The sequence below is a fragment of the Mobilisporobacter senegalensis genome, assembly GCF_003752155.1.
GTDB lineage: Bacteria > Bacillota > Clostridia > Lachnospirales > Lachnospiraceae > Mobilisporobacter > Mobilisporobacter senegalensis.
Genome location: NZ_RJVG01000007.1, coordinates 173014 through 230684, shown reverse-complemented (window position 1 = coordinate 230684; position 57671 = coordinate 173014). Strand labels below are relative to the sequence as shown.

The window sequence follows — 57671 nt, the reverse complement described above, 5'->3', positions numbered from 1 at the left end:
GGATATTATGGGGGTTATCTCAAGTCAGCAGGGAGCAGGTAATTATCTGTCAGGTAATTTTGAAAATAACATGGTAGAAACTATGTCAATGATGTTTTTATTAGATCAGATCGATTACAGGCAAATCAGCCAATTACGCCGTGGTTTAGAGTTACAGGCTTTAATCATTGCAATTGATAATATAACTGAGCCGGAAATTATCCAACTGGAGAAAATAATCTTACAGTTAGAGCATGAGTCAGAAGAAAACAATGTCATATTAGATAAAAGACTTCACTATAATATAGCCCTTGCATCAAAAAATACTTTAATTATTAATATTTTACAGGCACTATCAGAGATTATTGATCAGTTTATTGTTGATTTAAGAAGAGAAATCTTAAGTACGGCTGATAGTAAAAGCAGACTTATGGAAGCTCATATAGATATGGTAAAAAGTTTAGTCAATAAGGATAAAAAACTTGCTTATGAAGCAATTAACAAACATTTTGGTACAATTGACGAAAAAATATTAAAAAATGATATCAAAACTAGCATATGATTCACATTTTCGTCATATCATACAAAGGTCTTGTTAAAAAAGTGTCATTTATTGACGGTTTGGTGAAAGGAAAGTATAATAAAATTACAAATTGGTCCTACCAATCGAAGAAAAGGTTGGAGGAACGATGGGGTGTTGCACTAGGAGAGATGCAACTCCCTTCTTTTTACCTGAACTGGTCCTACCAATTTTCTGAATCACGTGACAGGCATTTGGAATGGAACTCTAACAAAAAACCGTGCAGAGCACGTAGATGGGAGCCAACTATGAATATGACTTTACTGTTTGTCTTAGCTTTACTGCCAATTATCTGGCTGATCGTTGCATTGACAGCTTTGAAAATTCCTGGTTTTAAAGCCTGTTCCATAGCACTGGGTATTGCATATGTTTTGGCAGTTGCCGTATGGAAGATGCCGCTATTTGACAGTATCACAGCAATTGCTGAAGGAGCCGCATTAGCTTTATGGCCAATTATCATTGTAATCATAGCTGCTATATTTACTTACAATGTATGTGTAGCAACAGGACAAATGGAAGTAATTAAAAAAATGTTAGCAAGTGTCACGAAAGATAAAAGAGTCTTAGTATTAATCATCGCATGGGGCTTTGGAGGCTTCATGGAAGGTATGGCAGGATTCGGAACTGCAGTTGCAATTCCTGCAAGTATGTTATGGGGCTTAGGCTTTGATCCGGTATTCGCTGCAATTGTATGTCTGATCGCCAATGCAACCCCTACAGCATTTGGATCCATTGGAATTCCTACAACGACTTTGGCAAAAATAACAGGGCTAAATGTAATTGGTCTATCAACGAATACAGTTATTTTACTTATTCCACTAATTATTTTAACACCGTTTATTTTAGTATATTTAACTGGCAAATCAAAAAAAGCGTTAAAGGGAGTAGGGATCATTACACTGATCTCAGGATTGTCCTTCATAATTCCAGAATATTTGGTTGCTAAGTTTCTGGGAGCAGAACTTCCGGTTGTTATTGGCTCTGTATGTTCTATGTTGTGTACAGTCTTAGCAGCTAAAGTATTCGGTAAAGGTGATATTAACAAAGAATATTGTCTGGAAGCGAACAACAACAATCATTCAGTAACGAAAAAAGAGGCATTTGTAGCTTGGAGTCCGTTTATTTTAATCTTCATTTTCCTTTTAGCAACGTCTAAATTAATTGGTCCATTTAATGACTTATTATCTACGGTAAAGACTTCTGTTAATATTTACACGGGAAAAGATGCAGCTGCTTATACTTTTTCATGGCTGGCAACACCGGGTCTTTGGATTATTCTTGCAGCTTTTATAGGTGGAAAAATCCAAGGTGCAAATATGAAGGAAATGTTTGTGATTTTTTATAAGACAATTATTCAGATGATGAAGACAGTTATAACAATTATAGCAATTATGGCCACTGCAAAATTAATGGGTTATAGTGGAATGATTGCATCCATATCACTTATGTTTGTAACAGTTACCGGTTCATTTTATCCATTCTTTGCACCACTACTGGGTTCCATTGGTACCTTTGTAACAGGAAGTGGAACATCTGCCAGTGTATTATTTGGTGGATTACAGGCAGAAACATCAACTGCTCTGAATTTAAATCAGGCATGGATCGCGGCTTCTAATACAGCAGGAGCAATTACAGCAAAAATGATTTCACCACAAAGTATTGCAGTAGCAGTTGCAGCAGTTAGTTTACAAGGAAAGGAAAGCGTATTATTAAAAGGTACTTTTAAATATTATCTTCTTTTCTTAAGCATAGTAGGTATATTTACTTATATCGGAGCACAATTTTTAGTTTAATTATTTGATAATAATCGTGATATCACGAAAGGGAGGATTATATGAATATTTTAGTATGTATTAAACAAGTTCCTGACAGTAATAAGGTTGAAGTAGATCCAGTAACTGGGGTACTTAAAAGGAACGGTGTGGAATCAAAAATGAATCCATATGACCTGTATGCAATTGAAACAGCACTTAGATTAAAAGAAAAAATGGGAGGGGAAGTATCCGTAGTATCTATGGGACCTCCTCAGGCAGCAGGAATCATTAGAGAAGCATTTGCAATGGGGGTAGATAAAGGAGCTTTAATATCAGATCGTAAATTTGGTGGAGCTGATGTTTTAGCAACAAGTTATACTATTTCTCAGGGTATTAAAATATTAGGGGGCTTTGACTTAATTCTTTGCGGTAAGCAGACCATTGACGGTGATACTGCCCAGGTTGGGCCAGAAATATCAGAATGGCTTGATATACCTTGTGTTTCTAATGTTTCAAAAATCGTGGAAGTAGAAAATGAATCTATTATAGTAGAAATGGATATGACGGATGATATAGAGATTACCAGAGTACAATTTCCTTGCCTTCTTTCCGTTGATAAAGATATCTTTATTCCAAGACTGCCTTCCTATGTGAAGAAACAAGAAACAAAGGATCGTGAAATTACTATGATAAGTTTAAATGAATTAGAAGATAAAGATGAGATGCATTATGGATTAAATGGTTCGCCAACTCAAGTGCAGCGTATTTTCCCACCAGAAGTGAATACTCATCAGGAGATGTGGAATGGAGACGGTACAGAACTAACGGATCAATTAATGAAAAAACTTCAAGAATTGAAATTTGCATAGGAGGATAGAATTATGGCAAAGTTGGTAATTAATCAATCAAAAGTTGGAGATATAAAAGAGATAATAAGTATCTGTCCTTTTGGAGCAATGGAAGAAAAGGATGGAGAGCTTCAGATAAATGCAGCCTGTAAGATGTGTAAGCTATGTGTGAAAAAAGGTCCGGAAGGTGCAATCGAATATGTGGAAGAAGAAGTAGCATCTGTAAATAAAGAGGAATGGAAAGGAATTGCAGTCTATGTAGACCATATAGACGGCATAATCCATCCAGTTACTTATGAACTTATTGGTAAGGCCAAAGAATTAGCAGGGAAAATAAATCATCCGGTTTATGCTATTATGATGGGCAGTAATATTACGAATCAATGTCATGAATTACTTCATTATGATGTAGACAAAGTATTTGTATATGATTATGAAGAATTAGATCGTTTTAAAATGGAGCCGTATACTGCAGTATTTGAAAATTTTGTAGCTAATATTAAACCAACAGCAATACTAGTTGGTGCCACAAGTGTAGGTCGCCAATTAGCACCACGTTTATCTGCAAGATTAAAGACAGGACTTACTGCAGATTGTACGATACTGGATATCAATGAGAATACAGATTTAGTTCAGATTCGTCCAGCCTTTGGCGGAAACATTATGGCACAGATCTTAACTCCAAATCATAGACCACAGATGGCAACGGTCCGCTATAAAGTTATGGATGCTCCAAAGAGAAAAGAAAATGAATCAGGAGAAATTATTGAATGCAGGATTGAGACTGATAAATTAAACAGTAAGGTAGATGTAATTGATATCATTGCCAAAGAAAAAGAACAATTCATTGAAGCATCTGAAGTATTAGTGGTCGTTGGCCGTGGTGTAAAGAAAGAAGAAGATATCCAGATGATTCAGGAATTGGCAGATTTATTAGATGGTCAGCTTGCATGTACCAGACCTGTGATGGAAGCCGGCTGGTTAGAAGCAAAACGTCAGGTAGGACTTAGTGGAAGAACAGTAAGGCCAAAATTAATCATCACCATAGGGGTATCCGGTTCTGTTCAATTCACTGCAGGTATGAATAATTCAGAACATATTATCGCAATTAATAAGGATGAAAATGCACCGATTTTCAAAACGGCACATTATGGTCTGGTGGGAGATTTATACGAAATCATTCCAAATTTAATCAATCAAATTAAAGTTAGCAAGGGGGCATAAGAGATGACTTATAAAAGATTAGATGAAGGCGATTTAAAATATATTGGCAGTATCATTAATGATTCCGAAAGAATTCTTTATGGGGAAAATATTAATGAAGAATATAGCCATGATGAATTAAGTGATACTAAAAGTTATCCGGATGTAGTGGTAAAGGTCATATCTACGGAAGAAGTTTCTAAAATAATGAAATATGCCTATGATAATAATATTCCGGTTACTCCTCGTGGTTCAGGAACAGGACTTGTTGGATCCTCTGTAGCAATGGAACATGGAATCATGCTTGATACCAGTTTAATGAATCGTTTTATTGAATTAGATGAAGATAACCTCACCATTACTGTAGAGCCTGGTGTATTATTAATGGAACTTGCTGCTTATGTTCAGGAAAGAGACTTATTCTATCCACCGGATCCAGGTGAAAAATCTGCAACCATTGGCGGTAATATCAGCACAAATGCAGGTGGCATGAGAGCTGTAAAATATGGAGTTACAAGAGATTATGTACGTGGGCTTGAAGTAGTGCTGCCAGATGGTAAAGTGGTTGAATTTGGTGGTAAAGTAGTGAAGAACAGTACCGGGTATGCAATGAAGGATTTAATGGTTGGTTCCGAAGGAACTCTTGGAATTATAACGAAAGCTATCTTAAAGTTATTACCATTACCTAAAAAAGCAATCAGTTTATTGATTCCGTTTCCTAGTTTAGAAAAAGCAATTGGGACTGTTCCACTTATTATTAAATCCAAGTCCATTCCTACAGCCATTGAATTTATGCAGAGAGAAGTTATCATCGATGCAGAAAAATATCTGGGTAAGAAATTCCCTGATAATAGTGCAGATGCATATCTATTACTCAAATTTGATGGAAATTCAACAGAAGAAATTGAAAATGCCTATGATAGTGTAGCTAAGATCTGTTTGGAACAGGGAGCAATTGATATTCTTATTTCAGATACCAATGAAAGAGAAGAATCCATCTGGAAAGCAAGAGGTGCATTCCTTGAAGCAATCAAAGGTTCTACAACTTATATGGATGAAGTAGATGTTGTTGTTCCCAGAAGTTCAGTAAATGAAATGGTTGAATACATCCATAGTTTATATAAAGAAGTGAATATAAGGATCAAGAGTTTCGGTCATGCGGGAGATGGTAATTTACATGCTTACGTATTAAAAGATGATTTAAGTGAAGAAGAATGGGAGAAGAGAATGAAAGCTGCCATGGATAAAATCTATGGTAAAGCCAGAGAGTTACATGGGCAGGTTTCTGGTGAACATGGTATCGGTTATGCAAAGAAATCTTACCTGATGGAATCTATGGATCCTGCAACTGTTGAAATTATGAGAGGTATTAAGAACGCATTTGATCCAAAGAATATTCTAAATCCTCATAAAGTATGTCAATTGTAAAAAGAAACAAAGGAAAATATTATATTTAAAGTTCAGGCTGGATTATAGCCACGAGTTCTCGTGGCTATAATCCAGATTTTTTATATTTACCCGGGCAAACTCTTTGTTCTATATCCAACAGGTTACAGTTCAGCCCTAAGCAAAGTTGTCGTAAGAATTTCTTAATAAAAATATATGGAAATCATTAGAATTCATAATTTTTAATCTGCTACAATGAAATAGACATCAGATAAAATTGTGAATAGGAGTAGTACTTATGAATGAAAAAATACTAATTGTCGAAGATGAGTGTGAAATAGCTGATTTAATTTCCCTATATTTACAAAATGAAAATTATACTGTATATAAATTCTATAATGCAAAAGAAGCTTTGGAATGCATTGATAATACATCCCTTGATCTGGCTATCTTAGACGTTATGCTTCCGGATATCAATGGGTTTACTATCTGTAAAAAGATTCGTAAAGATCACAATTATCCTATTATCATGTTAACTGCGAAAGAAGAAGAGATTGATAAAATCACCGGCCTTACTTTGGGAGCAGATGATTATATGACAAAGCCATTTCACCCACTTGAATTAGTTGCAAGGGTAAAAGCGCAACTACGCAGATATAAAAAATATAATACACCCCAGGAGCAGGAAGAGCAGATCATATATCATTCAGGCCTGGTTATTAATATAAGTACCCATGAATGTTATCTGAATGAAAAACTTTTATCACTTACCCCAACAGAATTTGCAATATTACGTATTTTATGTGAGCAGAAAGGTAATGTAGTCAGTGCAGAGTCATTGTTTCATCAAATCTGGGGAGATGAATATTTTTCTAAAAGTAATAATACCATATTTGTTCATATTAGACATTTAAGAGAGAAGATGAATGATTCTATTGATGACCCTAAATATATTAAAACCGTATGGGGAGTGGGGTATAAAATTGAGAAGTAAGTTAGGTAATAAACAATATGCAAAGATCATACGAAGATTATATTTTCAGATGCTTGCTGTTTTTTTGTTTGCCATGATTATTGGGATCGGAATTCGTACCGTTGGAAGAGGATATATTGGTAACTGGATTTTAAGTATTATACAGGATCAAAGTAATCTAAACTGGTATGAATCGGCATATATTTATCAAATTTATATACGAAATAATATTGAAATAATTGTTATGGTTACTATTCTTTTCTTTTTTGCAATTCTCTTTCGTATTTCTTTAGTATGGTTTACTAAATATTTTGATGAGATCGTTTATGGAGTGAATCAATTAGTACAAGAAAATGAAGAGAAAATTATATTATCACCAGAACTTGATTTTTTTGAAGAGAAATTAAATCAGGTAAAAGACAAATTATTGGAGAGAAAATTAAAATCCATGGAAGCAGAAAAAAGAAAGAATGAATTAGTGGTATATTTAGCACATGATATAAAAACCCCATTAACATCTGTGATAGGGTATTTAAATTTACTTGATGAAATACCGGATATGCCATGTGAGCAGAAAGAAAAATATATTAATATCACATTAAAGAAAGCAACTCATTTAAATATGCTTATAAATGAGTTTTTTGATATAACTCAGTATAATGTTCAGAATATAACTCTGGATATGGTACAAATCGATTTATATTATATGTTAGTGCAAATGGCAGATGAATTTTATCCCAATCTGGTTCCCCAAGGGAAGAAAATAATAATTAATGCTGATGAGGATTTAATAGTTTATGGGGATCCTAACAAATTGGCCAGAGTTTTTAATAATATCATTAAAAATGCCATAGCTTACAGCTACGAAAATAGTAACATTGAGGTTGTTGCGAAAGTACAGGAAGATAATATAATGATTACATTTATAAATAATGGAAGCACAATTCCTAAAGAACATATAAATTCTATTTTCAGGAAATTTTATCGTGTGGATGGTTCACGTTCCACAGCTACCGGAGGTGCTGGATTAGGACTTGCAATCGCAAAAGAAATCGTAATATTGCATGGGGGAAATATTACGGTTGAAAGTGAAAATTCAATTACAAAATTCATAGTATCACTTCCTGTCAGTCAAAATCATGATGTTCTTTAGAATTTCTTAATATCTTAACAAATCTATATTAAAGTTTTACCTATTTTCTTTTGATATGATACGTATGTCAGAAGAAAATAGGTTTTTTGTTAAACAGGAGGTTTGTTATATGAGGTTATTAGTAGATTCATTCAATTATCTTTTACCAGGATGTATAGTATCCATTTGCTATTTAATCATATATGAAATGATAATTAAAATGAAAAAAGAGAGAGTAACATGGTGGTATCGTATTCTATTATTATCATTTGGTATATACTTAACCATTATTCTTTCATCCACCATATCACCAGTTTACGGTTTCTCATTGGGGGTGCCAGATTTTCAAAATATCAATTTGAAACCTTTTAAAGTTTTAGATACCTTATCATCAAATTCGATTAATTTCTTTGGAAATATAATAATGTTTATTCCCTATGGTAGTTTTCTTGTTTTATTAGGGAAAAAATTTCGAAAGGTTCATATTACTGTTTTCTCAGGGATAAAATTATCACTATTCTTGGAAATAGTACAACTATTTGAGGATAGAGGAACAGATATCGATGATTTAATTTTAAATGGATTTGGGACACTTTGCGGGTATATTATCGGTATATTGGTAATATCAGTTTTTCCAGCTATTTTCTTAAACATCAGACCGGTAATGAGAGAAAGTGGAAAGCTGGTAAGAAAAGATATTAATCATAATTATTTTATAATTATAATTGTTATTTCAGTATTTTTAATCGGGTTTAAGGAAATAAAAACTTTTGAAGATAGAATTGATAATATGCAAAAAACAGATTTTTCATCTCCAAAAGCAATTGAGTTGGAACCGGCACCAAAGAAGAATATAGCTAATTTAGATGTTAATGTAAACGCTCCTAATGTGTATTTATTTGATGTTGAAAATGAAGTTGTTCTATATGAAAAGGAAAGTAATGCAAAAATTGCTCCGGCAAGTACAACTAAAATGCTAACAGCGATAACAGTCTTAGATTATTGTGAATTGAATGAAGAAGCGGAAGTGGGGCAGGAAATTTATCTGATTGCAAATGATGCCTCAAAAGCATGGCTATCCGTGGGGGATAAATTAACAATAAAACAATTATTAGATGCCCTTCTATTACCATCTGGGAACGATGCTGCTTATTCTTTAGCAGTTTATACAGGAAGAAAAATATCGGGAGATTACAATTTGTCGATACAAGATTCTATCAATTTATTTATTTCCACCATGAATAAAAAGGCCGTGAGCATAGGAGCAACACATTCGAATTTTTCCAGCCCTGATGGTTATGATGCTAACGGTCAGTATACAACTGCGTATGATTTATCACGTATAGGAGAAGAATTTATAGGAAACTCAACACTAAAAGAAATTGCTTCCAGTATACGGATTAGCGATAAGTGGCCTAACGGAAAAGAGATTACTTACAAAAATACAAATGAATTAATTAATCCTGAAAGTCCATATTATTATAAGAATGTAATAGGGTTAAAAACCGGTTCGTCCGGTAATGCAGGAGATTGTCTTGTATCAGCTGCTAATATTAATAATAAATTGTATATTTGTGTATTAATGGGGAGCACTTCAAAAGAAGACAAGTGGCTGGATAGTATAAAGTTATATAATTCTATTCACTAATATTTTGCCAAAGGTCAATATACATCTTTAGATTATAAAAATTTAATAAATAATGGGCTAAACAATCATTGACCAGTAACCTTTTCCATGTTATTATAACTGTTATCTTTTCATAAAAGAATAATAGTTATAATTGGCACAATTTTAGGAAAATGGTAACATTTTCATGAGGTCAAATGGATGCATAAGAAAACAATTAAATATATAAAAAAGAATAAAAAACTAATAACAATTACCATTTTTTCTTTATTAACCTGTATTATATCTGCATATGTGAATCATATTTATAACGCAGATTCTTTATATACATGCTTATTTTATATTCCTGTTGTTATGACTGGATTATGGTATTATCAATATACCATTCATTTATCTATATTTTTTACTCTTTATATTAATTTTCTTGATTTTATATCCAAAGATGGTATGAATATTGATCAGATATTAAGAGGATTAAGTATGATCACAGGAGCAATTGTGCTTTACTGCTTAAGAAAAACTCTTAATAAGAAAAATGAAGAATTAAATATAAGTAAGAACCTTCTGCTTCATGAGAAAGAGTTGCTAAGTACTATGTTATTATCTATTGGTGACGGTGTTATCAGTACAGATAAAAAAGGGAATATAATCTTTTTAAACGAAGCAGCGAAGGAACTGACTGGTTGGATCAAGGAAAGTGCAATCGGACGTTCTATCAATGATGTTTTTCATGTCATTGATGAAAATACCAGAGAGAAACCAGTGGATCTGTTAAGTGAAGGACTAAAAACAAGTAAAAATATTGAAGCAGCCAAGGATAATATTTTAGTATCAAAAAATGGGAAAGAAATATATATTGATGTAAGTATTTCACCTCTATATGATAATGAAGATCATATTAACGGTATTGTTATAGTTTTTCGTGATATTACAGAGGTTCAGGTACAAATCAATGAAATAGAGTACTTAAGTTTTCATGATCCACTGACCGGGTTAGGAAATCGAAGATATTTAGAAAAGAATTTGCTGAAATTTAACAAGGAAGAAAGTCTGCCCTTAGCTGTCATCATGGGAGATGTCAATGGTTTAAAACCCACAAACGATACATTTGGACATAATAAAGGAGACAATCTGTTAGAAGAAGTGGCGAAAGTGCTAAGAGCTGCTTGCCGTGTTGATGATATTATATGCCGATATGGTGGAGATGAATTTATTATATTACTACCTAAAACGAATGAATCAGAGGTAGTTAAGATTGTAAAGAGGATAAGAGAGGCATTCTCGAATGTAAAAATAGGACCAATTGATGTGTCCATGTCATTAGGGTGGTCTGTAAAAAATAATATATCTGAAGATATTCAAGAAACCATAAAAGTAGCAGAAAATTATATGTATAAAAATAAATTCTTTGAAAGTCCTAATATCCGGGGCAATATTGTACATAATATCATGAACACATTAAAGGAAAATTCCATTATAGAAGGAGGACATTCGGAGAGAACGGGAGAAAGTGGTGTAAAGATAGCAAGAGCTTTAAACCAAAGTGAAGAAGAATTAGAAAAATATCGAACAGCTTGTTTACTGCATGATATCGGGAAAATTGCTATTGATAAAGAAATCATAACAAAAAAGACAAAGTTAACAGAGGAAGAATGGGTCACTATCAAACGTCATCCTGAAATTGGATATCGGATTTTGAATGCTGTTCCAGAATATGCGGAGATATCAGAATATATTTTAGCACATCATGAAAGATGGGATGGCAAGGGATATCCCAAAGGGTTGAAAGGAGAAGAAATACCATATATATCAAGAATTATATCGCTATGTGATTCTTATGATGCAATGATATCAGACAGACCGTATCGTAAAGGGATGAGCGAAGATGAAGCGGTTGATGAAATAAAAAAATGTGCCGGGACTCAATTTGATCCTGATATTGCAAAGTTATTTGTGGAAGAAGTATTGGGTAAAAAATGGGAATAATGATGAATGATAGGGACGGCTATTTAACAGCAGGAGGTATTTATGGGGAAATTATATGAATTTGAAGCTGAAATTAAGAAAGTACCAGATATCAACGGGGCTTATGTGGAGATACCATTTGATGTAAAAGCAGAGTTTGGAAAAGGAAGAGTGCCAGTAACTGCAACTTTTGACGGAGAACCGTATACAGGAAGCCTGGTACGAATGGGAACACCTTGTCATATTATTGGTATCAGAAAAGACATTCGACAGAAGATAGGAAAACAACCAGGAGATGTAATCAAGGTGACACTAAAAGAAAGAGAAATCCATAAGTAATTATTAAAAGTGAATAAGTGAGACTTATCAATGTAAAATAAACGGCACCTAAAATATTAGAGTAAAATCTAAGATTTTAGGTGTTTTTTGCGTTAGATTCTTTTACATAATTTTATTTTATTGTTAAAAGATATTGACTACATAATTTATCAGGCTTATAATATGACCAAATAGTCACATGACTTTAAAGTCATATCATTATAAATTAGGAGGAGACAAGAGAACATGCCTAAAGATACATTTATTAATTTACCAATAGAAAAACAAGAAAAAGTAATGCGCTCTGCCATTAATGAGTTTATAAAAAATGGTTTCGAAAAAGCCAATGTTGGGAATATTGCTAACATTGCAGGTATTGCAAAGGGGAGCATCTATCAGTATTTTGAGAATAAGAAAGAACTATTTCTATATTCAGTAAAATGGTCCATAGATCTATTGCTTAACAAATTTGGGAAGAACCTGGTGCTGCATGATAAAGAGATGGATATTTTTGATTTCTTTTATCATACATCAAAAAATTCTATGGAACAGATAAGAGAAGAACGAGAAATCACTATTTTTATTCAGGACGTTTTTCTTGGGAAATATGATAACTTAACGAATGAATCCATGTCTTATATTACAAATATTTCTGAAGAATATCTTTTAAATATAATTAACGTTGGAAAAGAGAATGGTTCTGTCAGAAAAGACATAGACGATCACCTTCTTATACTGTTTATTACCGGAGTATCTTTTAAGATAAAAGAATATCTGATGAATAAAGCCAGAAACCAGGGTGAAGACATTATTGATGAGGATTATGAGCAATATGAAAAGGAAATCAACGCTTTAATCGAACTTTTAAAGCATGGCATGGGAGGAAAATAAATGTTTATTAAAGTAGAAAACCTGACGAAAAGTTATAAAACAGGTGAAGTAACAACAACGGTTTTAAAAGGAGTGGCTATGGAACTTCACAAGGGGGAAATAGGAGTGATTCTGGGTCCATCTGGTTCTGGAAAATCTACGTTACTTAATATTATTGGTGGAATTGATCGAAGTGATTCTGGTACGGTAATTGTAGATAATATAAAAGTTACAAAATTAACGGATGATGAACTTACAGATTATCGAAGGGATTTTATTGGATTTATCTTTCAATTTTATAATCTTATTCCTAATCTTACTGTTGGAGAAAATATTGAAGTGGTGGCAAATATAAGCAAATCACCATTCTCTATTGATGAGGTTTTAGAGGCAGTGGGCTTACTGGATAAAAAGAACCGTTTTCCGAAAGAGTTAAGCGGTGGAGAACAGCAAAGAGTCTCCATTGCAAGAGCAGTAGTAAAAAATCCAAGGCTGTTATTATGTGATGAACCAACAGGTGCACTTGATTTTGCATCCTCCAGAGAAATATTAAAACTTCTTCAGAATATTAACAAAAGATTTGGAACTACGATTTTAATGATCACACATAACTCAGCAATCAGCGGAATGGCTGGTCAGGTATACCGGGTACGAAGTGGTGAGATCGTAGAAAGAATAATGAATGAAACGATTATACCTGCAGAAAGGATTGAGTGGTAATGATTATACCTGCAGAAAGGATTGAGTGGTAATGATTATCCATAAAAAGATTAAAAGGTCTATGTTAGAAAATAAGTCCCAATATTTTGGCGCGTTTGCTCTTATTGTGATTAGCTGTCTTTTCTTTACCATGTTTAATCTGCTTTCCTATAACCTGGAAAATATAAAGAACTCTTTTGGAGATAAATATATTCAGGAAGATGCGAACTTAATCACTGACAAGAAATTAAGTAACATATCAGACCTTGAAACAAAATTCAATATGATAATAGAAGAAGGGAAGTCCTTTGATTATTCAGTTTCAGAGGATAAAGTTTTAAGAATTTTTAGTGAAAATACAAAAGTCAATATTCCTGCAATTACCACAGGCAAACCTTTAAGCAGTAATAATATTCTCATTGATCCTGCCTATGGCAAAGCAAATAACCTAAAGATAGGTGATACCATAAATATTAACGGTAAGCCGTTTACTATTTATGGTTTTATGTCACTTCCAAACTATATATATCCTCTTAAATCAGAAGGAGATTTATTGGTAGATTCCCATAATTTTGGCATAGCAGTAGTGAGCAAAGATGATTTTAATGGATTGAATGATGGAGCCAGTTTTTATCAAGTCAAGTTTAATCAGACCAGTGAGGATTTATCAAGTAAGATTTCTAAATTTAAAGATCTCTTACATAGCGATAATATTACTATTTTAAACTGGATGAATTCCTCTGCCAATATGAGGATCACCATGGTAGATACAAAGCTAAAAGGTATTAATTAGGTCAGTTCCATTATGCCCCTTGCAATACTTCTATTAACTTGCATACTGACCGGTATCGTGATATGGCGGATGATAAAGAGAGAGTCTGTAATTATTGGAACCTTATATGCTTTGGGCTATAATAAAAAGCAAATTCAAAATCATTATTTAAGATATCCGCTTACCATAGCTGTAGCAGGTGGAATTCTAGGAACTATATCCGGACTGTTTACATTAAAACCTATGATTCAGGTCATGATTTCTTATTTTAATATGCCAGTAGGTAATATTATATTGGAAGGAAAATATATTATTTTAAGTATTTTGCTCCCTATAGTGTTTCTGATTACAGCTGGATATTTAGTAGTTAGAAAAGCACTGAAAAGTTCTCCGCTAGAACTTATGAGAAATGGAAAAGAAAGTAGTAAAGTTGGATTCCTTGAGAAGAATTTGAAGCTGGATAGGTTTAAATTTAAAACAAAGTTTAAGATAAGGGAACAGCTTAGAAGTATACCAAGAAGTGGATTTTTAATACTAGGTGTGGCTTTAGCTACTATGTTACTGCTCATAGGATTTGTATCAAAGAGTTCATTAGATTATTTGATGGCAGAAGGTTTTGAAGAGGCTTTTAAATATAAGTATCAATATGTATTTAATTCACTACAGCAAGGAACACCTGAACAGGGAGAGGCTTTTTCGGAAGCTATTTTTACCTTAAAGTCAAATAAAGAGATAAATGTGGGAGCTTATGGAGTAAGTACAGACTCAAGATATATTACTTTTAAAGATCAATCAGGAAATAATTTAAGTACAGATCAGGTTATACTAACAAGACCATTAGCGGATAAGCTGAAAGCAAAACCGAAGGATACCATTCAGATTGTGAATAGGGTTGATATGCAGGAATATAGTGTGACGATTGATAGTATCGCAGAATCCTATGTTGGAAATTACATTTATATGTCATTGGATCAATTTAATAATATGCTAAATTATCCGGAGGGATGCTATTTTGGATTATGGAGTTCTAAAGAGTTGAACATTCCAGAAGAACAATTATTAGCTTCACTTACAGTGGAGGATATTAAGAATGCATTCACTTCAATGACGCAGCCTATTAAGGTAACAGTAGGTACCATGGCATTTCTTTCATTTATTATTGGGTTAATTGTCATATATGTTGTAACTTCCATGATAATAGAAGAGAATAAAGAGAATATATCTCTTATGAAAATTCTGGGATATCGGAAGAAAGAAGTATATTCCATGGTTTTAAACAGTTCTACGGTATTGGTTATTATAGGATACCTTTTAGGAATACCGTTACTTATGAGTTCACTTGAAGCTATGTTTCAGTCTCTGACAAAGGAGATGAGTATTTCACTGCCAATAAAGATTGATTTCATTTACTTAATAATTGGTTTTGCAATTATCTATTTAACATATGAGATTTCAAAAGCTATTAGTAAAAGAAAAGTAAACAGGATTTCTATGAATGAAGTTATAAAATCCAGAATAGAATAGATAAAGAAGGTCGAAAAATTCTTAAGGAATTTTTCGACCTTCTTTACGCCATTCAGAGAATTCTGCAGTAGCCGTAAATAGAACATCAGAAGAGGAATTTAAGGCAGTTTCAAAGGAATCTTGTAATACGCCTATAATGAATCCTACACCAACAACTTTTATTGCAATTTCATTTGGAATTCCAAATAAACTGCAAGCAAGGGGTATCAATAATAGAGAACCTCCAGCAACACCAGAGGCACCGGCTGCACTAATAGCTGAAAGTACACTGAGAATCAAGGCAGTGGCAATATCTACTTGAATCTCAAGGGTATTTACTGCCGCAAGTGTTAAGACAGATATAGTGACTGCTGCCCCCGCCATATTCACAGTTGCTCCTAAAGGAATTGAGACAGAATAAGTATCTTTGTCTAAGCCAAGTCTTTCACATAGACTCATATTAACAGGAATATTTGCTGCTGAACTACGAGTAAAGAATGCAGTGATGCCGCTGTCTTTCAAGCATTTTAATACAAGGGGATATGGATTTTTACGTATATAAAGATAAACAATAATTGGATTTACAGCTAAAGCCACAAAAAGCATACAGCCGATTAATAATATCAATAATTTTCCATAACTTAGCAGGGATTCGAGTCCATTAGTCGCAATAGATTCAAATACAAGACCCATGATCCCTAAAGGAGCCAGACTAATTACCCACCGAACGATTGTTGAAGTTGCATCAGAAAAATCAGATATCATTTTTTTTGTAGATTCTGGTGCAGATTTTAAGGCAGCACCAAGAAGTATTGACCATGATAAAATACCAATGTAGTTAGCATTAAATAGAGCCTTGATTGGATTATCCACGATATTTAATAATAATGATGCTAAAACTTCTGTAATACCACCAGGAGGTGAAACACCTTCAGCACTGGCAGAAAGTGTTAAACTGACAGGAAAGATAAAACTCGCTACAACTGCAACAAACCCTGCAAAAAAGGTTCCTAAAAGATAAAGTATTATAATCGATTTCATATTTGTATGCTGGCCATGCTTATGTTGGGATATGGCAGACATAACGAGAAAAAAGACAAGGATGGGAGCAATTGCCTTTAGTGCACTGACAAATAAAGTTCCTAGTATAGTGATGGGTCTTGCTACATCAGGCAGGGTGATTGCCAGCACTATCCCAATAATTAATCCAATAATAATCTGTTGTACTAAGCTTATTCTTTTCCAGGTTTTTAACAAATTGCTCATAATTTGATACCAGTCTCAAGGAAAAATACTTGCATTTTCATTTGAGACGCAAACACAAGGGATGAAGGATATGTGTTTGCATATAATCCTTTCTTACATTTTTCTTTCACTCTTTTTCTCCCAGTCAAGTGAAATCATTTCTTTCAAAAATTAAGATATCCTTTAGTATTTCAAATAAAATAAATATCTATACATGTCCAAATAAGCAATTTAGAGGGGGAAATGTACAGAAAATATTGTTTGTTTTTATCACCTATATTACAATTAATTTATTATCAGGTGAAATGCCAGAATTAATTGTAGTATAAACTATATAAAAGATAAGGAGGTTTCTAATAAGTTTAACGTTAAACTACATGGGAGGTGATTTCTAAAACATATTATAGGGTTTATCAGGATTAGTATTTTTGCAACTTATGAATCAGTAAATAATATTGGAGGTGTAATTTATGAAAGATGGTTTCAAAAGGTTTTCACATGTTTTGTTAGGATTAGTCTTAATTGCTACTCAAATTTTTGCATCTATGCCAACTGTCTATGCAGCAGAATCTTCTAATCTGGCATTAGGAAAAACTATCACAGCAAATAATCATACCCAGGTTTATGCAGCAACAAATGCCAATGATGGTAATATAAATACATATTGGGAAGGTGGGGCAAACGCATATCCTAATACTCTTACCACTGACCTTGGAAGTACACAATCGATTAATAAAGTTGTATTGAAACTGAATAGATCCTGGGAAACAAGAACCCAGACTTTATCAGTATTATCAAGTACAGATAATGTTAATTATTCAACTTGTGCAACATCAGATACATATACTTTTAGTCCTTCCAGCGGTAACACGGTTACCATTAATTTTACAGAAGGAAATGCAAGATATATAAGGCTGAACTTTACAGCCAATAGTCAGGCTACTGGTGGACAAGTTGCAGAATTTGAAGTTTATGGTAAATCAGACCCCCAAGGAATTCCAGACCTTATAGTAGCAGATATATCCTGGAGCCCGGCAAATCCTGAGGCAGGAAATCCAGTAACCTTTAGTGCTACAATTAAAAACGAGGGAACAGGAGCTACACCTGCAGGAACAATTAATGGAGTTAGTTTTTTAGTGGATGGAACACAAGTGTCATGGTCGGATAATAATACAGGTTCCATAGCACCAGGTAGTTCTGTTACTGTAACAGCCAATGGAGGGCCAGGTGGTTCTGCATGGACTGGGATCTCAGGCAATCATACCGTGATCGCATGGGTTGATGATGTAAACAGAATATCTGAAACCAATGAAAATAATAATCAAACATCTAAAGTAATTAATATCGGTGGAAATAACGAGAATCCAAACGGTGCAATTGATTTGGCGATTACAGATATTACATCTACTCCTGCTTCGCCACTAACAGGAAATAATGTTATTTTCAGTGCAGTAGTTAAAAATCAGGGAGATAAAGCAACACCGGCTGGAACAATTATTGGAGTAAGCTTTTCTGTTGATGGGAAACAAGTTAGCTGGTCGGATAATACTACTTCCTCATTACCAGCAGGAGCAGCTGTGACAGTGACAGCTAACGGAGGACCAAATGGAACAGCTCATTGGACGGCTGCAACAGGTAACCATACAATACTGGCCTGGGTAGATGATGTTAATAGAATATCTGAATCCAATGAAAATAATAACCAGTATACAGAGAACCTGGCAGTAACTACAGCACCAATGCCTGATTTAGTTGTTACTAATGTAACCTATTCCCCTGCTGCAATCATATCAGGAGATAAGGTGGATTTCACAGCAACAATAAAGAATCAGGGAACATTACCAGGTGCTCCGGGGGTGGTTGCATTTGCAGTAGATGGAACAGTAGTATCTACTACTTCAAATAATACAATCCCACTGGCAGTTGGTGCTACCACAACAGTAACTGGATCATGGACAGCTACAACAGTAGGATCACATTCGATTACCGTTACCGTTGATAATGCCAATACCACCAATGAGGGCAATGAAACAAATAATACCACCAGTTTAAGTCTGTCTGTTACTCCAAAAGATGGTGTGGATTTCATCGTAAAAGATATTACATGGTCACCAGCCTATGTGGTTGCTGGTAACTCAGTTACTTTTAGTGCAACAATACAAAATCAAGGTACCAAAGCAGGTGTACCGGGAGTAGTTGCATTCCAGATAGATGGTTCACAGGTAGCTGCATCTGCAGATAGTAACTCAACAGTACAACCAGGCTCCACATTTATGGTAAATTCCACCAGAACATGGAATGCAGTAAGTGGAGCCCATACGGTAAAAGCTATTGTAGATTATAACAATAAAACAGCAGAAACCGATGAAACCAATAACAGTTTAGAAAGGAATTTATCTGTAAGCAGTGGGAACCGTGGAGCAACCATGCCTTACGCAAGATACGAATCTGAAGATGCTTCTATTGGTGGTGGGGCCATCTTAAGAGAAGCTCCTGATTTTAATTATGCACTTACCGCTTCTGAAGCTTCTAACCAGAAATATGTAGCACTCCCAGCGAATGGCTCCTATGTAGAATGGACCATTGACAAGGGTGGAGCAGGAGTGAATATGAGATTTACCATGCCAGACTCTAGTGATGGAATGGGTCGCAACGGCTCTCTTGACTGCTATGTGAATGGAACGAAAGTTTCAACAATTTCCCTGTCATCCTATTGGTCATGGCAGTATTTCACAGGAGATCAGCCACAAGATGCACCAAATGGAGGACAAGCTGCATTCCGATTTGATGAAGTACACTGGAAATTAAATACACCTCTTAAAGCAGGGGATAGATTAAGAATCCAGAAGACGAATGGTGACAGCTTGGAATACGGTGTTGACTTTGTAGAAGTGGAACCTGTTCCATCTGCCATATCGCAACCTGCGAATTCACTTTCAGTTACATCTTATGGTGCTACACCGGATGATAATACGGATGATTTAAATGCATTTAGTGCTTGTGTTAATGCGGCAGCTTCTTCTGGCAAAACGGTTTATATCCCTGCCGGTAAGTTTAATTTAGGCGGAATGTGGACCATTAATGCAAATAATATCATAATTACTGGTGCAGGTATGTGGTATACGAACCTCCAATTTACTTCTCCAAATGCAGCAAGCGGAGGTATTTCTTTTAGAATTACCGGTACAGTAGACTTTAGTAATGTATATATTAATTCGATGCTTCGTTCCCGCCATGGGCAGCAGGCGATCTATAAATGTTTTATGGATAATTTCGGAACAAATTCAAAGATTCATGATTTCTGGGAAGAACATTTTGAATGTGGTTTCTGGGTAGGAGATTATGCCCATACTCCAGCCATTCCGGCAGATAATCTATTAATTGAAAATGGACGTATTAGGAATAATCTGGCTGATGGGGTGAATTTCTGCCAGGGTACAAAGAATTCTACAGTTCGTAATTGCAGTGTCAGAAATAATGGGGATGATGGATTAGCTATGTGGCCTGACAGTACTATGGGGGCACCAATGGAAGTGAATAACTCATTTATGTATAACACCATCGAGAATAACTGGCGCGCTGCTGCAATTGCAATTTTTGGGGGTTCCGGACACAAAGCACAATACAATTATATCAAGGATTGCTTTATGGGCTCTGGTATCCGATTAAATACGGTATTCCCAGGTTACCATTTTGAAAATAATGCAGGAATCCTTTTCTCAGATACTACAATCATTAATTCAGGAACAAGTAAAGACTGTTACAATGGAGAACGTGGAGCCATTGACTTAGAAGCCTCGAATACAAGTATCAGGAATATTACATTTGAGAATATTGATATCATAGATTCTCAAAGGGATGCAATTCAATTTGGATATGGCGGAGGATTTAGTAATATTCTATTTAAAAATATTAATATTAATGGAACGGGTAAAGATGCAATTACCACTTCAAGATTTTCACAGCCACATCTGGGAGAAGCAATTTATACTTATACAAGTAACGGATCGGCAACTTTTATTAATCTGACAACAAGTAACATTGAAGCACCTGAAAAATATTTAATTATGAACGGATTTAATATTATGTTTCAATGATATATATAATTTATTAAAATGATAATCAATTTTGTAAACAGGGATGCTATAAAGTATCCCTGTTTAGTTTAATTTTTAGCATTTATGTATAAAATGAACATATACTGTTAAAAAAAATAGTAGGTTACGAAATGAATGATGAAGAAAGATATAAAATCATAGATAATAATTATGCAGACTTACTCATTGATGAACGTATAATTAATGACATACAAACTATTTATACGGATGCTTCTTTTAATAGAATCAATCAAAGATATTCTATTGCTTATATACCTGCTGAAGATTTAAGCTCAAATATTATTTATAGCTTTGGTTATGAAATCATCCCTAAATGTTATGGCTTAATGTCTATTACCGGTTATGAATCTCTGGAGAGAGCTCAATTAAATTATACACCTGATATAGATTATACCGGAGAAGGAGTATTGGTTGGATTTATTGATACTGGAATTGATTATATGAATCCTGCATTTCAATATGAGGATAATTCCTCAAGGATTGTATCAATATGGGACCAGACAATAGAAAGTGAAAATGAATACCCAGAGGGATTTTATTATGGTACTGAATATAGAAGAGAACAGATAGACACAGCTTTAAGAAATAGCAATCCACTTTCAATTGTGCCTAGTATAGATGAAATAGGACATGGAACCAGGTTGGCTGGGATAGCTGGTGGATCATATAATTCAGATAATGGGTTTATAGGTGTGTCTCCAAATGTTGAATTTGCTGTTGTTAAATTAAAGCCAGCAAAAGCATATTTAAAGGATTTTTTCTTTATACCAGAAGATGCCTTATGTTATCAAGAAAATGATATTATGCTTGGAATCAATTATTTGGTACAAATCGCAAGGGAGTTGAAACGCCCTATTGCTATTTGCTTAGGGCTTGGTTCTTCTCAGGGCGCTCATCATGGAGATGGTATATTTAATAATTTCTTATCCGATATGGGGAATCAGATTGGTATCTCTTTTATAGTAGCAGCAGGCAATGAGGGAGCCATGGGTCGTCATTATTTCGGAGAAATTACACCAACGATTGGCTATAATGATGTAGAATTAAATATTGGTAATGAAATAGGTTTTTTTATGGAATTCTGGGGAAATGGACCCAACTTGTTCAGCGTTGATATTTTCTCACCAACAGGTGAATTCATAGGGCGTGTACCCACTTTTCTTGTGCAAAGAACTACGATTCAATTTGAATATATTAATACAATTTTAAATGTTGATAATACACTATCCGAGTCATCACTGGGTGATCAGTTCATTCTTTTCCGATTTAGAAATCCACAAAGTGGTACTTGGCGATTTAGAGTTTATGGAGTTGGTGACATTCTATCAAGTTTTCATATTTGGCTACCTATTAATGATTGGATTTCACAAGATACTTATTTTGTTGATTCAAACCCTTACACAACGATTACGGCACCAGGGAATGAAGCAACTGTATTAACTGTGACTGCATATGATAGTGAAAGTTTAAACTTATATTATAATGCCAGTAAAGGATTTACGAAAAATAATCGACCAAAACCAGATATAGCAGCTCCAGGTGTCAATATATTGGCTCCTATCATTAATAATCAATATGCTTGGAGTACGGGCACAAGCGTTGCGGCTGCCTATACTACAGGTATAGTAGCTATGCTTTTTGAATGGGGAATCATCAGAGAAAATTATCCTTCAATATCTAGCGCAAAAATAAGAATAATGCTAGCTAGTGGAGCCTACAGATTCCCTGACATTTTATATCCTAATCCAGATTGGGGATTTGGTATTTTGGATTTTAACAATTCGATTATAGTAGCTAGAAGAGAATAAAAGAGAAAAGATAAGATTTCTTTAATATAACTCACATTATGAAATATACAGAATAATATGAGATAAGAATATTTTATGGAGGTAGTATCTTGGGATACTATATTAGTATAGAGGAAGATGTTAAAATTTATGTAGAAGATTTAAATCCGGGATGTAATAATGTAATTTTATTTTTACATGGATGGCCAGGAAGTCACGAATTGTTTGAGTATCAATTTAATCAGCTTCCCAAATTAGGATTTCGTTGTATTGGATTGGATCAAAGAGGATTTGGTAAGTCAGATAAACCCTATTCGGGTTACGATTACGACAGATTATCAGATGATGTTAGAGCAGTCATTGAAGTTCTACAACTAAAGAACATTACTTTGGTAGGTCATTCAACAGGGGGAGCAATTGCAGTTCGATATATGGCAAGACATAGAGGATATGGTGTATCAAAGCTTGTACTTTGTGCAGCTGCGGCACCTAGTTTAATTCAACGCCCATATTTCCCTTATGGAATAAAGAGAGAAGATGTAGAAAATATTATTAATGGAACATATACGGATCGCCCGGCAATGTTACAGAATTTCGGCAATATGTTCTTCTACCAATATATTACAGAGGGGCTGTCCAAGTGGTTCTTTCGCTTGGGTTTACAAGCAGCTTCCTGGTCCACAGCAGCTGTTGCAAAAACATGGTTAGGAGAAGAAAAATTATTTGATGATATGTGTGAAATTAAAGTGCCTACTTTAATTCTCCATGGCATACATGATAAAGTCTGCTTATTCTCACTAGGCAAGGCATTAAATCAAGGAATAAGAAATTCAAAACTCATTCCATTTGAGTTTAGTGGACATGGTTTATTCTATGATGAACAGGATAAATTTAACAAAGAGTTGGTTGAATTTATCAAATGAATACCGACTAAGAGGGACTAAAATTCAGATGTGGTTCAAACCACATCTGAATTAAATTTTACCTGATGAAACAGGAATTAAATATATTTATGTTATAGGAGTTCTAATCAGGTTGTTTACAAGAGTCCTTTAAGTCCGGATAATACTGTATGGACCAATCTTCAATTTCTTTGATAATCCTAGTAATATCCTTACCTTTATCTGTAAGTGAATACTCTACTTTCGGTGGGATTTCCGCATAAATATTCTTGATAATCAATCCATCTTGTTCTAATTCTTTCAGTTTGTCATTCAATACTTTCTGACTGATTCCCTTAACAGTCCGCTGTAGTTCAAGAAAGCGGATGGGACCTTTATAAAGATGGCAAAGTATGACTGCTTTCCATTTTCCTCTTATAAATTCAACTCCAAAATCCAGTAAACATATATATTTTTTATTATTATAATCAATCATATTTTGATCCTCCAGGTTAAGCAAAATCAAACTATCTGCTTTTAGGCATTATTTTTATCAACCCGCTAGTAATCATATTAAATAATTTTATTATTAAAGTCAATCTTAATATGAAAATGCTAGATAAGGTATCTTACCAAACAGTAAGGTGACTTACTAAAAAGTGCGTACTTGTTTCTTAAATATATGAATCATATAATGAACTTATAATAAAAATGGAGGAATGAAATATGAAAGTAGTAGCATTTAACGGAAGCCCAAGAAAGAATGGAAATACATATGAAGCAATTAAAGTAGTAGCAGAAGAATTAGGAAAAGACAATATTGAAGTAGAAATCATTCATGTAGGTAATAAATTAATTCAAGGGTGTCTGGCATGTGGTGGGTGTGCAAGATCAATGGATGAAAAATGTTCAAATAGCAAAGACCCCGTAAATGAATGGATTCAAAAGATGAAAGAAGCGGATGGAATTATCCTTGGCGCTCCTACCCACTATTCTGCGATTCCAGGAACCATGAAATCATTCCTGGATCGTGCCTTCTATGTGGCATCTGTAAACAAGGGGTTATTCCGGCACAAAGTAGGGGCTAGTGTTGTTGCAGTAAGAAGATCAGGAGGTGTTCCAACCTTTGACCAATTAAATAATTTCCTTAATTATTCAGAAATGCTCATGCCAACATCCAATTACTGGAATGTAGCTTATGGAGCAGCTCCAGGGGAAACAGCCCAGGATGATGAAGGTATGCAGATTATGCGTGTCCTTGGAAAAAACATGGCATGGTTATTAGAACTTGTCAAAAACGGAAAAGATAAAGTAAAAGAAAATGAAAGAGAAAATAAAACATTCATGAATTTTATCAGATAATGTTAAGCCTTGCTTAAGTTGATAACTTAAGCAGGGCTGTTTTTATCTATAAAAAACACATCTTAACGGGAAAGAATTTGAGATGTAAAAAAACCCCAATTAAACTCGGGGCCGTACTAATACAGTATGGTATCATACCACCTATTATAAGTCTAGTATTTTTTTGATTTGCTGATAGACTTGGGTAAGGAAGGAGTGATATTTCATGAATAAAATAGAACAACAAGAGAAGATATATCTTAAGGAAGTTAGAAAGAAACTTGAATGTGCATATAAAAAAGTCCATATGCAGATTATCAATACAGCAAGTGACGTCAGCAATGTTAAAAAGTATATATGGGAGAATATTGCAGAATTAGATTTTGCTGAAAAAGCAGCGAATCGAATAGCAGTCACTGAGGCAATCGAATTTGGAGAGAAGGCAAAAAAGGAAAGAGAGAGGTTGCTAAAATCAAAGAAATCCCCGTATTTTGGAAGAATCGATTTTAAATGCAGACAGGAAGAAGATAATAAGGATGGGACAAAATATTATATAGGAATTCATTCTTTTTCTGAGAATCAATATGCAGAACCACTTATTTATGATTGGAGAGCACCTGTATCCAGTATGTTTTATGACTTTGAATTGGGACAGGCATTTTATGAGGCACCCATTGGCAGAATCGATGGTGAGATAATAAGAAAGCGCCAATACAGGATAAAAGACGGAAAGCTGGAATATATGTTAGAAAGTTCCTTAAATATTGGAGATGAAGTGCTGCAGAAAGAATTAAGCCAGTCTACGGATGAAAAAATGAAGAATATTGTGGCAACGATTCAGAGAGAACAAAATATAATTATTCGTGATGAAGATACCAATATCATGATTATCCAGGGGGTCGCCGGTTCTGGTAAAAGTTCCATAGCAATGCACAGAGTTGCCTTTTTATTATACAGATTCAAAGAGGAGATAACCTCAGATGATATTATGATTATTTCACCCAATAAGGTATTTGCTGATTATATCTCTGGTGTGCTGCCTGAATTAGGGGAGGAGAATATCCCAGAGATGGAGTTTGAAGAACTTGCAGGAGAGATATTAGGAGATAAAATAGTTTTTCAAACTTTTGCAGAGCAGGTAGAGGAGATTTTGCAAGGGAATGATCCAGATAATGTGAAAAGAATCAAGGAAAAGTCGGAAATTGCTTTTTTAGAGAAACTCGATAAGTATTTAAATATTTTAGAAACAGAATTTTTTCAGGGGAAGGATTTAGAATGTAGTGGATATATCGTGAAAAAGGATGAGATAGAATCTCGTTTTGCTGGAAGTAAGAGTGTGCCGATCTTAAAAAGAATTGACAAATTGATAAATGATCTGATTTACAAGATAAAATCTATGATTCGGGAAGAAGAAGGGATATGGAAGGCGAGTTTTGGAACCAGTATAAGAAGACAAATAGAGGAAATGTTTCCTTTTAAGAATTCATTACAGATTTATCAGAATTTTTTTCAATATATTGAATTAGAACATTTGTACAAGAAAAAGAAGAAACTAGAATATTGTGATGTATTTCCTCTTATATATGTCATGCTCCATGTGGAAGGAATGGAAATGAAGTATGGTTACGTTCGCCATCTATTAATTGATGAAATGCAGGATTATACACCAGTCCAATATGGGGTTATTAAGAGATTGTTTCAATGTAAATTAACGATCATGGGGGATAGATACCAAAATGTTAATCCTCATAGTTCTACATCAATGGAAAAAATCAGTTATATATTTCCTGATGGGAAATGTGTGGAATTAAAGAGAAGTTATCGCTCTACCTATGAGATCGTGGAGTTTTCCAGAAAGATTCAGCCATGGATCAGTGTTCTACCAGTAGAACGGCATGGGGAAAAGGTATCAGTAACCGGTTTTCAAACAAGGAAAGAAGAGATTGAATTTTTAAAAAAGAAAGTAAAGGAAGAAAAAGGGAGAGAAAAAGTATCTATAGCAATTCTGTGTAAAAGCCAGCATCAGGCAAATGACCTATACCATCTTTTAGGAGGGGTAAATACAGCAATTAAGCTACTTGGCTTCTCGGATAAGGAATTTATTGAGGGTATCATCATTACTTCTATTCATATGGCGAAGGGGCTTGAATTTGATGAAGTTATCATTCCACAAGTGAACAAAGAAAATTATTATACGGAAATGGACCGTAATCTGCTTTATGTTGCTTGTACGAGGGCAATGCATAAATTAAAAATTACTTATGAAAATGATCTATCGGAGTTTATTTCTGATTCCTTCATTGACTTTATATAATATTTATGATAATATTCTAAATTAGTAAATAAGTAATTTAGTAATTTGATTATTTTTAGTATTAAAATTTGTTGCTTTTAAAATATTAAATAATAAATATAGGAAAGATTCACATAAATATCAATTCAGAAATCTTATATAAGATATTAAGGAGGAATTATAATGAAAATCCCAACTTCCCTAAAACATAAGCCAGTAGTGGTTGTTGAAAATTATGAAAATGTAGACGGAAGACAAGCCTATAAATCAGATGCCAAGGGCCTCTCCCTTGGACTTGCCCAATGGAATGATCGCGGAAAAGTTGATATTTCTGCTAAAGTTTGGCGTTATACAGGAGAAAAATGGTCCCGTCAATCAGAGGAATTGCCTATGCATAGAATCATTGACATGGCAATTTTAATCTGTAAGGGAAAACAGCATTTTCAAGATGCATATCGGTATCCAAAACTTTACGATGAGAATAATACGGTAATAGACAGGGTTGGATTGCAGGGAGATGCAATGACAGTAGAAATAGATACGGATAATCCAATGATTGATGAAGATATTAAATTATTTTCAGAAGCCTTAAGCCGTGATGATGAATTAATGGCAGAGAGATTACATGTACTTGCAAATCTTTTAATTGAGATGGGCTACGGACACCGCAGATAATTTGAAGAAAAAAGGTTGTTATACATAACGTATAACACCCTTTTTTTGTTAATAGAAAAGTCAACCTTGTTCGAGCATCTCGTCCTATATGAACAATAATGAGTTGTTACAGTTCAGCCATAAAGTGAGAAGTCGCTTCTTCAATTAGTAATTTACTAAATTACTAATTGACAAAACAAACAGTTAGTGATATTATCTGGTGTATTAATACTAATTTACTAAATTACTGAATTACTAATCGAATATTAATGATACTAAATGAAAGATATAAAACAGACAGTATTAGAAGCATAAGTTAATTAAGGAGTAAAAGTGATGAATCAAATGAATAATAGAAGAATAAGTAACAAGTCTTTAGGAGAATTCCGGCTGACTCTTTCCCGCACATTAACAGCAGATGAAAAAGCCTGTGTAATAAAGCTTCCATCCTCCCATCGAATTACAGAAGAAGAAATACGTATCTGTAAAGAAATAAAGAATAATTGGCATAATCCAGAAATGAAGGTTTCTAACATTCTCATAGAGGGAGACGCCGGTTCCGGAAAAACGGAGGTCGCTAAGGCAATGTCTGCCCATTTAGGAATACCTTATACGAAAATCACTTGTTTTGCAGATATGGACAAATCAGATGTGCTTGGCTCTATACTGCCTGTGATCGATGATAAGGAAACAGGGGAACAACCTGCATACCGATTTTATCCATCTGAAATTATCCGGGCATTTCGCAATGGCTACCTGCTGGAAATACAAGAGCCAACAGTGATTCGTGATGCAGCAGTTTTAATGGTTCTCAACTCTGCCTTAGAGTTGGATGGCAGTATTAACCTGCCAACGGAAGTGGTCCACAGACACCCAGATTTTATTGTTGTAATAACAACGAACCGAAATTATACCGGCTGCAGACCGCTTAATGAAGCATTAAGGGATAGAATCCAACATGCGGAGAAGATGGATCTGCCAGCCAAAGAAGTTATGATAGAACGAACCATTGGAAAAACGAATTATAGTAATATAAAGGTATTAAACATTTTAGCAGACATAATTGTCCTTTTAGACAAAACAGCAAAGGCAAATGGAATAAAAGGTGTGGCAGGCATGCGCTCTCTTTTATATTGGGCAAATTCAATTGGGAATGGGGAAGATATATATCACTCTCTTTATCAAAAAGTAATATATAAAATTACTACAGATGAAGAAGAAATTAAGATTTTAGAAGAAGGATTAGCAACTAAGGATTTAATAAAGAGTCTTGAGGACGTTACACAGGAAATACAAAAAGAAGCAGAAGATAAAAAAAAACAGAATTCTGAATCGATAGAAATCCGGACATGGGGAAATATTGAAAACTTTAATATAGACAGGGATAGGGAATTAGACGACAAAGCAATCGCCCTTAGAAGATCAGCCAATAGTGAAGAGAGTACAGCTGAACTTTTGGAGACCTCTGGAGGTATGGAAAGTTCAGATTCAGGAGAATATGGCTCGCCTCAATACCACCAGGCAAATCCAGAGAATAAGAAAGGGATAAAGAAGCAAAAAGAGAATGAAAAACAAAAGGAACAAGAATTTCGAAAGGAATTAAATCATTTTGCCAGGGAACTTGCAAAAAAGTCTGTCCATAAGGGAGTAAAAATCCTTGTCCATCGTCCTGAATATAATCCTGAATATGAACTGGAATACAAGAAAGTAAGGAATGAACTAATGCCGGTTGTAAGGGAGATTGCCAGAAAAACATTGCCTTTACTAGAGCATGAAGTCACCAATGATTTTACACGAAATCATTATTATGGCAGTAAATTTCAAGCAGACCATGTTGTTTATCAGGATTTTAGGAATTTTTCTAAAAAGCGTCCTCCCTCAGAAGAACCTTCTCTTGTAGTTGGTTTACGAATAGATGAATCAGCATCCATGTCAGCGTTTGGCAGACTGGAGGCAGCAAAACGGGCAGTAATAGCTGTATATGAATTTTGCGAAATATGTGATATTCCTGTTTTGATATATGGGGATACGGCAGATGTCTCTAAACTTGAACAAATGTCTGTTTTTGCTTATGCAGACTATGAGAAAAAAGACCCATCTGATCCATATCGCTTCATGGGGATCCGTGGCAGAAGCAATAATCGAGACGGTATGGCTCTAAAAATTATTGCAGAGCGCTTAATTACTTCTAACAGAAGGACGAAGCTGCTTATTAGTATAAGTGATGGCCAGCCAAAAGCGATGAAAGATTATACTGGTAAAACAGCGATTTTAGATATGCAAAGTACAATTGCTGAATACGAACGGAAAGGTATCACATTTCTTGCAGCTGCAATAGGTCAGGATAAGGATATTATCAGTGATATTTATGGAAATGAAAGGTTTTTAGATATTACTGATTTGAAAGAGTTTCCCACAAAATTAGTACAAATCATAGCCAGATATTTATAACCTGGAAATACACAGCAAATTAAGTTTCATTTAATGAAAGGAGTTAACAATGGATAAGCAAAGACGTAAGGAATTAATAGAGCAGTATAAGGAGATAAAAGTATATATGGGAGTCATTAAGATTACCAATACAATAAATGGTAAAGTATTCATAACTACTTATCCTAATTTGAAGAACCGCTGGTTCACCCTCAGGATGCAGTTAAATATGGGAAGACATGCAAATTTTGAGCTACAAAAAGATTGGAATGAACTTGGTGAAGAAGGATTTATTTATGAGGTAATTGAGGAAAAAGAGGTGAAAGAAGATACAGATACAAAATGGGAGCTAAAGCAAATGGAAGAAAACTGGTTGGAGAAATTACAACCCTATGGTGAAAAAGGATATCATAAAATGAAACCTGATTCAGATATGATTTGAATTATAGCTGAATTATGATAAAATATATCTAATATTCATGCTATGTCAGAACGATAAAATGGAGGATAAAATATGGATGAGAAGAAAATCAATTCAATTGAAGAATATATTCTGGAGTTTCCACCAGAAATTCAGGAGATCTTGAATAAGGTAAGACAAGTTATTAAAGAGGCTGCACCTGAGGCACAGGAGAAGATAAGCTGGGCTATGCCGACCTTCGTGCTTTACGGAAATCTTGTACATTTTGCAGCCTATAAAAATCATATTGGCTTTTATCCGGCTCCCAGTGGAATCGAAGCTTTTGAACATGAATTGTCTGAATATAAAGGAGCGAAAGGTTCTGTACAATTTCCCCTTAATAAGCCAATTCCTTATGAATTAATAAAAAAGATTGTTGAATTTAGAGTAGACGAGAATAAGAAACTGGCAGAAGAAAAGTTAGAAGCAAAAAAGAAGAAAAAATAAAGGAAAAATTCATTCCGTTAAATAGTATTAAATTTCTATATTGGCGAAAACTAGGTGTATATACTTTATTATTTTAAGAAAGGAGTAGATAATACAGCCTGTTTTCGCTGTTTTATTTATATTATTATGTTTTCACCAAAAAGAATTATATTTGAAAAAGATGTACTAGAGCATGATATGGCTAAGGAAATCTATCATAAGTTTCAGGATGAGAGAAAGATAGAAATTATAAATTTAACATCAAATAAATTAAAACAGCATATTCCCGGAGAGGATCTATCTGCCCAGTACAAAGAGGGTAAGAAAACATTAGTGATTGGGGCAAAGAAAAGTTTAAAATTCCAGACATGCAAACCTTCTGCCCATTATCAGCTGCCTTTAGTCTCTGGATGTATGGGACAGTGCCAATACTGTTATCTAAATACTATGCTGGGAGACAAACCTTTTATAAAGGTTCATGCAAACATTGATGAAATCCTTAATCAGGCTGAGAAATATATTGAAGAAAGGATACCTGAGATTACAATTTTTGAAGGGGCTGCCACATCTGATCCGGTTCCCGTTGAGCCTTACACTCATTCCTTAGAGAAAGCAATAGTATTCTTTGGAGAAAATCCATATGGAAGATTTCGTTTTGTAACAAAATATAATGATGTAGATACCTTATTAAATCTGGAACATAATGGTCATACAGAGATTCGTTTTAGTATTAATACTTCTTCTATTATTGATGAATATGAACATGGAACTGCATCCCGGGATAAAAGAATTGAAGCTGGTATAAAGGTTGCAAAGGCAGGATATCCTATAGGATTTCTGATAGCACCTGTATTTATTTATCCTGATTGGAAAGAAGAATATCATGATTTATTATTGAATTTAAGTAATAAACTTACAGACGATTTAAAATATCCGGTAACATTCGAAGTGATATCCCATCGTTATACGACAATAGCGAAAAACAGAATTCTTCAAGTTTTTCCAGAAACGAAATTACCTATGAATGAGGAAGAACGTAAATTTAAATATGGACAGTTTGGATATGGAAAATATGTTTATCCAAAGGAAATCATAGAAGAGATAAAACAATTTTTCACAAAAGAGATTGAAAGATTATTTTCAAATAAAGAGGTGAAATATATTATTTAGAAGTTTTTGGAAGTAAAAAAATTTTTATATTTATCTTTTGGAGTACTGTTTAAAGCGATTAGCAAAACCAGAAGAAGAAATTTCAGCAACTGATTTTTATCAACTGATCTTTGATAGTATGGATAAAAAGATGGAGTCATATCGCAAATATGGTGAATGTTTGGGGCAGCATTTTCATGTGAATGATGACTGGATCATTGTGGAACCAGTTGATAAAGATAATAACCCGATAGGAGATGGGGAAAGAGCAGATAAATGGCTGCTTACAAATCTATCAAATTTTACTCAGCCGTTCATTCGATATGAGATAACCGACAGGATCATATTGCATAAGGAAGGGTGTGAATGTGGGAATCTATCTCCTTGGATCGAGATAGAGGGAAGAACGGATGAGATTTTAATTTTTAAACATATAAGTGATCAAAAGGATGTTAAATTAGCGCCCCTTGCTTTCTATGCCATATTAAAAGAAGTTCATGAAATAAAGCAGTTCCAATTAGTATTACATGAAAATAATAAATTGGAGCTTAGGTTAATTGGAGATAATAAATTATTAAGTTTTGAAAAGGCAAAAGATAAATTAGAAAAATATTTATTACAAAATGAAGTATCCCCAGAAATTTATTTGTCGGACCTTGAACCGAGGAGGCATCCCCAGAGCGGAAAGTTTAAACATGTATATAAGGAATTTTAAAATAATAATAATCCGGGTATCGTATGATCTTACGACACCCGGATTATTATTATTGGGATTATAATTTTTTATTAAAGTAAAATATAAAAATTATATAAGAGAATAAAAATAGCATTGTTACTCCCCAAAAGCAGTAAAAAACAGCTTTACTGTATAAACCGGCTACCAGCATACCAACATAAGAAAAGACAAGTACCATGATTGAAGCACACCTCATTGCTTTTTGCTGTATGAAAATATTTCTTTCATCCTGGCTGTATAAACGGCTTTTCTTAAGTGCAGATTCATCTTTTAACAATTTTTTATTCTTAATAATTAATGCGATACTAACTCCTATGAGACCGGACCCTATTCCATTATATACTCCACTCATAAAATCATCTTTAGATATGATATTTGTCAGTTCATTGATAATGGCAAATGCAAAAGTTACAATACCTAAAATCATAATGAATATAAATACTTTTATTTTTTGTTTTATTACCTTTTTATATTCTTCATTTGTTGCTGCTTTCGTATTGGTTAATAAATTTACCAGCATATATTTTCCTCCTCTAAATCAAAAATGAAAATCTCTTCAATGGACATATTAAAAAATTGTGCAATCTTATGTGCAAGTATTAGAGAAGCATTGTACTTGCCATTTTCCAGCGAAATAATGGTCTGTCTGGTTACTTCTACCGCATCGGCCAAATCACTTTGGGTTATTTTTTTCGCCTTTCTTAATTCCTGTATCCGATTTTGCAAATAATCACATCCTTAATAAATATTGTATAGTTCACTTTACATTTATAGTATAGTACCCTTTACATAAAATATCAAGTGCATTTTACATTTTTAATTTAAATTCAGATAGCTTGACAGTAATTAGAAAAGATGATAAGATTTGAACGAACGGTCAAAAAAATAAGGAGTAAATTATGTATAAAGGAAATAAAAATTATGAAGTGAAAGATTCTATTTTAAAAGCATCTGAAAAATTATTCGCTGAAAACGGATATGATGGCACCAGTATTTCTCAAATAGCCAAAGAAGCAGATATTACGAAATCATTATTATATTATTATTTTGAAAGTAAGGACAAAATCTTAGAAGAATTGTTCTCAAATTATCTGGCCTCAACAATGGAAGAAAAAAATAAGATTATTTCAAGTGATCTTACGGAAGATGAAAAGATCAAGAAATCTATGGAAAGTGGATTTTCATTTTTATTTAATAATAAAAATATCATTCGTATCCTTTTATTAGAAATGCTAAAAGATAACGAAAGAAAAAGAAATTTAATGAATATAATAGAAACCATATCACCGGAAAATATATTCCATTTGGAGTCCTTTAAAGAAAAAAAAGAAAATTTAGAGCAGTTTGAATCGTTTGCTTTTTTCTTTGGATTGGCTCCTATTATCAGTTACATGCTTTTGGGTGACATGTGGATTAAAAATAATAATATAAGTGAGGAAGATTTTCGGAGTCAGTTCATTTCTATGGCTTCCAATGCATTTTCTAACTATTTGACAGGTTTTGATCATGATATTTTAAAGTCTATTCATGAATCACTCGATAAAGGTTTAAAAAAACTATTATAAAAATAGTTTTTTTAATATATAAGTTTGACCAATCGTTCAAAAATAAAAGGAGGATATGATTATGAAACAATTTAAAGATAAAATTGCAATAGTTACTGGTGGAGGAGCAGGAATTGGAAGATCTATCTGTGAAGAGATGGCAAACGCAGGAGCAAAGGTTATAGTTGCAGATATTAATGAAGAGAATGGAAAAAAGGTAGCAGAGGGAATTGAAAAGAATGGGGGAAAAGCAGAATATAAACGTGTGGATGTATCTTCAGAAATCGAAGTAAAAAAGCTTATAGAAGAAATTGAAACGGGATATGGCCGTATAGATTATATATTCAATAATGCAGGTATTGCAATTGGAGGAGATGCAAGAGATATTAAGCTGGAACAGTGGAAAAAAGTAATGGATATTAATTATTATGGTGTTTTATATGGATCTCTTTATGCATATCAGGTTATGGCAAAGCAGGGATTTGGACATATTATTAATACATCGTCTGCAACAGGTTTAATGCCACAGCCAGGAAATTCTCCATATTGTGCAAGTAAGCATGCTGTGATTGGCTTATCTTTATCCTTACGTTATGAAGGAGCTGATTTAGGAGTAAAGGTCAGTGCAATATGTCCAGGGCATGTTCAAACAGATATCTATAGAAATATGGAAGTAGCAAAAGTCCCAAATGAAAAAATGGTTGCAAGTTTACCAGTAAAGGCCATGGATACCAAAGAAGCTACCTCAATTATATTAAATGGGATCATAAAGAATAAAGATATTATCATTTTTCCAAAGAATGTGGCCTTTGCATGGCGATTAAACCGTTTCTTTCCCGGGTTATTAGATAAAGCCTGGTTAGAAAAAATCAGAAACATTCGTAAATTAAGACAAGAAAATTAATTTTATTTACGAATGTAGTTGTATTTTTCGGAGACAATATCTATTAGGAGGCGATATTGTGAATGGAAATGCAGAATTGCTAAATTTTATATTCCAAAACTCTCAAATGGGAGTAAACACTATTAATCAACTATTAGATATTGTTGAAGATACTAATTTCAAGAAGCATCTTAGGGACCAATTAAATGAATATCAAGAGATCAATCAACTGGCTATGGGCAAATTAAATGAAAATGGTTACGATGAGAAGGGTATCAGTGCTCTGGAAAAGCTTAGAACGTATATGATGATAAATATCCAGACCTTAACGGATAAATCTACTTCACATATAGCCGAGATGTTGATTATAGGAAGCAATATGGGGATTATAGATGCAATTAAAAATCTCAAAAAATATAAGGATGGCCAAAATGATATTGTCGGGCTAATGGATAGATTGCTTAAGTTTGAAGAAAATAATATGAAAGAACTAAAGCAATTTCTATAGTTTGCCTTATAGGAAAAATATTGGAGGTATTCATATGACAGATAATAAGATGAAAAGTACAAAGAATAAGAAAAAGGAAGATGGCACATTTCATTCCAAACACATTAAACATGATCCACAGGCAGAAAGTGCCAGAGCCGTATTTGGGAAAGATAATGAGACTGGTGAAATGAGAAAGGATAAATGGTCTTCTGCTGAATATAGTGAAAAATAAATTATTTATTTAAAAAAGGTATCCTGGGGTATAACCTCAGGATACCTTTCTTTCATTTACAGGTTCAACTTTAATAGTCTTATCTGCTTTCGTATTCACTATCAGTCCAAATTAATAGTAATATATTATTCCATTGAATTATCGCTGCCTTGTGCAAAATCAAGTATTTCTGAAGTTGAGAGAGCCATGCCGTTCTCCATTTCATCCAAACCATCATCCCGATGGACCAGGTTGTCTAATGGAGCTTCGCTTTTTGCCGGTTCAGGACAAAAATCACCATTCCTGCCAACAATACGCTCACCTGTGAACGGAGAGAAGGTACCTTTTTTTAAGTCATGTTTTTCAATAATATCTTTCTCAATTGGTATATTACCTGATTTTGTTTCAATATATAAATCTTTCATAGAACCTCCCTATTCATTTTGAATCATCAATCTGTCTATATAAAATATTTTTATTGCTAAACATTATATATCTCTCCTTTTTCTTAAGATATATATATTTTTTGCAATATTCAGCAGAATATTCCCAACAAAAATACGCAGATTTATAATATGAGCTATAAAAAATAGTAATATTTCAGTGTATTTTTAAAAATATTTATTGCTATACGATGATTTGTCGATTACAATAAAAATTGTGTGATTAAACTTATGAATAAAAACGTGGAGGTTTTATACAAATGAAGATTACCGATATCTTTCTTTTACTTGGGGGATTAGCCTTATTTTTATATGGTATGCATATAATGGGGGAAGGACTTGAATTAGTAGCAGGCAATCAATTAAAGAGGATTTTAGAAAAACTGACTACCAACCGTTTTATGGGGATGCTGGTCGGCTTGGTTACTACTGCAATTATTCAGAGCTCATCTGCAACAACAGTAATGCTGGTTGGTTTTGTGAATGCTAAGTTAATGAACTTAACTCAGGCGGTAGGGGTGATTATGGGTGCCAATATTGGTACAACCGTAACCGCTCAGTTGATTGCTTTGGATATTAAATTAATAGCGCCAGTTATTGCATTTCTTGGTATCATCTTTGTTTTATTCTCCAAAAAGAAGAAAACAAATTATATCGGTCAAATTTTGGTGGGCCTGGGGATGTTATTTATCGGTATGGGATCTATGAGTGATGCCATGTCACCTCTACGTGATATACCAGAATTCAGACAATTTATGACTAATTTTAGCAATCCATTCATGGGAATTTTAGCAGGTACTGTTTTTACCAGTCTTATTCAAAGTTCTTCTGCTAGCGTTGGTATATTGCAAGCACTGGCGGCACAGGGACTGCTTGGTATTGATGGCGCTATGTATGTTGTATTTGGGCAGAATATTGGTACATGTATTACATCATTGCTTTCTTCCATAGGTACTAATAAAAATGCAAAAAGAGTAGCAACTTGTCATGTGTTATTTAACGTTATTGGAACAATCATATTTGTCGTTGTGAGCTTTATGCTGCCTTTGGACGAATGGATGATTGCATTAGCACCAGGTGATGTAGTGAAACAAATAGCAAATCTTCATACGGTCTTTAATTTATCTGTAACACTTCTTTTATTACCTTTTAGCAACCAATTGGCTAAATTATCTACTTTAATAATTAAAGGAGAAGATAGTGTAGAAGATGGAATGAAACTTGAATTTATTGAAACAGGGAAATTCTTAGACTCTAATATTTCCATTGCTAATGTAGAAGCTGAGCTTAACCGTATGATAAGTTTATCAAAAAATAATCTGGAATTAGCTATGTCTGAATTCAATAATCCTGATAAGAATATGTTAGGAAAAGTTAATTATCAGGAAGAGATCATAAACTTCCTGCATAGAGAAATTATAAAAAGTATAGTAAAGACAAATTCAATGCCTTTGGCAGAAAGTTCAGCGGCACAATTAAATCATTTTTATATTATAACCAACAATTTAGAGAGAATTGCAGACCACACCCAAAATATAGCAGAACATGTTCAACATTGTCAGGAACGTAAATTTATCTTCTCATCAAAAGGACTGGAGGAGCTAAATCTAATGAAAAAAACAGTTCTAAATATGTTTGGTATAGCAATGGATAAGAATTTAACACATGGCGAAAGACATGAAAAAGTCTATATGTTAGAAGAGCAGGTCGATAATTATACGACTAAGTTTAAAGAAAATCATATTGACAGAATGGCAAAAGGTGATTGTGATTTTGAAACTGGTATCGTATATGATGAGATGTTAACAGATTTAGAACGTATTGCAGACCATTTAATGAATATTGCTGAGGCATAAGAGTATTATACTTGAAATAAAAAAGAGACTGTTCCATTTCCAGTCTCTTTTTTATTTTAGGATTTGAAGAGTAATTTACAATTCATCCTCTGGCAATTCACAACCATTTTTATGGATGGATTCCGTACCCGCAGCAACAGCTGTTTCGTAATACCATACTTTATGATCTATCTTTTTTTTATAACGTTCTAATTCAGCAATCTGTTTTTCTACATGCCTTTGATGTTCTTTAAATAATTCAAGACGTTTTTTTAAGGATGAATCACCTTGCATACACCACCCAATAAAATCACGAATTTCTTTTATGGGCATACCAGTGTTTTTAAGACAAGTGATGACCCCTAACCATTCAAAATCATCATCTTTAAATTTCCGGATTCCAGTAGGAGTACGATCTACAAAAGGCATGAGACCTTCTTTATCATAATATCTTAATGTATATGTTGTTAATCCTGTTTTTTCTGCTACCTGACTAATAGTATATGTCATATTTGCCTCCTAAGCTAAGGAAAATCAAGTCAGCTTGATTTATTTTTTATTTAAAGGAAGCTTCCATAATTTTTAGGGCATCTGCATCAGAAATATCCACTGGATCGACTTCAAATAAACCACCCATAGTATCTCTTGCTTTTGCTACATATTGTGGAAGTTCTTCTCTTCGTATATTATAATCGGACATTTTTAAATCTGCAACCCCGCATGCACGTTGTAGATCAGTCAGGGCATCTACAAAGTCCATTGGTCTTGCAGCATTTTCTTTCCCCATTGCCTTCGCCATTGCTATCATTTTATCATCACATGCACCACTATGAACAAAATGTTCATAATAAGCTTTACTTATCATAATAAGACCGGCACCGTGTGGTAATTTAGGCTGATAAGCGCTCATGGCATGTTCCATAGAATGTTCAGAAGTACACCCTGATGTGGTTTCTACAATACCAGCCAGAGTGTTTCCTAAGGCTATTTTTGCTCTTGCATCTTCATCATTTCCATCTTTCACAGCTTTTGCCAGGTTTCTTCCGATTAATTCAATTGCTTTTAACGCAAACATATCACTTACTTCATTTGCATAACGATTAATATAACCTTCCGTGCTATGGAATAGGGCATCAAATCCCTGATAAGCAGTAAGATCATCAGGTACTGTCAGCATTAAATCAGGATCAACAATAGAGAGGTAAGGAAAAGTATCATCATAACCGAACCCGATTTTTTCCATGGTTTCCTCTTTGGTGGTTACAGTCCAGGGATCTGCTTCTGTACCAGTACCGGCAGTCGTAGTGATTGCAACAATAGGAAGAGGTTTGTTTGGAACAGGCTGCCCTTTTCCAGTTCCCCCAGAGATATAATCCCAGTAATCACCTGGATTCGTAGCCATAACTGCAATTGCTTTTGCAGAATCGATACTGCTTCCTCCTCCAAGGCCAAGGATGAAATCACAGCCATTTTCCCTGGCACATGCAGCACCCTCCATTACATGGCTTTTGATTGGATTTGGTAATATTTTATCAAATACAATATGTTCTATGTTGGCTTTATCCAGTTCTTTTTCCACACGTTCAAGATAGCCGTTGGATCTGGTGGATTTACCGGAAGATATAACGATAAGAGCCTTCCTGCCCGGGAGTTTTTGCTCATGTAAATTGTTTAATTGTCCTTTTCCAAAAAGGATTCTTGTTGGCATGTAATAATTAAATTGATTCATAAAAACCTCCTTATTCATTTCATGATATTATTTGATAACTGCCATCTGTAACGCTCTAGTTTCTAAAAGGAGAGTGTCACAGCTATAAGTGAAGCCCTAAATTCAGTTGTGGTTCAAACTTCATCTGAATTCAGTTTCACTGGATATATCATAACAGTTAGAGTGAACTCTAAGTCAATATATAAATATAACTTTTATAATGTTTTTGCAAATTGGTTTGTTCTACCCATTTTATATGCCAGTTTAATCATTTCCTGTTCCTCTGAATTCATTTCCCGACCATACATTTTTTCAAATTGCTTTATTAGTCCATAAAAATCAATGGTTATTTTTTTAGGTCTTGGTTTTATTGGCACAAAGTTTGGATCATAACGATTTGGCAAGATCAATGGGTGATATACTTTTTTGAATATTTCTGCGGTGTAATAGGCATCAGAAAGGGCATCATGAAATTTATAAGTTGTTGGTATATCCAGAATTGATACTGCATTTTCCAAACTTAACAGTTCTTTTTTAGAAATACCAACATGTAGAGAAGTAAAGGGTTGTATATTAATATACCTATCAGGTACATTTTTATGATCTATTTGATGATAGGAGATGTTACGATAGAGTTCCTTCATATCCGAAGTTCCCCAGGTACAAAGAATACATTCTTCCTGTCCAATAAAATCAAGGAATTCTTTAAATACTACAGGGAATGATTTCTCTTTTTCCAGCTCCTTCATAGTTATACCGGTTAATTCAGTAATAAATCCGGCAATATTAGTATAAATGACCGGTTTTATTAAGTGATTGAATGTAGCAATTGTCTTGTAATCAATATCCAGTTTTAATGCACCTATTTGTATGATTTCAAAAGGGAACCGTGATTTATCTTTATAATATTCCTTCAAAGAAGTAATATCCTGATTAAACTCTAAGTCAAATACTATATAATTCATCATATACCTCGTATGGCAGTTTTTTCTATTCTTATTAGTATAATCTATAATCTTTAATTATATTATTACTTTGGAAAGAGTGTAAAAACATATTATATTAATTAATTTAAAGTGTTATAATAAATGAAACTGGGTAATTGGGAAACTAAGAATATTCAAAGCTTTGGAGTTTCCCAATTACCTGATGAATGAATCAAATAAAAGGAGAATTAATATGAATTTTTGCTGGATTACATTAAGAGTGGCTGATATGGAAGAGTCTTTGAAATTTTATCATGAGATATTAGGATTACCCATTTGTACAAGACATGGAGGACCTGATATGGAAATAGTAATGTTAGGAGAAGAAGATAAACCTAAAATTGAATTACTATATGATAGAAATAGCGAAGTCCCTATTAATGCAAAAGGATTATCTATTGGTATTGAAGTAGAGTCTCTAGATGAAACATTGAATTATGTAAAGGAAAAGGGGATTTCAATATATAGGGAGCCATTCTCTCCCAATCCCCACGTCAGGTTTTTCTTTATCAAAGATCCAAATGGTATAGAAGTTCAATTAGTGGAAAATAAGTAAGAAAGTGACCAAAAGAAGCGGTTTGCCGCTTCTTTTGGTCATTTTTCTGCCCTCAGTAACATTTCTGGAATATCTTTATTACCATTGCTTTGCTCAAAATCTCCACGCAACATTTTTAATACAATTCTTTCATTGTTAATCTCTTCTGAGGTGCGAATACCAGCTTTTCGCAGGAAAGGAACGGAAGGACACCATCCCATTAAAGCATTCTGCAGAAGAAATAATCCAATGACAGCGGTAGCCAGAAACCAGCATTTTCTTGTTTTTAATCCAAGCAAAGAACACATAAGAATACAAAAGCCAGCTTTTGCTTCCTGGACTCTTTCAGAATCCCATTCATAATCCAGTTTTTTGATACGTTCTGATATTAATTCCTTACTACAGTCCTTATAAAGATTTAAGCATTGTATCGTTTTATTTCTGATACATGCATTTACATTAGGACTGGTAGACTGGGCAACTCTCTTTGTAGTAGCAGCAAGTATACTGTTGATCATAATTACATATCACTTCCTTTAATGTATTTTTTATGTATTATTTCTAAAAATTTCTTTTTCATACGTTAAAAATAAAATCAATTAAGCCGACTTAATGCAGACATTGTTATTTAATGAAAATATTGTTATTATGAAAGTAATCAATAATTATAAAAATTTGTAGTTTTTTAAAAATCAGGAGATATAATATGAAAAAAACAATTGGTATATTAGCCCATGTAGATGCAGGTAAAACTACATTTTCTGAACAATTACTTTATCATACGGGAAGTATAAGAAATCTTGGAAGAGTGGATAATAAAACCTCATTTTTTGATACGGATACGATAGAACAGAACAGAGGGATCACTATATTTGCTGATCAGGGAGTATTTACATATAAAGGGGATACCTATTACTTGATTGATACCCCTGGACATGTGGATTTCTCCGGAGAAACGGAACGTGTTATATCTTCCTTGGATTATGCTGTTTTATTAATTAGTGGAAGCTCAGGAGTACAAGCTCATACGACAACTTTATTCCGATTATTGAAGGCTTATAAAATACCAGCATTTTTCTTTATTAATAAATGTGATGTAGAAGGTTTCTCTCTGGAGAATATTCTATGGGATATCCAAGATAAGTTAACAAAAGATTGCCTTCATCTGTATAGTTTGGATTTGGATCAAATAGCGATTGCTGAATTTGTGGCAGAACGGGATGAAACTTTTATGGTAAGTTATCTTGATAATAATTATACAAAATCTGCTTTGCAAAAGACCTTGATTGAACTTGTAAAAAAGCAGGAATGTTTTCCTGTCACATGCGGGTCAGCGTTAAAAAATATTGGCATTGATCTTTTTATGGAATTATTCTCTAGTCTATCCCATACTGATTATGAAGAACAAATAAGAAATACTTTTTCTGGAAGAATATTTAAAATTCGTCATGATGATAGTGGAAACCGGTTGACTTTTGTGAAAGCTTATTCGGGGAAATTACAAGTGAAAGATGAATTTATATTTGAAAGAGATGGAGAAACTTATAAGGAAAAAGTAAATGAAATTCGAATTTATAATGGAAGTAAATTTGAGAGATCAAATATCATTGCAGCAGGAGATATTTTTGCAGTTGCAGGTTTAAAAACTCCAACTTGTGGATCTATATTAGAAACCGGAAATGTATGGAGTAATATGAATGAGAAATATTATTTGACATCAGCCCTGCAGTCCAGAATAAAAATACTGGACAGTACAGATATAACGAAATGTTTAGAAAAGATTCGCTTATTGGAGGCAGAAGATCCTATGTTGTCTGTATCCTTGCAGGAAGAGAATAAGGATATATTGGTCCAGGTCATGGGGAAAATCCAGCTGGAAGTATTAGAAGAAACTATTCATAAGAGGTTCGGCATCCTGGTTTCTTTTGAAAAGCCACAGGTGCAATATAAAGAAACAATTAAATCTGCTGTGATTGGTTACGGGCATTTTGAACCATTAAGACATTATGCAGAAGTTCAATTAAGATTAGAACCTAATCCCAGGGGTATAGGAATGACATTTGCAAGTGAATGCCATGTAGATAATCTGGCATTAAACTATCAACACCTCATTGAAACACATATATTTGAAAAAGAACATAAAGGTATTTTAACAGGATCTTCCATTACAGATATAAATATCGTTCTTCAGGATGGACGTGCCCATATAAAACATACGGAGGGCGGAGATTTTAGGGAAGCTACCTACCGGGCAATCAGGCAGGGATTAGAAGAGGCCCGGTAGAAACCTTTGTGGACTACAGTGTTACACTTATTTCATTCACCAAAGGGAAAGGAAGCATAAGTTTTATGTTTGACGGCTATGATATTTGTGAGAATGAGAAAGAAGTCATTGAGCAGATTGGATATGAGAAAGAAAAAGATACGGTGAATACTTCCTGGTCTGTATTTTGTGCAAAGGGAACGTCCTTTACAGTGCCCTGGTATGAAGCAGAAAATTATATGCATACCATTTAAATATATGTGCATGATACTCTATCATACAGAATTTAAATTGAGAAAACATGAGAACAATAAAATTATAAAGAAATCAGGGATTTAATGAGTGAGAAAAAACAATTACTAAAATCAATATTTATATCAACCTTTTATCTAAGTGCCTTTACGTTTGGCGGTGGTTATGTAATCATTACTTTGATGAAGAAGAAATTCGTGGATGAACTAAAATGGATCGATGAAAATGAGATGCTAAATGAGACTGCTATCGCTCAATCGGCACCAGGGCCGATCGCAGTGAATCTATCCATATTATTAGGATATAAATTGGCCGGAATATTAGGAGCAGCGGTATCCATACTTGGTACGATCCTTCCTCCATTAATCATTCTTTCGATCCTTTCTTTATTTTATACAGCTTTTCGTGATAACATCATAGTAAATGCAGTCTTAAAAGGGATGCAGGCAGGTGTGGCTGCAATAATAGCAGATGTGGTTCTTCAAATGGGGCAGGATATTAGGAAAGAAAAGAATATATTATCGATATTTATCATGATTGGAGCATTTATAGCTACTTATTTACTAAATATAAATGTGATGTATATCATTCTTGGATGTATCTTTATTGGGATTATGAAAGTTTTACTTCAAAAGAGGAGGAGAACAGGGAATGATATATCTTGAATTATTTTTTAGTTTTTTTCAGGTAGGTCTCTTTAGTATTGGTGGTGGATATGCTGCATTACCATTGATTCAAGATCAGGTTGTACAAAATCATGGATGGCTTACCATAGCAGAATTTACTGATCTGATTACCATATCCCAGATGACGCCAGGACCCATTGCTATCAATTCAGCCACATTTGTAGGGATAAGAATTGCAGGATTACCAGGAGCCATTACTGCGACCTTAGGGTGCATCCTGCCGTCTTGTATCATAGTTTCCATATTAGCATATATATACTTTAAATATCCGGACATTCCTCTAATGAAAGAAGTACTGGGTATATTACGTCCAGCTATTGTGGCATTAATTGCATCTGCCGGACTTGAAATTTTAATCGTATCTTTTTGGAATGAAAATGGATTTAGTCTTGAAATCAGTAAATTAGATTTTATATCTGTAGGAGTATTCATATTAGGAATATTTTTATTACGTAAATTCAAAATGAATCCTATCTCTGTAATGGCCATTTCCGGAATTATTGGAGGAGGTTTACATTTAATTATGTAGTTAAGAGAGCTGTTTGAAATGAACCAATAAGGCGGTCATTCTAAACAGCTCTTTTTATCAGGATATTTTTCTCGATCTTTTAAAATACCATAAACAAACGATGATAACACATAAAACTCCAAGTATTGCGTAAGTAATATGAGAATATACATCCATATAATTAAGGATGGTGCCCCATGATTCCCCTAATGCTGCACCGGCAAAAATGAGTAATGTATTCCAGATGAAAGTGCCTAAAGTAGTGTAAAGCAGAAACAAATTAAATTTCATATTTGCCATACCGGCAGGAATAGAAATCAGGCTGCGAATTAAAGGAATCATTCTGCAAAAGAAGATTGTTCGATACCCATATTTTTGAAACCAGGAATCTGCTTTTTCAATATCACTTACTTTAATTCGTAGAATATGCCCCCAGCGATTTATTATTTTTTCTAACATCTCAACGTTAAATATACGACCAATACCATAAAGTATGACAGCACCGGCAACAGATCCTGCCGTGGCATATAAAATTACTCCCAGGACAGTCATTTCCGTTGTGGTAGTCATAAAACCACTGAAGGTAAGTATGACCTCAGAGGGGATAGGTGGAAAGATATTCTCTATCATAATTAAAAGGAATGTTCCAAGATAACCAAAGCGTTCCATTAAATTTATAATCCAATTTTCCATAATATATTCCTCACAATCTTATATAATTAGCGGTCATTATTTGTTTTCTTTGATATAATTGAATCCAGTAGTTTATAAAGAAAGAATGAGCCGGTAAATCCAATACAATATGAAATCAGCATAAATTGTATAGCTGAAAAAAGAAAAGGGCTTTGTTTTAATATCATTGGCATAAATTCTAATAGAGTGGCCACAGTGATACTTAGTAAACTATATCCTATTAAATAGTAGTGAATCGGCAGATTAAAAAGGCTGCTGTTCTTGGATAATGAAGTAAATTCCTGGACTCTAAATTGATTAATTGCAGTTTGAATTGATTCTTCTTTGGTTTTGCCTTGTGATATGAGATCGGAAGAATAGTCTTCTAAATAACCTTTCAATTCTAGTTTTTCTTCTTTACTTATTAAAAGATTTTCAACATAAGTGTCAATATTATCGTATTTTTTATAATTTGCACTTATTTTAATATGGGCAATGTAATTTAAGATACTCCAAACTGTGGCAGAAATAATGGTAAAGCCATAGGTCATCCATTGATATGCCAATGAAATATTGGTATGATTTTTATCGTAATATAATGAAAAAATAAAGGCGCACATGGATATTAATAGCAGCCATGGGTATCTTATATCTGTAAGATTAAATAATTTTTTTAAAGTTGTATTCATAACATCCTCCTAAATGAATTTTTCAACGATTTGGACAGTTTCCTTCCAGTCATGGATAGAATTAATCAGAACATCTTTTCCTTGGTCCGTGATCTTATAATATTTTCTCCTTCCCCCATTGGATTCGTCGCCCCAATAAGAAGTGATCGCATCTTGTTTTTCCAATCTTTTTAAAGATAAATATAGAGTTGCTTCCAGAATCTCAAAAGCTCCTTCTGTTTTAAGCTTTATGGTCCTGGAAATCTCATATCCGTAATTATCCTTTTCCTTTAAAACACTAAGGATAAGAATATCAATGGTACCTTTTAACATTTCTTTATTCAAATTTGTCCCTCCTTTAAGTACTTAAAAATATTAAGTACTTTGTATAAATGAGTATATATTAAATTACTTAATAATGCAAGGTAATTTTAAAAAAAATAAAAAATTATTTAAAATACCTGTTGACATTCACGTTACGTCAAGGTGTATATTGATTATGCAAGGAGGGAAACACATGGAATATACAGTGCAAAAGCTAGGAAAACTGGCAGGAGTCAGTACCAGAACATTAAGATATTATGATGAAATAGGAATTCTTAAGCCGGCAAGAATCAATTCATCAGGATATCGGATCTATGGTCAGCATGAAGTGAATAGGTTACAACAAATATTGTTCTATAGGGAATTAGGTGTAAATCTGGAAAGTATAAAAGATATTATGACTTCGCCGAATTTTAATGGAGCAGAAGCACTTAGAGAACATCGTGAAAAACTCCTGGAAAAAAGAGAACAAATCAATATCTTAATTGCTAATGTGGAAAAAACAATAGCAGAGACAGAAGGGAGAACGAATATGAGTAATAAAGAAAAATTCGAAGGCTTTAAGAAGAAAATGATAGATGACAATGAGAAGAAATATGGTAAAGAGATCAGAGACAAATATGGTGAGGAAACTGTAGAAAAATCCAATGCGAAACTTATGAACATGACAGAAGAAGAATATCAAAAGATGGAAGAAGTCAGTAAGGAATTACATGAAACTCTAAAAGAAGCTTTTGCAACGGGAGATCCCGCAGGGAAACTGGCACAAAAAGCAGCCAGACTGCATCACGAATGGTTGGGATTTACATGGCCTGCTTATAGCAAAGAGGCTCACGCCGGCCTTGCCCAGATGTATGTGGATGATGAAAGATTTACTGCATATTATGATAAAGAACAGCCTGGAACAGCAGAATTCTTAAGAGATGCAATCTATATTTATACTGGAATGAATAAATAAAATTTATATTATTTCAAATGTAAAGGATGAGGTATTTTATGATACCTCATCCTTTTTTCGTTCAGTTTTATAAAATATTTACCACTTATGGTTTTGAAATATTTTTAAGAGCATCTTCTGCATTATCTTGTAAAACAGGCTCCAGTGAGATGTCCCCTAAGGCGACAATTCCAACAAGGCTGTCATTCTCTACAATTGGCAGACGGCGAATCTGTTTTTCGCCCATAATTTTTACCGCATCATTTACATTCATTTCAGGACTTCCAATTACAAGGTCTTTTGACATGACATCCCGAACCCTCTGATGAGGACTCTGACCTTCTGCAACGGATCTTAAAGCAATATCCCGATCAGTTACAACACCTATTAATTTATCTTCATTACAAACAGGAATACAACCGCAATCACAACTTTTCATTAGTTCTGCGGCTTTCTCAACAGTATCGTGTTCATTTACCCAAGTAATATTTTTAGACATTATATCTCGTACTATCATAAAATCACCTCCAAAAATAGAATGCCCATAGTTTAAAAATTTTATGTTGCTAAAAGTTAGTTGATAAATCCAGGATATTTTTTTTATTAATTAATATACTATTTTGTGAATATATGAGTAAAAGAGGTATTTTTGTGAATATAAATGAAATTTCAATAACAAATATAAAAGAGATGTATGAACAAAATAAAATATCCGTTCAGGAACTTGTTGATGAATATCTTAATAATATTACTTATTATGACCAAGGAGAAAACAAATTAAATAGTGTTTTAGAAATTAATCCGGATATAACGGATATTGCCAGGTATCTGGAAGAACACAAATCAGAATATACAAGTCCATTGTATGGAGTACCTATATTAATAAAAGATAATATTGATACAGGAGATAAAATGCATACTTCTGCAGGAGCATTAGCACTGGCTGATCTTAAAGCCAGTAAAGATGCAGATGTAGTGAAGGTACTTCGAGAAAAAGGTGCTGTTATCCTCGGAAAAACCAATATGACAGAATTGGCTAATTATATGACAAAAGGAATGCCGCCTGGTTACAGTTCCAGAGGAGGTATGGTAGCTTCTCCGTATAATAAGACAAAATCCCCCTCTGGATCCAGTACAGGCTCTGCAGTTTCTGTAACTGCAAATTTATGTGGGGCATCTTTAGGTACAGATACCTCGGGTTCTATTATTTCACCTGCAATTGCCAATGGAATTGTTGGATTTTGCCCATCCGCCGGGATACTTAGTACCAATGGAATTCTACCTGTCAGCTTTACGCTGGATACAGTAGGTCCAATGACACGTACGATTATGGATTCTATTCTATTATTTTCAGAGCTTACCAATATAAAAATACAGCCCAAGGAAGGAAACTTAAAAAATTGGGTTATAGGTATAGATGACAACTCCCTTAATAACCTTACTGGGGAAGAAGAGAAGAAATCATTAAATATCTTAAAGGAATTAGAAAATCTGGGAGGTAAAATAGTGAGGATAAAATTACCCACTGTACCAAAAAATAATTTAAAGGGTATTGGTAAATATGAGTTCAAATATTCATTGAATAGATATTTTGAAAATGTGAGGAAGGAGTTTCCTATTCGTTCTTTAAGGGATATTATAAAATTTAATAATGCTCATGGGGAGAAAGCATTGAAATATGGTCAGACACTTTTATTGGAAGCAGAGGAAAAGACGAAAGGTGACTTAAGTGAAACTGAATACAAAGAGTTATTAATGGACCGGGAAGAGAAAAAAAGAATAATGAAGGAACTCTTGGATGGAATAGATATTTGTATACTGTTTCAGGAAAATCTCATTTTGCAATATACTGGATTACCGATTCTGTCAATACCACATGGATTATATAATGATGGAATGCCCTATGGAATCATAGTAACTGCCCAAAATGATCAGAAATTATTACAATACGGTTATAAATTGGAGGAATTGATAGGCTATAGAGTGCCACCTAAATTATAAAAAATGGAAATTCATCCCAATGTGATATATTTTAATTTTTCAATTAATATATTACTACAGTAGTAAATATGAAAGGTATTGACAAATGGATATTCCTTTGAATCTAGTCCCTAATCCTACGGATGAGCAAAGACATGAAATGTTAAGAGAATCTTTATCTGCTGTTGGTAGATCGGAAGATTATGAGAATATTATTAATGCACTAAGACCACCGGATGATATAAAATTTATTGCTCCGCTTGGAGAATTACGTGGAATCCGTATCGGCATCATTGGAGGTGGTCTTGCAGGTTTAACCGCAGCCTATGAATTAAGAAAACTTGGTGCTCAAATTACAATTCATGAAGCAAATATGGAGAGAATAGGCGGGAGAGTTTATACTCATTATTTTGATAGTGAAAGAAAATATTATGGAGAATTTGGCGCAATGAGGTTTCCTGTTTCTCATGAAACTACATGGCATTATATTAATTTATTCAATCTGGGGACTCGTTCTTTGACGTCTCCAAGACGTAATAATTTCTATTATGTACATAATACAAGATTAAGAACGACAGAATCTGTTCAAGATATATTATATCCTTTATTTAATTTAACAGAGAGAGAGAGAAATACTCCGTGGCCGGAATTGCATGATTATGCATTTAATTATATATTAGAACAGATGGCTCCGAATGTAAGGCTGGAGTTATTAAGTATTCTTACCGTATACTCTCAGGAAATTGAAGCACTGATGTATATGTCCATCAGGGAAGCTCTTGAGTATCTGGATTTAAGTCAGGAAGCTATCAGTTTGATCTCTGGAATAAATTCTCCCAATGGCGCTACATTGGATATAAGTTATGATGAGGTCCTTCAGCAGGAATATACGATGGATTTCATAAATACCTATCAAATGGATGGAGGCAATACTAATTTACCTTTAGCATTTTATAATTCTTTTACTGCAGAAGATTTAGAGCAATACTATAGTATTCCAACGGACATGTTGGGAACGGTGGAATACAGGGCAGGGCATTATGTGAATGGAATTTTTAAAACAAACAATGGAAAAGTTACGTTAAGATATAATACTGAGCCAAATGGAAAAGACACCCTGGAGGTATATGATTATATAATATGCTGTATCCCGTTTTCTTCGTTAAGAACTGTGGAAATCAAACCATATTTTAGTAATATTAAAATGCAGTCTATTTTAGAATTAAATTATATCAATGCAATGAAAACAAATTTTCTTTGTAATCAGCGTTTTTGGGAAATGGATACGCCATTTGGCAATATGATCGGAGGAATCTCATTTACGGATTTACCTATTCAATCTATCATTTATCCACCAGACCATAATTTATGTATGTGGGAAGGAGCATGTTCGCCAGAAGAGCCGGGAGTATTACTTGCATCATATAATTTAAACCAGAATGCAAACAGGGTAGCTAATATGGAAGAAGTGAGGCGGTTTGAGTTCATAAAGCAGAATGTGGAGGAAGTACATGGTCTGCCTAGGGGATATTTAAATTCTATTATTGCTGATTATAAGACAGTTGCATGGTATAATGAACCATATTTAAGAGGAGCCTTGGCATATACATTACCAGGGCAAAAACGGACTTTTGCCTATATTATGAAACAACCGGAATTTGAACAGAGAGTTTATTTTGCAGGAGAACATATATCCAATAAGCATGGCTGGATGCAGGGGTCTTTACAGACAGGGAAGGCTGCAGCTAATGAGTTGGCGCTATATCACTATACTCGTTTTCGACGATGAATCCAGACCAATAAGGGGGCTGTTGCAAAATACAGTTGTCTGAAATTAGAAGACTTTTATATTTCTAGAAATTTGTGCTCCGTCGCGCGAAAGGCAGCGGCATTCTCTATCTTGCCGCTTTTCGCACATACATCGCACAAATTATCTATGAAATATAAAGGTCTTCTTACTATACAGATGTTCTTATATTTTGCAACAGTCACTTTATTTTTCACTTTACATTACGTAATGTGTAATGTTATAATATATGTAATGTAAATAGTATATAATAGATACGGAGGAATATTGTGAAAGTCATTAAACTTAATACGAAGGAAAAATTGAATATATATATGAATCCTACCCGTCAGCAAATACTGCGTCAATTAAACCTTTCTAATACTCCAATGACTCCCAAGATGTTAGCCGATAAATTACAGATCTCTGCATCCGGAGTACAACATCATATAAAGAAGCTATTAGCTATCGATGTAATTGAATTGGATCATCAAGAGATGATCCGCGGAATCAAAGCCAGCTATTACAGACCTGCCCTTGTAACGGTTCAGATAGGTTTGGAATATGAGGATGAGAGTGGATCACAAAGAGAAGTTTTAATACAGGATTCCATAGCAAGAGTGTATGATGGATTTAGAACTTCAATGAAAGAACGGCTTGATGCTACAGAAGAGAAAAATTATCAGCATATAAAAAAATGGGGAGACATTATGACAGGAGTAATTCACCTTAATGAGAAAGAATCCGATGAATTAATAGATCTGATAACAGAATATATTGATAGCCATCAAAAACCATCCCCAAAGACCTCTTCCTGGGAATATGCGGTCATACTTTACAACACAGGAAGGGGAGGAAATGGATAAAATACAACAAATAATTCTGTTTACTAATAGTTTCACATTGGGATTATTAGTACCGCTCCACAATTTGATTCTCTTGGAAAAAGGGGCAGATATACAAACATTACCGATTTTATTGATTGTCTATTCAATTACTTTATTAAGTTTTGAATTACCTAGTGGTATATGTGCCGATTTACTTGGCCGAAAAGTGGTTTTTTTAATTTCCTGTTTTCTTCAATTTATATCTTTTTTATGTATATTATTAGCCACAAATTTTTCCTATTTAGTTCTTGCAATGATTTTTAATGGTTTAGGCCGTGCATTTGCTTCGGGAAGCCTGGATGCCTTGTTTATAGATCAGACTCTTAAGAAACAAGGGGATGGACATTTATCTAAAATTACTACCCGCATTGCATTATTAGAAGGATGGGGGCTTGCTTTTGGCGGTATTATGGGAGGATTTATTGCCCAGATAAGTGGTGATTATATTGCCAGTATTATTGCAAAATTATTATTTTTGACTATCTTATTTCTGTTATGCCTAATGATTGTAAAGGAAGACGGGAGTAAAGAAATGAAACAAAGAATACCATTACGGGAACATTTAAAAAAGGGAGGAGCAATGGTTCATTCTTCTTCTAAATTCAAACTGATCTTAGGGGGAGTTTTTTTATCTGGATTTATGATAATGACTGTAGAAACATACTGGCAGCCAGCATTTAGAGAATTATATATTACTAATAATGGCACCTGGCTTTTAGGAATCATAACTTTTTTCGGGTTTATGGCAATTACAATTGGAAATACTATTTCTAATATTTTATTAATTAAATTTAAAAACAAGTGGTGGAAGATATATAATATCTGTCGTTTCAATCTTGGTGCCTGCATTATATTATTTGGTATTTCACAAAATGAAGTTAAATTTGTATTTTGGTATGTTGCTGTTTATATGTTGTTTGGTACCAGTAATGTAGTAGAAAGTACTTTAATTAATAAGATAGTACCAGGTAATTTAAGAGCAAGTATCCTTTCATTAAATTCATTGATTTTTCAACTGGGTGCAATGTGTGCATCTGTATTTTCAAGTTTCTCAATTACATATTTGAAATTTTCCGGAATATGGATCATAGCAGGAATATTCATAATTGGTTATGCTATAACAGTAATGATTGCTGCCATGAAGCAAAATTCAGTAAAATGTGATAATTAGTTTTTATTAAAGAAAATTTTAAAATAAAAATTTACATAAACAATAGAGTAACTCTAAATTACATTTGAATAATAAAAATAATCCTGCTAATACTAAATACAAAGTTTAACTTAATTAGGAGGAATATTATGAAAATTAAAAGATTGTTTTTATTAACGTTATTAATTTCATCTTTATTTGCATTTGTAGGATGTAATAATAAGGATGGCACTACTCCAGATACGAACGAAGATACCACTGAAGATACGGATGATGCTACGGATGATACCACCGATGATGTTGCTGATGATACTACCGATGATGCAAATGATGAAGAAACAGATGCAACAACAACAGCTTCTATCGTAAATAAAGAAGAAGATTTTGAGAAAGCGCTGGGAACTGATGGAACCTGGATCATATGTGCTTTAAAAGATTTAAGCTTTAATAAAGATCTTGTTCTTGAAGGAGATTTTAAGAATAATAAAGATGAGATTCAACGTAAAATAGCCCTTTACACCCAGGATGAAGATCGGACAGTAACCAATAGATTTACATTAACTGCTCCTAAATTAACAATTAAAAGTCCAGCAGCAAGTATCCAGCATGGAACATTTAAGGGCGATTTATATGTTGAGACCAAAGATTTTCAATTAGTTGATGCAACAGTGGATGGTAACATTTATTTCAACAGTGATGATGCAAAAACTGGTTTCAAAATGGATGCAGAATCAAAGGTAACAGGAAAACAAGAAGTACAAAAATAATTATCTGATTAATCATCGTAATTGACAGAATAAAAAGAAGGGACTACGAACGAAGTAATGAAACGTAGCCCCTTCTTTGACTATAATAATTAATAGATACTTAAGTTTCCAGAATCAACTACTTTAATCGCAGAACCGGTAGGGTCCAGTTTTAATAATTCATCGATCTCACTGTCACTTGCGGATACAATACCTACTTCAATATAGTTTTTATCTTCCATAATTCCCGAAGAAGAGATGAAAGAGAATTCTCCATTTTGCATTTTTTCACTGATTTTGTTTTGAATCTCAGTTAAGTAATTATAGGAATGAATTGCCTTTTGGAATATTATATCTGTACTGGAAGCAATTTTTCTGATTTCATCCTTATTTGTAGCAGAATCATCAGTCAATAATACTACAACTTTTCCATTATCATTTAAATATACACCTGCATAATAATCAGGATATCCATTTGTATTTACCCATTCAAGGATTTTTGAGGCGGCCTCTCCTTCCATATTCTGATCTATGATCTTATTACTATAATCAGCGCTTATATCAATTTCAGCAGTTTTTATCAGCCAGCTATTAAAATTATCTTCCAGTTTGTCAAAGAAAGCATAGCCTCCCTGAGTTAAATACTTGTTCAATGGATTATAATTTAATACTAAAGTTTCTCCGGATGATGTAAGAATTTGTACTGTTCTTTCTTTAAATTCATCCCCCGGAACAAATTGATAGCCACTATCTTCAATCTGTTTTGAAAATTCCTCTTCTTTTAATGATTTCATCGTTAATAATTGATTATAGAACATTTCTATATCTGCATCTGTCAATAAGATATCTTTTATTGATTCATCAGGATTAGATGATTTTACAATAACTTCTTTTATATCATCTGGATTCTGAATTCCATAAATTGATAAAATATCGGAAAATCCATAGTTTCCATCTTCCCCTGTGAATCGGAAGAATTGATATAGTTCATCGTTGATCAGAATATAGACCAGATCATTTCTATCTGCAATTTGATATACTTTCATTCCATCTGTAGTCTCTGTTAATAACTTCCCTTTTGTTGTTGAAAAATCCAATGATTTTGCTTCATTTTCAGTTAAAAGTTTATACTCAGCCTGGTGATTATTCAATGTAAAATTTTTGACATAAAGTGCATTTAATTCATTTATACTTGAATCTGTGTTTACGTTATTTGGAATATTTGCGGGGGCCTTGATAAATATGTTATTCACTGCAATAAGACAAAGGATTGCAGCTAAAGCACCTGCAACAGGAATAAATCTTTTCATCAATATCCTCTCTTTTTTTGAATTTTTATTTTCACAATACCTTATTACTTCTTCTTCAAAATTAGTGTTGAATCTTATATGATCCATACTTTTTTTATAAATATCTTTTTTCATATTACCATTCTCCTTTTAACTCTTGTTTTAGTAATGCTCTTCCCCGCTGTAACTGGGTCCGGATCGTTGAAGACCTCTTTCCCAATGTCAAAGCAATTTCTTCTGCTGAATACCCCTCATAATAGTATAGATGGATTACAAGCCGGTATTTTGCCGGCAAATTCATAACTGCTCCAAGCACGCTGCTCTCTTCTTTTGGCAAGTAGCTTAATTCTTCATCTAATGGAACGTTCTTTCGAAATATAGAAGAGCTTAAATAGTTTTTTGCTTTGTTTATAGTAGATCTTATCAACCATGCTTTTCTATGTTCTTCACTGGTAAAATCCGGATTCTTTTCAAATACCTTTACAAAAACATCTTGTACGATATCCTCTGCATCCGCTGTATTTTTAACATAGGTGAAGGCAATCTTTAACAGCATATTGGAATAGGTCTTAATAAGTTGTTCTAATGGGTTTATGGCGCCATTATATACCATGTTCATTCCCCCTTTCACTAATAATACAAATTAAAAGAATGAAATGTCTCAAATGAAAAAATAAAATTTAATTATTTATAATAGTATTTCCTATATTCTGGCTACAGTATTTAGAAATACTTAAATACTGTAAATGCAATAATTAAAAATCAAATTGGATAGCACGAAAAGTCAACATAAATTGTCGAATAATTCAAAATAATATCGCAAAGAAATTTAATTATTATTTGACTTGGTTTATAATTGACTATACAATATAAGTATTGAGGTCAAGCGGCAATACAAGTTTTGAAGGAAGCGCCGCTGGTCATCTGATAAATTTCTATAGAAGGAAGTGATCTAATGGGAGATAAAAATCCAAAAAAGGCACCAAAAAAGAAACAGACATCCAATAAGACATCTACTCAGAATACAACTACGAATTCAGCTAAAAAACAAAAATAAATTAAAATTCCCTCGATTATTATAATTTCGAGGGAATTTTTATCGTCATACACCAGGCAGATTCGATGGAATATATTTTCTCAATTTAGGAATAATATTTAAAAATATTATCGATAAGGGAAATAGGAACGATTATGGAGAATAAAAACAAAGGGAAACATTCGAAAGGTTTGTCAGCTTGGCAGCTAACGATGATGGCATTAGGGACTGTAATAGGTGGTTCTTTTTTTCTGGGCTCATCTGTAGCTATCAGAGCAGCAGGCCCCTCCATTTTATTATCTTTTATTATTGGAGGAGTATTAGTTTATTTTATCCTTTATGCCTTGTCTGAGATGACAGTACACAACCCGACAGCAGGATCTTTTCGAACTTATGCAACAGAGGCATATGGTCCTGGTGTGGGATTTGTCGTAGGATGGGTATACTGGACGGGTATGGTATTAGCCATGTCAAGTGAGGCAACAGCGGTTTCTATATTGATACGTCAATGGTCTCCGGGAATATCAATTGCAGTCCTGGGAAGTTTCATTATAGTCGGAGTAACGCTGCTTAATTTATTAGGTGCAGATAAACTAAGTAAATTGGAAAGTGGTCTGGCGGCTGTAAAAATATTGGCAATTTTTATATTCATTATAATAGCCATACTATTGATCACTGGAGGTATTCCCGGAACCAAAGGAATAGGAGCAGGCGAATTATCAA

At 33.7% G+C, this 57671-nt stretch carries 57 protein-coding genes (2 of these 57 only partly in view); 42 read left to right on the top strand and 15 right to left on the bottom strand.

Going from position 1 to position 57671, the window contains the following annotated elements:
• The 14 genes from EDD66_RS12830 to EDD66_RS12770 form a co-directional block, all read left to right on the top strand.
• Positions 1 to 541, top strand: the 3' portion of a protein-coding gene (locus EDD66_RS12830) for a FadR/GntR family transcriptional regulator (protein WP_123609986.1). It extends 170 nt beyond the left edge of the window; only the last 541 of its 711 coding nucleotides appear in the window; the start codon falls outside the window, past its left edge; its stop codon occupies positions 539 to 541.
• A 266-nt stretch (positions 542 to 807) separates the two neighbouring features.
• Positions 808 to 2352, top strand: a complete 1545-nt coding sequence (locus EDD66_RS12825; RefSeq protein ID WP_207667784.1) for an L-lactate permease — start codon at positions 808 to 810, stop codon at positions 2350 to 2352.
• A gap of 41 nt (positions 2353 to 2393) precedes the next feature.
• Positions 2394 to 3182: an electron transfer flavoprotein subunit beta/FixA family protein gene (locus tag EDD66_RS12820; RefSeq protein WP_123609985.1), complete on the top strand. Its 789-nt coding sequence runs from the start codon at positions 2394 to 2396 to the stop codon at positions 3180 to 3182.
• 12 nt (positions 3183 to 3194) lie between these two features.
• Positions 3195 to 4385, top strand: coding sequence for an electron transfer flavoprotein subunit alpha (locus tag EDD66_RS12815; protein WP_123609984.1), 1191 nt, complete (start codon positions 3195 to 3197; stop codon positions 4383 to 4385).
• Positions 4386 to 4388: 3 nt separating this feature from the next.
• The gene (locus EDD66_RS12810; RefSeq protein WP_123609983.1) at positions 4389 to 5792 is read left to right on the top strand and encodes an FAD-binding oxidoreductase; all 1404 of its coding nucleotides are present in this window, start codon (positions 4389 to 4391) and stop codon (positions 5790 to 5792) included.
• Positions 5793 to 6048: 256 nt separating this feature from the next.
• The gene (gene vanR, locus EDD66_RS12805; protein WP_123609982.1) at positions 6049 to 6744 is read left to right on the top strand and encodes a VanR-ABDEGLN family response regulator transcription factor; all 696 of its coding nucleotides are present in this window, start codon (positions 6049 to 6051) and stop codon (positions 6742 to 6744) included.
• Entirely contained in the window at positions 6689 to 7876 is a 1188-nt protein-coding gene (locus EDD66_RS12800; RefSeq protein ID WP_123609999.1) for a sensor histidine kinase, read from the top strand. Before vanR ends, EDD66_RS12800 begins: the two co-directional genes overlap by 56 nt.
• 109 nt (positions 7877 to 7985) lie before the next feature.
• Positions 7986 to 9503 carry a VanZ family protein gene (locus tag EDD66_RS12795; RefSeq protein WP_170164349.1) on the top strand — a complete coding sequence of 506 codons (1518 nt, stop codon included), beginning with the start codon at positions 7986 to 7988 and terminating at the stop codon, positions 9501 to 9503.
• Positions 9504 to 9683: 180 nt separating this feature from the next.
• The gene (locus EDD66_RS12790; RefSeq protein WP_123609980.1) at positions 9684 to 11468 is read left to right on the top strand and encodes a sensor domain-containing diguanylate cyclase/phosphohydrolase; all 1785 of its coding nucleotides are present in this window, start codon (positions 9684 to 9686) and stop codon (positions 11466 to 11468) included.
• 42 nt (positions 11469 to 11510) lie between these two features.
• Positions 11511 to 11786 carry a DUF1905 domain-containing protein gene (locus tag EDD66_RS12785; protein WP_123609979.1) on the top strand — a complete coding sequence of 92 codons (276 nt, stop codon included), beginning with the start codon at positions 11511 to 11513 and terminating at the stop codon, positions 11784 to 11786.
• Positions 11787 to 12011: 225 nt separating this feature from the next.
• Positions 12012 to 12656 carry a TetR/AcrR family transcriptional regulator gene (locus EDD66_RS12780; RefSeq protein WP_123609978.1) on the top strand — a complete coding sequence of 215 codons (645 nt, stop codon included), beginning with the start codon at positions 12012 to 12014 and terminating at the stop codon, positions 12654 to 12656.
• Positions 12657 to 13355, top strand: coding sequence for an ABC transporter ATP-binding protein (locus tag EDD66_RS12775; RefSeq protein WP_123609977.1), 699 nt, complete (start codon positions 12657 to 12659; stop codon positions 13353 to 13355).
• A gap of 31 nt (positions 13356 to 13386) precedes the next feature.
• Positions 13387 to 14127 carry a hypothetical protein gene (locus EDD66_RS18910; RefSeq protein WP_330511186.1) on the top strand — a complete coding sequence of 247 codons (741 nt, stop codon included), beginning with the start codon at positions 13387 to 13389 and terminating at the stop codon, positions 14125 to 14127.
• Positions 14128 to 14139: 12 nt separating this feature from the next.
• The gene (locus EDD66_RS12770) at positions 14140 to 15630 is read left to right on the top strand and encodes an ABC transporter permease (RefSeq protein WP_330511185.1); all 1491 of its coding nucleotides are present in this window, start codon (positions 14140 to 14142) and stop codon (positions 15628 to 15630) included.
• Between the two features lie 21 nt (positions 15631 to 15651).
• Here EDD66_RS12770 and sstT read toward each other — a convergent pair whose 3' ends face one another.
• Positions 15652 to 16875 (bottom strand): serine/threonine transporter SstT, encoded by a 1224-nt coding sequence (sstT, locus tag EDD66_RS12765; protein ID WP_123609976.1) that lies wholly within the window; start codon positions 16873 to 16875, stop codon positions 15652 to 15654.
• A gap of 449 nt (positions 16876 to 17324) precedes the next feature.
• On the opposite strand from sstT, the gene EDD66_RS12760 reads away from it, so the two are divergent.
• The 3 genes from EDD66_RS12760 to EDD66_RS12750 all read left to right on the top strand — a co-directional run bounded on the left by EDD66_RS12760 (position 17325) and on the right by EDD66_RS12750 (position 23682).
• Positions 17325 to 20951 carry a CARDB domain-containing protein gene (locus EDD66_RS12760; protein WP_123609975.1) on the top strand — a complete coding sequence of 1209 codons (3627 nt, stop codon included), beginning with the start codon at positions 17325 to 17327 and terminating at the stop codon, positions 20949 to 20951.
• Positions 20952 to 21082: 131 nt separating this feature from the next.
• Positions 21083 to 22780 carry a S8 family peptidase gene (locus EDD66_RS12755; protein WP_123609974.1) on the top strand — a complete coding sequence of 566 codons (1698 nt, stop codon included), beginning with the start codon at positions 21083 to 21085 and terminating at the stop codon, positions 22778 to 22780.
• Positions 22781 to 22869: 89 nt separating this feature from the next.
• Entirely contained in the window at positions 22870 to 23682 is an 813-nt protein-coding gene (locus tag EDD66_RS12750) for an alpha/beta fold hydrolase (RefSeq protein ID WP_123609973.1), read from the top strand.
• 103 nt (positions 23683 to 23785) lie between these two features.
• Here the strand turns inward: EDD66_RS12750 and EDD66_RS12745 are convergent, their stop codons facing one another.
• Positions 23786 to 24136, bottom strand: coding sequence for a winged helix-turn-helix transcriptional regulator (locus tag EDD66_RS12745; RefSeq protein ID WP_123609972.1), 351 nt, complete (start codon positions 24134 to 24136; stop codon positions 23786 to 23788).
• A 230-nt stretch (positions 24137 to 24366) separates the two neighbouring features.
• On the opposite strand from EDD66_RS12745, the gene EDD66_RS12740 reads away from it, so the two are divergent.
• From EDD66_RS12740 to EDD66_RS12705, 8 genes are all read left to right on the top strand, one after another.
• The gene (locus EDD66_RS12740) at positions 24367 to 25002 is read left to right on the top strand and encodes a flavodoxin family protein (protein ID WP_123609971.1); all 636 of its coding nucleotides are present in this window, start codon (positions 24367 to 24369) and stop codon (positions 25000 to 25002) included.
• 205 nt (positions 25003 to 25207) lie between these two features.
• Positions 25208 to 27295, top strand: a complete 2088-nt coding sequence (locus EDD66_RS12735; RefSeq protein WP_123609970.1) for a HelD family protein — start codon at positions 25208 to 25210, stop codon at positions 27293 to 27295.
• 162 nt (positions 27296 to 27457) lie between these two features.
• Positions 27458 to 27949, top strand: coding sequence for a DUF6530 family protein (locus tag EDD66_RS12730; protein ID WP_123609969.1), 492 nt, complete (start codon positions 27458 to 27460; stop codon positions 27947 to 27949).
• 315 nt (positions 27950 to 28264) lie between these two features.
• A complete protein-coding gene (locus EDD66_RS12725; protein ID WP_243115353.1) occupies positions 28265 to 30379 on the top strand; it encodes an AAA family ATPase in 2115 nt (704 codons plus the stop codon).
• A 49-nt stretch (positions 30380 to 30428) separates the two neighbouring features.
• Positions 30429 to 30800 (top strand): GIY-YIG nuclease family protein, encoded by a 372-nt coding sequence (locus EDD66_RS12720; RefSeq protein WP_123609968.1) that lies wholly within the window; start codon positions 30429 to 30431, stop codon positions 30798 to 30800.
• 72 nt (positions 30801 to 30872) lie between these two features.
• Positions 30873 to 31265 (top strand): iron chaperone, encoded by a 393-nt coding sequence (locus tag EDD66_RS12715; protein ID WP_123609967.1) that lies wholly within the window; start codon positions 30873 to 30875, stop codon positions 31263 to 31265.
• Between the two features lie 54 nt (positions 31266 to 31319).
• The gene (gene splB / locus EDD66_RS12710; protein WP_330511181.1) at positions 31320 to 32414 is read left to right on the top strand and encodes a spore photoproduct lyase; all 1095 of its coding nucleotides are present in this window, start codon (positions 31320 to 31322) and stop codon (positions 32412 to 32414) included.
• 37 nt (positions 32415 to 32451) lie between these two features.
• Positions 32452 to 33108 carry a phenylacetate--CoA ligase family protein gene (locus EDD66_RS12705; RefSeq protein ID WP_123609966.1) on the top strand — a complete coding sequence of 219 codons (657 nt, stop codon included), beginning with the start codon at positions 32452 to 32454 and terminating at the stop codon, positions 33106 to 33108.
• 58 nt (positions 33109 to 33166) lie between these two features.
• Here EDD66_RS12705 and EDD66_RS12700 read toward each other — a convergent pair whose 3' ends face one another.
• Complete coding sequence (locus EDD66_RS12700; protein ID WP_123609965.1) at positions 33167 to 33649, bottom strand: hypothetical protein; 483 nt, start codon at positions 33647 to 33649, stop codon at positions 33167 to 33169.
• The gene (locus EDD66_RS12695) at positions 33640 to 33855 is read right to left on the bottom strand and encodes a helix-turn-helix transcriptional regulator (protein WP_123609964.1); all 216 of its coding nucleotides are present in this window, start codon (positions 33853 to 33855) and stop codon (positions 33640 to 33642) included. The genes EDD66_RS12700 and EDD66_RS12695 overlap by 10 nt, the downstream gene beginning before the upstream one ends.
• 173 nt (positions 33856 to 34028) lie before the next feature.
• On the opposite strand from EDD66_RS12695, the gene EDD66_RS12690 reads away from it, so the two are divergent.
• The 4 genes from EDD66_RS12690 (at position 34029) to EDD66_RS12675 (ending at position 36278) form a co-directional block, all read left to right on the top strand.
• Positions 34029 to 34694, top strand: coding sequence for a TetR/AcrR family transcriptional regulator (locus EDD66_RS12690; RefSeq protein WP_123609963.1), 666 nt, complete (start codon positions 34029 to 34031; stop codon positions 34692 to 34694).
• 61 nt (positions 34695 to 34755) lie between these two features.
• A complete protein-coding gene (locus tag EDD66_RS12685; protein ID WP_123609962.1) occupies positions 34756 to 35577 on the top strand; it encodes an SDR family NAD(P)-dependent oxidoreductase in 822 nt (273 codons plus the stop codon).
• 58 nt (positions 35578 to 35635) lie between these two features.
• Positions 35636 to 36064 (top strand): hypothetical protein, encoded by a 429-nt coding sequence (locus EDD66_RS12680; protein ID WP_123609961.1) that lies wholly within the window; start codon positions 35636 to 35638, stop codon positions 36062 to 36064.
• Positions 36065 to 36098: 34 nt separating this feature from the next.
• Positions 36099 to 36278: a CPC_1213 family protein gene (locus tag EDD66_RS12675; protein ID WP_123609960.1), complete on the top strand. Its 180-nt coding sequence runs from the start codon at positions 36099 to 36101 to the stop codon at positions 36276 to 36278.
• Between the two features lie 125 nt (positions 36279 to 36403).
• On the opposite strand, the gene EDD66_RS12670 is transcribed toward EDD66_RS12675, so the two are convergent.
• Positions 36404 to 36682, bottom strand: a complete 279-nt coding sequence (locus tag EDD66_RS12670) for a hypothetical protein (protein ID WP_123609959.1) — start codon at positions 36680 to 36682, stop codon at positions 36404 to 36406.
• A 278-nt stretch (positions 36683 to 36960) separates the two neighbouring features.
• On the opposite strand from EDD66_RS12670, the gene EDD66_RS12665 reads away from it, so the two are divergent.
• On the top strand, positions 36961 to 38556 hold the full coding sequence (locus EDD66_RS12665) for a Na/Pi cotransporter family protein (RefSeq protein WP_123609958.1): 1596 nt from the start codon (positions 36961 to 36963) through the stop codon (positions 38554 to 38556).
• 75 nt (positions 38557 to 38631) lie between these two features.
• Here EDD66_RS12665 and EDD66_RS12660 read toward each other — a convergent pair whose 3' ends face one another.
• From EDD66_RS12660 to EDD66_RS12650, 3 genes are all read right to left on the bottom strand, one after another.
• Positions 38632 to 39045: a MerR family transcriptional regulator gene (locus EDD66_RS12660; RefSeq protein WP_123609957.1), complete on the bottom strand. Its 414-nt coding sequence runs from the start codon at positions 39043 to 39045 to the stop codon at positions 38632 to 38634.
• A 46-nt stretch (positions 39046 to 39091) separates the two neighbouring features.
• Positions 39092 to 40264 carry an iron-containing alcohol dehydrogenase gene (locus tag EDD66_RS12655; protein ID WP_123609956.1) on the bottom strand — a complete coding sequence of 391 codons (1173 nt, stop codon included), beginning with the start codon at positions 40262 to 40264 and terminating at the stop codon, positions 39092 to 39094.
• A gap of 194 nt (positions 40265 to 40458) precedes the next feature.
• Entirely contained in the window at positions 40459 to 41208 is a 750-nt protein-coding gene (locus EDD66_RS12650; protein WP_123609955.1) for a 3'-5' exonuclease, read from the bottom strand.
• Positions 41209 to 41422: 214 nt separating this feature from the next.
• Between EDD66_RS12650 and EDD66_RS12645 the strand changes: the two genes are divergently transcribed.
• Positions 41423 to 41785, top strand: coding sequence for a VOC family protein (locus EDD66_RS12645; protein WP_123609954.1), 363 nt, complete (start codon positions 41423 to 41425; stop codon positions 41783 to 41785).
• 38 nt (positions 41786 to 41823) lie between these two features.
• On the opposite strand, the gene EDD66_RS12640 is transcribed toward EDD66_RS12645, so the two are convergent.
• Positions 41824 to 42282 (bottom strand): YgaP family membrane protein, encoded by a 459-nt coding sequence (locus tag EDD66_RS12640; RefSeq protein ID WP_123609953.1) that lies wholly within the window; start codon positions 42280 to 42282, stop codon positions 41824 to 41826.
• Between the two features lie 188 nt (positions 42283 to 42470).
• On the opposite strand from EDD66_RS12640, the gene EDD66_RS12635 reads away from it, so the two are divergent.
• The 4 genes from EDD66_RS12635 (at position 42471) to EDD66_RS12625 (ending at position 45494) form a co-directional block, all read left to right on the top strand.
• Positions 42471 to 44048, top strand: coding sequence for a GTP-binding protein (locus EDD66_RS12635; RefSeq protein ID WP_330511178.1), 1578 nt, complete (start codon positions 42471 to 42473; stop codon positions 44046 to 44048).
• A 65-nt stretch (positions 44049 to 44113) separates the two neighbouring features.
• Entirely contained in the window at positions 44114 to 44281 is a 168-nt protein-coding gene (locus tag EDD66_RS18905) for a hypothetical protein (RefSeq protein WP_330511177.1), read from the top strand.
• 84 nt (positions 44282 to 44365) lie between these two features.
• Complete coding sequence (locus EDD66_RS12630; protein ID WP_123609952.1) at positions 44366 to 44944, top strand: chromate transporter; 579 nt, start codon at positions 44366 to 44368, stop codon at positions 44942 to 44944.
• Complete coding sequence (locus EDD66_RS12625) at positions 44931 to 45494, top strand: chromate transporter (RefSeq protein WP_123609951.1); 564 nt, start codon at positions 44931 to 44933, stop codon at positions 45492 to 45494. The genes EDD66_RS12630 and EDD66_RS12625 overlap by 14 nt, the downstream gene beginning before the upstream one ends.
• A 57-nt stretch (positions 45495 to 45551) precedes the next feature.
• Here EDD66_RS12625 and EDD66_RS12620 read toward each other — a convergent pair whose 3' ends face one another.
• The 3 genes from EDD66_RS12620 to EDD66_RS12610 are packed head-to-tail and all read right to left on the bottom strand — an operon-like array spanning position 45552 to position 47158.
• The gene (locus tag EDD66_RS12620; protein ID WP_123609950.1) at positions 45552 to 46166 is read right to left on the bottom strand and encodes a DedA family protein; all 615 of its coding nucleotides are present in this window, start codon (positions 46164 to 46166) and stop codon (positions 45552 to 45554) included.
• A gap of 26 nt (positions 46167 to 46192) precedes the next feature.
• Positions 46193 to 46834 carry a hypothetical protein gene (locus EDD66_RS12615; RefSeq protein ID WP_123609949.1) on the bottom strand — a complete coding sequence of 214 codons (642 nt, stop codon included), beginning with the start codon at positions 46832 to 46834 and terminating at the stop codon, positions 46193 to 46195.
• A gap of 9 nt (positions 46835 to 46843) precedes the next feature.
• On the bottom strand, positions 46844 to 47158 hold the full coding sequence (locus EDD66_RS12610; RefSeq protein WP_123609948.1) for a PadR family transcriptional regulator: 315 nt from the start codon (positions 47156 to 47158) through the stop codon (positions 46844 to 46846).
• 172 nt (positions 47159 to 47330) lie between these two features.
• On the opposite strand from EDD66_RS12610, the gene EDD66_RS12605 reads away from it, so the two are divergent.
• Positions 47331 to 48095: a MerR family transcriptional regulator gene (locus EDD66_RS12605; protein WP_123609947.1), complete on the top strand. Its 765-nt coding sequence runs from the start codon at positions 47331 to 47333 to the stop codon at positions 48093 to 48095.
• An 85-nt stretch (positions 48096 to 48180) separates the two neighbouring features.
• Here the strand turns inward: EDD66_RS12605 and EDD66_RS12600 are convergent, their stop codons facing one another.
• Positions 48181 to 48591, bottom strand: a complete 411-nt coding sequence (locus EDD66_RS12600) for a CBS domain-containing protein (protein WP_123609946.1) — start codon at positions 48589 to 48591, stop codon at positions 48181 to 48183.
• Positions 48592 to 48725: 134 nt separating this feature from the next.
• Here EDD66_RS12600 and EDD66_RS12595 point away from each other — a divergent pair, with 134 nt between their 5' ends.
• The 5 genes from EDD66_RS12595 to EDD66_RS12575 all read left to right on the top strand — a co-directional run bounded on the left by EDD66_RS12595 (position 48726) and on the right by EDD66_RS12575 (position 54644).
• Positions 48726 to 50075, top strand: a complete 1350-nt coding sequence (locus tag EDD66_RS12595) for an amidase family protein (RefSeq protein ID WP_170164348.1) — start codon at positions 48726 to 48728, stop codon at positions 50073 to 50075.
• Positions 50076 to 50160: 85 nt separating this feature from the next.
• Positions 50161 to 51843, top strand: coding sequence for a flavin monoamine oxidase family protein (locus tag EDD66_RS12590; RefSeq protein ID WP_123609944.1), 1683 nt, complete (start codon positions 50161 to 50163; stop codon positions 51841 to 51843).
• A gap of 287 nt (positions 51844 to 52130) precedes the next feature.
• A complete protein-coding gene (locus EDD66_RS12585) occupies positions 52131 to 52706 on the top strand; it encodes a helix-turn-helix domain-containing protein (protein WP_123609943.1) in 576 nt (191 codons plus the stop codon).
• Complete coding sequence (locus EDD66_RS12580; RefSeq protein ID WP_170164347.1) at positions 52699 to 53898, top strand: MFS transporter; 1200 nt, start codon at positions 52699 to 52701, stop codon at positions 53896 to 53898. Before EDD66_RS12585 ends, EDD66_RS12580 begins: the two co-directional genes overlap by 8 nt.
• 128 nt (positions 53899 to 54026) lie before the next feature.
• The gene (locus EDD66_RS12575) at positions 54027 to 54644 is read left to right on the top strand and encodes a hypothetical protein (RefSeq protein ID WP_123609941.1); all 618 of its coding nucleotides are present in this window, start codon (positions 54027 to 54029) and stop codon (positions 54642 to 54644) included.
• Positions 54645 to 54733: 89 nt separating this feature from the next.
• Here the strand turns inward: EDD66_RS12575 and EDD66_RS12570 are convergent, their stop codons facing one another.
• A complete protein-coding gene (locus EDD66_RS12570; RefSeq protein WP_123609940.1) occupies positions 54734 to 56047 on the bottom strand; it encodes a hypothetical protein in 1314 nt (437 codons plus the stop codon).
• 1 nt (position 56048) lies between these two features.
• Entirely contained in the window at positions 56049 to 56525 is a 477-nt protein-coding gene (locus EDD66_RS12565; protein ID WP_123609939.1) for an RNA polymerase sigma factor, read from the bottom strand.
• Positions 56526 to 57103: 578 nt separating this feature from the next.
• On the opposite strand from EDD66_RS12565, the gene EDD66_RS12560 reads away from it, so the two are divergent.
• A protein-coding gene (locus EDD66_RS12560; RefSeq protein WP_123609938.1) for an amino acid permease crosses the window boundary here: on the top strand, positions 57104 to 57671 show its beginning. 869 nt of this gene lie beyond the right edge of the window; 568 of the gene's 1437 nt are visible here — the first part of the coding sequence; it begins with the start codon at positions 57104 to 57106; the stop codon falls past the right edge of the window.

What these genes read in the sequence shown, in the direction of transcription:
- EDD66_RS12570 (WP_123609940.1), bottom strand. Translation starts at nt 56,047, where the DNA reads ATGAAAAAAGATATTTATAAAAAAAGTATGGATCATATAAGATTCAAC.
- EDD66_RS12775 (WP_123609977.1), top strand. Translation starts at nt 12,657, where the DNA reads ATGTTTATTAAAGTAGAAAACCTGACGAAAAGTTATAAAACAGGTGAA.
- EDD66_RS12720 (WP_123609968.1), top strand. Translation starts at nt 30,429, where the DNA reads ATGGATAAGCAAAGACGTAAGGAATTAATAGAGCAGTATAAGGAGATA.
- EDD66_RS12810 (WP_123609983.1), top strand. Translation starts at nt 4,389, where the DNA reads ATGACTTATAAAAGATTAGATGAAGGCGATTTAAAATATATTGGCAGT.
- EDD66_RS18910 (WP_330511186.1), top strand. Translation starts at nt 13,387, where the DNA reads ATGATTATCCATAAAAAGATTAAAAGGTCTATGTTAGAAAATAAGTCC.
- sstT (WP_123609976.1), bottom strand. Translation starts at nt 16,875, where the DNA reads ATGAGCAATTTGTTAAAAACCTGGAAAAGAATAAGCTTAGTACAACAG.
- EDD66_RS12745 (WP_123609972.1), bottom strand. Translation starts at nt 24,136, where the DNA reads ATGATTGATTATAATAATAAAAAATATATATGTTTACTGGATTTTGGA.
- EDD66_RS12795 (WP_170164349.1), top strand. Translation starts at nt 7,986, where the DNA reads ATGAGGTTATTAGTAGATTCATTCAATTATCTTTTACCAGGATGTATA.
- EDD66_RS12740 (WP_123609971.1), top strand. Translation starts at nt 24,367, where the DNA reads ATGAAAGTAGTAGCATTTAACGGAAGCCCAAGAAAGAATGGAAATACA.
- EDD66_RS12685 (WP_123609962.1), top strand. Translation starts at nt 34,756, where the DNA reads ATGAAACAATTTAAAGATAAAATTGCAATAGTTACTGGTGGAGGAGCA.
- EDD66_RS12580 (WP_170164347.1), top strand. Translation starts at nt 52,699, where the DNA reads ATGGATAAAATACAACAAATAATTCTGTTTACTAATAGTTTCACATTG.
- EDD66_RS12645 (WP_123609954.1), top strand. Translation starts at nt 41,423, where the DNA reads ATGAATTTTTGCTGGATTACATTAAGAGTGGCTGATATGGAAGAGTCT.
- EDD66_RS12730 (WP_123609969.1), top strand. Translation starts at nt 27,458, where the DNA reads ATGAAAATCCCAACTTCCCTAAAACATAAGCCAGTAGTGGTTGTTGAA.
- EDD66_RS12590 (WP_123609944.1), top strand. Translation starts at nt 50,161, where the DNA reads ATGGATATTCCTTTGAATCTAGTCCCTAATCCTACGGATGAGCAAAGA.
- EDD66_RS12785 (WP_123609979.1), top strand. Translation starts at nt 11,511, where the DNA reads ATGGGGAAATTATATGAATTTGAAGCTGAAATTAAGAAAGTACCAGAT.
- EDD66_RS12665 (WP_123609958.1), top strand. Translation starts at nt 36,961, where the DNA reads ATGAAGATTACCGATATCTTTCTTTTACTTGGGGGATTAGCCTTATTT.
- EDD66_RS12770 (WP_330511185.1), top strand. Translation starts at nt 14,140, where the DNA reads ATGCCCCTTGCAATACTTCTATTAACTTGCATACTGACCGGTATCGTG.
- EDD66_RS12815 (WP_123609984.1), top strand. Translation starts at nt 3,195, where the DNA reads ATGGCAAAGTTGGTAATTAATCAATCAAAAGTTGGAGATATAAAAGAG.
- EDD66_RS12635 (WP_330511178.1), top strand. Translation starts at nt 42,471, where the DNA reads ATGAAAAAAACAATTGGTATATTAGCCCATGTAGATGCAGGTAAAACT.
- EDD66_RS12630 (WP_123609952.1), top strand. Translation starts at nt 44,366, where the DNA reads ATGAGTGAGAAAAAACAATTACTAAAATCAATATTTATATCAACCTTT.
- EDD66_RS12755 (WP_123609974.1), top strand. Translation starts at nt 21,083, where the DNA reads ATGAATGATGAAGAAAGATATAAAATCATAGATAATAATTATGCAGAC.
- EDD66_RS12565 (WP_123609939.1), bottom strand. Translation starts at nt 56,525, where the DNA reads ATGGTATATAATGGCGCCATAAACCCATTAGAACAACTTATTAAGACC.
- EDD66_RS12620 (WP_123609950.1), bottom strand. Translation starts at nt 46,166, where the DNA reads ATGGAAAATTGGATTATAAATTTAATGGAACGCTTTGGTTATCTTGGA.
- EDD66_RS12715 (WP_123609967.1), top strand. Translation starts at nt 30,873, where the DNA reads ATGGATGAGAAGAAAATCAATTCAATTGAAGAATATATTCTGGAGTTT.
- EDD66_RS12625 (WP_123609951.1), top strand. Translation starts at nt 44,931, where the DNA reads ATGATATATCTTGAATTATTTTTTAGTTTTTTTCAGGTAGGTCTCTTT.
- EDD66_RS12800 (WP_123609999.1), top strand. Translation starts at nt 6,689, where the DNA reads ATGACCCTAAATATATTAAAACCGTATGGGGAGTGGGGTATAAAATTG.
- EDD66_RS12735 (WP_123609970.1), top strand. Translation starts at nt 25,208, where the DNA reads ATGAATAAAATAGAACAACAAGAGAAGATATATCTTAAGGAAGTTAGA.
- EDD66_RS12650 (WP_123609955.1), bottom strand. Translation starts at nt 41,208, where the DNA reads ATGAATTATATAGTATTTGACTTAGAGTTTAATCAGGATATTACTTCT.
- EDD66_RS12790 (WP_123609980.1), top strand. Translation starts at nt 9,684, where the DNA reads ATGCATAAGAAAACAATTAAATATATAAAAAAGAATAAAAAACTAATA.
- EDD66_RS12670 (WP_123609959.1), bottom strand. Translation starts at nt 36,682, where the DNA reads ATGAAAGATTTATATATTGAAACAAAATCAGGTAATATACCAATTGAG.
- EDD66_RS12825 (WP_207667784.1), top strand. Translation starts at nt 808, where the DNA reads ATGAATATGACTTTACTGTTTGTCTTAGCTTTACTGCCAATTATCTGG.
- EDD66_RS12675 (WP_123609960.1), top strand. Translation starts at nt 36,099, where the DNA reads ATGACAGATAATAAGATGAAAAGTACAAAGAATAAGAAAAAGGAAGAT.
- EDD66_RS12660 (WP_123609957.1), bottom strand. Translation starts at nt 39,045, where the DNA reads ATGACATATACTATTAGTCAGGTAGCAGAAAAAACAGGATTAACAACA.
- EDD66_RS12725 (WP_243115353.1), top strand. Translation starts at nt 28,265, where the DNA reads ATGAATCAAATGAATAATAGAAGAATAAGTAACAAGTCTTTAGGAGAA.
- EDD66_RS12655 (WP_123609956.1), bottom strand. Translation starts at nt 40,264, where the DNA reads ATGAATCAATTTAATTATTACATGCCAACAAGAATCCTTTTTGGAAAA.
- EDD66_RS12760 (WP_123609975.1), top strand. Translation starts at nt 17,325, where the DNA reads ATGAAAGATGGTTTCAAAAGGTTTTCACATGTTTTGTTAGGATTAGTC.
- EDD66_RS12575 (WP_123609941.1), top strand. Translation starts at nt 54,027, where the DNA reads ATGAAAATTAAAAGATTGTTTTTATTAACGTTATTAATTTCATCTTTA.
- EDD66_RS12600 (WP_123609946.1), bottom strand. Translation starts at nt 48,591, where the DNA reads ATGATAGTACGAGATATAATGTCTAAAAATATTACTTGGGTAAATGAA.
- EDD66_RS12700 (WP_123609965.1), bottom strand. Translation starts at nt 33,649, where the DNA reads ATGCTGGTAAATTTATTAACCAATACGAAAGCAGCAACAAATGAAGAA.
- EDD66_RS12780 (WP_123609978.1), top strand. Translation starts at nt 12,012, where the DNA reads ATGCCTAAAGATACATTTATTAATTTACCAATAGAAAAACAAGAAAAA.
- EDD66_RS12820 (WP_123609985.1), top strand. Translation starts at nt 2,394, where the DNA reads ATGAATATTTTAGTATGTATTAAACAAGTTCCTGACAGTAATAAGGTT.
- EDD66_RS12605 (WP_123609947.1), top strand. Translation starts at nt 47,331, where the DNA reads ATGGAATATACAGTGCAAAAGCTAGGAAAACTGGCAGGAGTCAGTACC.
- EDD66_RS12615 (WP_123609949.1), bottom strand. Translation starts at nt 46,834, where the DNA reads ATGAATACAACTTTAAAAAAATTATTTAATCTTACAGATATAAGATAC.
- vanR (WP_123609982.1), top strand. Translation starts at nt 6,049, where the DNA reads ATGAATGAAAAAATACTAATTGTCGAAGATGAGTGTGAAATAGCTGAT.
- EDD66_RS12640 (WP_123609953.1), bottom strand. Translation starts at nt 42,282, where the DNA reads ATGATCAACAGTATACTTGCTGCTACTACAAAGAGAGTTGCCCAGTCT.
- EDD66_RS12690 (WP_123609963.1), top strand. Translation starts at nt 34,029, where the DNA reads ATGTATAAAGGAAATAAAAATTATGAAGTGAAAGATTCTATTTTAAAA.
- EDD66_RS18905 (WP_330511177.1), top strand. Translation starts at nt 44,114, where the DNA reads ATGTTTGACGGCTATGATATTTGTGAGAATGAGAAAGAAGTCATTGAG.